The sequence below is a fragment of the Arthrobacter sp. 01T419 genome (genome assembly GCF_056398865.1).
In genome coordinates, this window is the sequence record NZ_JBFTQF010000019.1 from 1 (window position 1) to 57,671 (window position 57,671).

Annotated in this window: 50 protein-coding genes and 3 pseudogenes (1 of these 53 running past the window's edge); 28 read left to right on the plus strand and 25 right to left on the minus strand. The window is 63.6% G+C overall.

Annotation, left to right across the window (positions count from 1 at the left end):
* The coding region (locus AC1DLO_RS20290) for a formylglycine-generating enzyme family protein (protein WP_476891824.1) at nt 1-438 on the plus strand (438 nt) is incomplete at its 5' end.
* 18 nt (nt 439-456) lie between these two features.
* Here AC1DLO_RS20290 and AC1DLO_RS20295 read toward each other — a convergent pair.
* A complete protein-coding gene (locus tag AC1DLO_RS20295) occupies nt 457-1,119 on the minus strand; it encodes a TetR/AcrR family transcriptional regulator (RefSeq protein WP_476891823.1) in 663 nt (220 codons plus the stop codon).
* Nucleotides 1,120-1,253: 134 nt separating this feature from the next.
* Between AC1DLO_RS20295 and AC1DLO_RS20300 the strand changes: the two genes are divergently transcribed.
* From AC1DLO_RS20300 to AC1DLO_RS20315, 4 genes are all read left to right on the plus strand, one after another.
* Entirely contained in the window at nt 1,254-3,164 is a 1,911-nt protein-coding gene (locus AC1DLO_RS20300) for a primary-amine oxidase (protein ID WP_476891825.1), read from the plus strand.
* The gene (locus AC1DLO_RS20305; protein ID WP_476891822.1) at nt 3,161-4,687 is read left to right on the plus strand and encodes an APC family permease; all 1,527 of its coding nucleotides are present in this window, start codon (nt 3,161-3,163) and stop codon (nt 4,685-4,687) included. Before AC1DLO_RS20300 ends, AC1DLO_RS20305 begins: the two co-directional genes overlap by 4 nt.
* Nucleotides 4,688-4,701: 14 nt before the next feature.
* On the plus strand, nt 4,702-5,232 hold the full coding sequence (locus AC1DLO_RS20310) for a hypothetical protein (protein ID WP_476891821.1): 531 nt from the start codon (nt 4,702-4,704) through the stop codon (nt 5,230-5,232).
* A 168-nt stretch (nt 5,233-5,400) separates the two neighbouring features.
* Nucleotides 5,401-6,810 (plus strand): aldehyde dehydrogenase family protein, encoded by a 1,410-nt coding sequence (locus AC1DLO_RS20315; RefSeq protein ID WP_476891820.1) that lies wholly within the window; start codon nt 5,401-5,403, stop codon nt 6,808-6,810.
* Here the strand turns inward: AC1DLO_RS20315 and AC1DLO_RS20320 are convergent.
* On the minus strand, nt 6,800-8,011 hold the full coding sequence (locus AC1DLO_RS20320) for a low temperature requirement protein A (RefSeq protein WP_476914585.1): 1,212 nt from the start codon (nt 8,009-8,011) through the stop codon (nt 6,800-6,802). The two genes, AC1DLO_RS20315 and AC1DLO_RS20320, sit on opposite strands and share 11 nt — an antisense overlap.
* A 211-nt stretch (nt 8,012-8,222) precedes the next feature.
* Here AC1DLO_RS20320 and AC1DLO_RS20325 point away from each other — a divergent pair, with 211 nt between their 5' ends.
* The 3 genes from AC1DLO_RS20325 to AC1DLO_RS20335 all read left to right on the plus strand — a co-directional run bounded on the left by AC1DLO_RS20325 (nt 8,223) and on the right by AC1DLO_RS20335 (nt 10,620).
* Nucleotides 8,223-8,441 (plus strand): hypothetical protein, encoded by a 219-nt coding sequence (locus AC1DLO_RS20325; RefSeq protein WP_184734805.1) that lies wholly within the window; start codon nt 8,223-8,225, stop codon nt 8,439-8,441.
* Between the two features lie 10 nt (nt 8,442-8,451).
* Nucleotides 8,452-9,507: a zinc-dependent alcohol dehydrogenase family protein gene (locus tag AC1DLO_RS20330; protein WP_476891818.1), complete on the plus strand. Its 1,056-nt coding sequence runs from the start codon at nt 8,452-8,454 to the stop codon at nt 9,505-9,507.
* Between the two features lie 114 nt (nt 9,508-9,621).
* A complete protein-coding gene (locus tag AC1DLO_RS20335) occupies nt 9,622-10,620 on the plus strand; it encodes a zinc-dependent alcohol dehydrogenase family protein (protein WP_476891817.1) in 999 nt (332 codons plus the stop codon).
* A 128-nt stretch (nt 10,621-10,748) separates the two neighbouring features.
* Here AC1DLO_RS20335 and AC1DLO_RS20340 read toward each other — a convergent pair whose 3' ends face one another.
* Nucleotides 10,749-11,111: an SPW repeat protein gene (locus AC1DLO_RS20340; RefSeq protein ID WP_184734800.1), complete on the minus strand. Its 363-nt coding sequence runs from the start codon at nt 11,109-11,111 to the stop codon at nt 10,749-10,751.
* Nucleotides 11,112-11,124: 13 nt separating this feature from the next.
* Here AC1DLO_RS20340 and AC1DLO_RS20345 point away from each other — a divergent pair, with 13 nt between their 5' ends.
* The 5 genes from AC1DLO_RS20345 to AC1DLO_RS20365 all read left to right on the plus strand — a co-directional run bounded on the left by AC1DLO_RS20345 (nt 11,125) and on the right by AC1DLO_RS20365 (nt 16,524).
* Nucleotides 11,125-11,286 (plus strand): hypothetical protein, encoded by a 162-nt coding sequence (locus AC1DLO_RS20345; protein ID WP_476891816.1) that lies wholly within the window; start codon nt 11,125-11,127, stop codon nt 11,284-11,286.
* A gap of 405 nt (nt 11,287-11,691) precedes the next feature.
* Nucleotides 11,692-12,912 (plus strand): sugar ABC transporter substrate-binding protein, encoded by a 1,221-nt coding sequence (locus AC1DLO_RS20350; protein ID WP_476891815.1) that lies wholly within the window; start codon nt 11,692-11,694, stop codon nt 12,910-12,912.
* 7 nt (nt 12,913-12,919) lie between these two features.
* Entirely contained in the window at nt 12,920-15,037 is a 2,118-nt protein-coding gene (locus AC1DLO_RS20355) for an ABC transporter permease subunit (protein WP_476891814.1), read from the plus strand.
* A 170-nt stretch (nt 15,038-15,207) separates the two neighbouring features.
* Nucleotides 15,208-15,660: an SRPBCC family protein gene (locus AC1DLO_RS20360; RefSeq protein ID WP_476891813.1), complete on the plus strand. Its 453-nt coding sequence runs from the start codon at nt 15,208-15,210 to the stop codon at nt 15,658-15,660.
* Nucleotides 15,661-16,524, plus strand: a complete 864-nt coding sequence (locus AC1DLO_RS20365; protein ID WP_476891812.1) for an SDR family oxidoreductase — start codon at nt 15,661-15,663, stop codon at nt 16,522-16,524. It begins immediately after the preceding gene.
* Between the two features lie 37 nt (nt 16,525-16,561).
* On the opposite strand, the pseudogene AC1DLO_RS20370 reads toward AC1DLO_RS20365, so the two are convergent.
* A pseudogene (locus AC1DLO_RS20370) lies at nt 16,562-18,863 on the minus strand (ATP-dependent Clp protease ATP-binding subunit).
* 134 nt (nt 18,864-18,997) lie between these two features.
* On the opposite strand from AC1DLO_RS20370, the gene AC1DLO_RS20375 reads away from it, so the two are divergent.
* The 3 genes from AC1DLO_RS20375 to AC1DLO_RS20385 all read left to right on the plus strand — a co-directional run bounded on the left by AC1DLO_RS20375 (nt 18,998) and on the right by AC1DLO_RS20385 (nt 20,935).
* Nucleotides 18,998-19,462 (plus strand): GatB/YqeY domain-containing protein, encoded by a 465-nt coding sequence (locus AC1DLO_RS20375; RefSeq protein WP_184734785.1) that lies wholly within the window; start codon nt 18,998-19,000, stop codon nt 19,460-19,462.
* A gap of 40 nt (nt 19,463-19,502) precedes the next feature.
* Nucleotides 19,503-20,366: an HNH endonuclease gene (locus tag AC1DLO_RS20380; RefSeq protein ID WP_476891452.1), complete on the plus strand. Its 864-nt coding sequence runs from the start codon at nt 19,503-19,505 to the stop codon at nt 20,364-20,366.
* Nucleotides 20,367-20,563: 197 nt separating this feature from the next.
* The gene (locus AC1DLO_RS20385) at nt 20,564-20,935 is read left to right on the plus strand and encodes a YegP family protein (RefSeq protein ID WP_476891453.1); all 372 of its coding nucleotides are present in this window, start codon (nt 20,564-20,566) and stop codon (nt 20,933-20,935) included.
* A gap of 30 nt (nt 20,936-20,965) precedes the next feature.
* Here AC1DLO_RS20385 and moaA read toward each other — a convergent pair whose 3' ends face one another.
* The 5 genes and pseudogenes from moaA to AC1DLO_RS20410 form a co-directional block, all read right to left on the minus strand.
* Nucleotides 20,966-22,006, minus strand: coding sequence for a GTP 3',8-cyclase MoaA (gene moaA, locus AC1DLO_RS20390; protein ID WP_476891454.1), 1,041 nt, complete (start codon nt 22,004-22,006; stop codon nt 20,966-20,968).
* 790 nt (nt 22,007-22,796) lie between these two features.
* Entirely contained in the window at nt 22,797-24,953 is a 2,157-nt protein-coding gene (locus tag AC1DLO_RS20395) for a bifunctional polysaccharide deacetylase/glycosyltransferase family 2 protein (RefSeq protein WP_476891455.1), read from the minus strand.
* The gene (locus tag AC1DLO_RS20400; RefSeq protein ID WP_476891456.1) at nt 24,950-25,468 is read right to left on the minus strand and encodes a hypothetical protein; all 519 of its coding nucleotides are present in this window, start codon (nt 25,466-25,468) and stop codon (nt 24,950-24,952) included. Before AC1DLO_RS20400 ends, AC1DLO_RS20395 begins: the two co-directional genes overlap by 4 nt.
* Before the next feature lie 66 nt (nt 25,469-25,534).
* Complete coding sequence (locus AC1DLO_RS20405) at nt 25,535-30,376, minus strand: NAD-glutamate dehydrogenase (protein ID WP_476891457.1); 4,842 nt, start codon at nt 30,374-30,376, stop codon at nt 25,535-25,537.
* Nucleotides 30,377-30,548: 172 nt separating this feature from the next.
* Nucleotides 30,549-30,732, minus strand: a pseudogene (locus tag AC1DLO_RS20410) (CsbD family protein).
* 140 nt (nt 30,733-30,872) lie between these two features.
* Here AC1DLO_RS20410 and AC1DLO_RS20415 point away from each other — a divergent pair.
* Nucleotides 30,873-31,844 (plus strand): annotated as a pseudogene (locus AC1DLO_RS20415) (magnesium transporter CorA family protein).
* A gap of 47 nt (nt 31,845-31,891) precedes the next feature.
* Here AC1DLO_RS20415 and AC1DLO_RS20420 read toward each other — a convergent pair.
* On the minus strand, nt 31,892-33,550 hold the full coding sequence (locus AC1DLO_RS20420; protein ID WP_476891458.1) for a phosphodiester glycosidase family protein: 1,659 nt from the start codon (nt 33,548-33,550) through the stop codon (nt 31,892-31,894).
* Nucleotides 33,551-33,694: 144 nt separating this feature from the next.
* Between AC1DLO_RS20420 and AC1DLO_RS20425 the strand changes: the two genes are divergently transcribed.
* Nucleotides 33,695-34,279: a histidine phosphatase family protein gene (locus AC1DLO_RS20425; protein ID WP_476891459.1), complete on the plus strand. Its 585-nt coding sequence runs from the start codon at nt 33,695-33,697 to the stop codon at nt 34,277-34,279.
* Nucleotides 34,280-34,345: 66 nt separating this feature from the next.
* On the opposite strand, the gene AC1DLO_RS20430 is transcribed toward AC1DLO_RS20425, so the two are convergent.
* Nucleotides 34,346-37,036, minus strand: coding sequence for a PEP/pyruvate-binding domain-containing protein (locus AC1DLO_RS20430; RefSeq protein ID WP_476891460.1), 2,691 nt, complete (start codon nt 37,034-37,036; stop codon nt 34,346-34,348).
* Nucleotides 37,037-37,309: 273 nt separating this feature from the next.
* Between AC1DLO_RS20430 and AC1DLO_RS20435 the strand changes: the two genes are divergently transcribed.
* Complete coding sequence (locus AC1DLO_RS20435) at nt 37,310-38,899, plus strand: AMP-binding protein (RefSeq protein WP_476914586.1); 1,590 nt, start codon at nt 37,310-37,312, stop codon at nt 38,897-38,899.
* A 9-nt stretch (nt 38,900-38,908) separates the two neighbouring features.
* Here AC1DLO_RS20435 and AC1DLO_RS20440 read toward each other — a convergent pair whose 3' ends face one another.
* Nucleotides 38,909-39,847 (minus strand): glycosyltransferase family 4 protein, encoded by a 939-nt coding sequence (locus tag AC1DLO_RS20440; protein WP_476914587.1) that lies wholly within the window; start codon nt 39,845-39,847, stop codon nt 38,909-38,911.
* Nucleotides 39,848-40,131: 284 nt separating this feature from the next.
* On the opposite strand from AC1DLO_RS20440, the gene AC1DLO_RS20445 reads away from it, so the two are divergent.
* The 5 genes from AC1DLO_RS20445 to AC1DLO_RS20465 all read left to right on the plus strand — a co-directional run bounded on the left by AC1DLO_RS20445 (nt 40,132) and on the right by AC1DLO_RS20465 (nt 43,077).
* A complete protein-coding gene (locus AC1DLO_RS20445; RefSeq protein WP_184734763.1) occupies nt 40,132-40,461 on the plus strand; it encodes a PadR family transcriptional regulator in 330 nt (109 codons plus the stop codon).
* A 1-nt stretch (nt 40,462) separates the two neighbouring features.
* Complete coding sequence (locus AC1DLO_RS20450) at nt 40,463-40,843, plus strand: DUF1048 domain-containing protein (RefSeq protein WP_476891463.1); 381 nt, start codon at nt 40,463-40,465, stop codon at nt 40,841-40,843.
* The gene (locus tag AC1DLO_RS20455; protein ID WP_476891464.1) at nt 40,840-41,640 is read left to right on the plus strand and encodes an ABC transporter ATP-binding protein; all 801 of its coding nucleotides are present in this window, start codon (nt 40,840-40,842) and stop codon (nt 41,638-41,640) included. The genes AC1DLO_RS20450 and AC1DLO_RS20455 overlap by 4 nt, the downstream gene beginning before the upstream one ends.
* Complete coding sequence (locus AC1DLO_RS20460; protein WP_184734757.1) at nt 41,637-42,398, plus strand: ABC transporter permease; 762 nt, start codon at nt 41,637-41,639, stop codon at nt 42,396-42,398. The genes AC1DLO_RS20455 and AC1DLO_RS20460 overlap by 4 nt, the downstream gene beginning before the upstream one ends.
* A 94-nt stretch (nt 42,399-42,492) precedes the next feature.
* Nucleotides 42,493-43,077 carry an HhH-GPD-type base excision DNA repair protein gene (locus tag AC1DLO_RS20465; protein WP_476891465.1) on the plus strand — a complete coding sequence of 195 codons (585 nt, stop codon included), beginning with the start codon at nt 42,493-42,495 and terminating at the stop codon, nt 43,075-43,077.
* 53 nt (nt 43,078-43,130) lie between these two features.
* On the opposite strand, the gene AC1DLO_RS20470 is transcribed toward AC1DLO_RS20465, so the two are convergent.
* From AC1DLO_RS20470 to trxA, 4 genes are all read right to left on the minus strand, one after another.
* Nucleotides 43,131-43,931 carry an SDR family oxidoreductase gene (locus AC1DLO_RS20470; RefSeq protein ID WP_476891466.1) on the minus strand — a complete coding sequence of 267 codons (801 nt, stop codon included), beginning with the start codon at nt 43,929-43,931 and terminating at the stop codon, nt 43,131-43,133.
* A gap of 51 nt (nt 43,932-43,982) precedes the next feature.
* Nucleotides 43,983-44,354, minus strand: coding sequence for a hypothetical protein (locus AC1DLO_RS20475; RefSeq protein WP_476891467.1), 372 nt, complete (start codon nt 44,352-44,354; stop codon nt 43,983-43,985).
* Between the two features lie 12 nt (nt 44,355-44,366).
* Nucleotides 44,367-44,756 (minus strand): heavy metal-responsive transcriptional regulator, encoded by a 390-nt coding sequence (locus AC1DLO_RS20480; protein WP_476891506.1) that lies wholly within the window; start codon nt 44,754-44,756, stop codon nt 44,367-44,369.
* 72 nt (nt 44,757-44,828) lie between these two features.
* Nucleotides 44,829-45,152 (minus strand): thioredoxin, encoded by a 324-nt coding sequence (gene trxA / locus AC1DLO_RS20485; protein ID WP_476891468.1) that lies wholly within the window; start codon nt 45,150-45,152, stop codon nt 44,829-44,831.
* 511 nt (nt 45,153-45,663) lie between these two features.
* Here trxA and AC1DLO_RS20490 point away from each other — a divergent pair.
* A complete protein-coding gene (locus AC1DLO_RS20490; RefSeq protein WP_476891469.1) occupies nt 45,664-46,059 on the plus strand; it encodes a hypothetical protein in 396 nt (131 codons plus the stop codon).
* A gap of 53 nt (nt 46,060-46,112) precedes the next feature.
* Nucleotides 46,113-46,535 carry an alternative ribosome rescue aminoacyl-tRNA hydrolase ArfB gene (gene arfB, locus AC1DLO_RS20495; protein WP_476891470.1) on the plus strand — a complete coding sequence of 141 codons (423 nt, stop codon included), beginning with the start codon at nt 46,113-46,115 and terminating at the stop codon, nt 46,533-46,535.
* A gap of 94 nt (nt 46,536-46,629) precedes the next feature.
* Here arfB and AC1DLO_RS20500 read toward each other — a convergent pair whose 3' ends face one another.
* Nucleotides 46,630-47,661 (minus strand): aldo/keto reductase, encoded by a 1,032-nt coding sequence (locus AC1DLO_RS20500; protein ID WP_476891471.1) that lies wholly within the window; start codon nt 47,659-47,661, stop codon nt 46,630-46,632.
* Nucleotides 47,662-47,669: 8 nt separating this feature from the next.
* Nucleotides 47,670-48,542, minus strand: coding sequence for an NAD-dependent epimerase/dehydratase family protein (locus AC1DLO_RS20505; RefSeq protein ID WP_476891472.1), 873 nt, complete (start codon nt 48,540-48,542; stop codon nt 47,670-47,672).
* Between the two features lie 348 nt (nt 48,543-48,890).
* On the opposite strand from AC1DLO_RS20505, the gene AC1DLO_RS20510 reads away from it, so the two are divergent.
* Entirely contained in the window at nt 48,891-49,307 is a 417-nt protein-coding gene (locus tag AC1DLO_RS20510; protein ID WP_476891473.1) for a hypothetical protein, read from the plus strand.
* Between the two features lie 158 nt (nt 49,308-49,465).
* On the plus strand, nt 49,466-51,154 hold the full coding sequence (locus tag AC1DLO_RS20515; RefSeq protein WP_476891474.1) for a metallophosphoesterase: 1,689 nt from the start codon (nt 49,466-49,468) through the stop codon (nt 51,152-51,154).
* Nucleotides 51,155-51,183: 29 nt separating this feature from the next.
* On the opposite strand, the gene AC1DLO_RS20520 is transcribed toward AC1DLO_RS20515, so the two are convergent.
* From AC1DLO_RS20520 to AC1DLO_RS20550, 7 genes are all read right to left on the minus strand, one after another.
* Nucleotides 51,184-51,330: a hypothetical protein gene (locus AC1DLO_RS20520; protein ID WP_476891475.1), complete on the minus strand. Its 147-nt coding sequence runs from the start codon at nt 51,328-51,330 to the stop codon at nt 51,184-51,186.
* A 2-nt stretch (nt 51,331-51,332) separates the two neighbouring features.
* Nucleotides 51,333-52,274: a carbohydrate kinase family protein gene (locus tag AC1DLO_RS20525; protein WP_476891476.1), complete on the minus strand. Its 942-nt coding sequence runs from the start codon at nt 52,272-52,274 to the stop codon at nt 51,333-51,335.
* A gap of 27 nt (nt 52,275-52,301) precedes the next feature.
* Nucleotides 52,302-53,810, minus strand: a complete 1,509-nt coding sequence (locus AC1DLO_RS20530; RefSeq protein WP_476891477.1) for a glycoside hydrolase family 32 protein — start codon at nt 53,808-53,810, stop codon at nt 52,302-52,304.
* Between the two features lie 217 nt (nt 53,811-54,027).
* Nucleotides 54,028-54,957 carry a carbohydrate ABC transporter permease gene (locus AC1DLO_RS20535; RefSeq protein ID WP_476891478.1) on the minus strand — a complete coding sequence of 310 codons (930 nt, stop codon included), beginning with the start codon at nt 54,955-54,957 and terminating at the stop codon, nt 54,028-54,030.
* 1 nt (nt 54,958) lies between these two features.
* Nucleotides 54,959-55,924 (minus strand): carbohydrate ABC transporter permease, encoded by a 966-nt coding sequence (locus tag AC1DLO_RS20540; protein WP_184734728.1) that lies wholly within the window; start codon nt 55,922-55,924, stop codon nt 54,959-54,961.
* Nucleotides 55,925-55,996: 72 nt separating this feature from the next.
* Nucleotides 55,997-57,289: a sugar ABC transporter substrate-binding protein gene (locus AC1DLO_RS20545; RefSeq protein ID WP_476891479.1), complete on the minus strand. Its 1,293-nt coding sequence runs from the start codon at nt 57,287-57,289 to the stop codon at nt 55,997-55,999.
* Nucleotides 57,290-57,413: 124 nt separating this feature from the next.
* A protein-coding gene (locus tag AC1DLO_RS20550; protein ID WP_184734724.1) for a LacI family DNA-binding transcriptional regulator crosses the window boundary here: on the minus strand, nt 57,414-57,671 show its 3' end. It continues 768 nt past the right edge of the window; the window shows 258 of its 1,026 coding nt (coding positions 769-1,026); its start codon lies off the right edge, out of view — the gene reads right to left on this strand; it ends in the stop codon at nt 57,414-57,416.

A 57,671-nucleotide genomic window follows, 5' to 3' on the forward strand; every position in this document is an offset into this window, starting at 1 on the left:
CCCACTGAAGCCGAATGGGAGTACTCCGCCCGCGGCGGGCTCGCCGGGAAACGCTACGCCTGGGGCGATGAGCTCACGCCGGAGGGCGAACACCGCTGCAACATCTGGCAAGGCACCTTCCCCACCCTGAACACGGAAGAGGACGGCCATCTGGGCGCCGCCGCCGTGAAATCATTCCCGCCCAACGGCTACGGACTCTACGAAGTGGCCGGGAACGTGTGGGAATGGTGCGCGGACTGGTTCCTGCCCAAGTACTACCGCAACTCCCCCGTCCACAACCCCCAAGGCCCCACGATCGGCGCTGGCCGGGTCATGCGCGGCGGCTCCTACCTCTGCCACGACTCGTACTGCAACCGCTATCGCGTCGCCGCCAGAACCTCCAACACCCCCGAATCCTCGAGCGGTAACTGCGGCTTCCGCACGGTGGCGTCCGCGTAACGTCCCTTCCGCGCCCACTTAACAGCCGCTGAGGAACCGTCTGCCCTCATCGGAGCTCGCCGATCCGGCAGTCGGGACGAGTGCGCTCCTTTCGGCTGAAATGAGCGAAATATAGGTCTCCAGTTGGGACCGCAACTGATCCGGCGAGTGGTGCTCGGGGGTGAGGGTTGCTGTGATCTGCGCACCGAGCGCGAACGTCATGATCCCGCCGACGATGTCGTCGTCGTTCAGCCCCTCCTTCAGCTCGCCCAGGTCCCTGGCTTCACGGAGCCTGGCGAAGAGCGACTCACGCCATTGCTCCATCGAGGAATCATGCAACGCCGCCTTCGCGGGGTCCGTGAGTGCGCGCTGCCAGAACGCGATGGCTATTCGCGCCTCGTTGAGCCTCTCGGCATCGAGCGGCAGGATTTCGTGGCAGTAGCTGCGCAACGCCGACAGTCCGTGCTGGTGCGCAGTTGAGTTGCCCATGCGGGCGTTCGTCTGGTTGAAAACGTGCGCGAAGGCAAAAGTCAGCAGGTCATCCTTCGTCGGAAAATAAGGCTTGAGTGCACCATTGGCAAAGCCCGCTTCCATCGCAATTTCGCGCATGGTTGCACCCTCGATCCCCCTCTTCGCGATGATCCGCCAGGTGGCTTCGACGAGCTCCACCCGGCGCTTGTCGTGGTCTACGATCTTCGGCACACGTTCCCCAAATCTTTTTTCTACAACCGTTGTGACTCAGATTACACGATGCTATTCTCTACACACATAGAAAATAAATCCGTCGACCCCGAAGGCCTTCCATGAGCACAACTTCCTCTCCAGAAATCGCCGAAATGGCTGCGTACGCGTTGACTACCGGCGATGACATCACGGCAGTCAAGGGCATTCTCACCGCCGCCGGACTCTTCGGCGAAACCACCCGGGTGGCCTACCTTGGACTGCTCGATCCCCCGCGCGACTCGGGGCGCAATTCGAAAATCGTGGACCGCAGGTTCAGGGCGTTCTTGCATGACGTTTCATCCGGAGCGGCACAGGACGTCGTTGTCTCTGTGACGCAGCAGGAAGTCGTCTCGAAGGTGGAACTCGACACCTCGGTGACGGGCGAGCTTCCGGTCATCGAAGAAGAATTCGAGGTGGTGGAAGAGGTCCTCTCGCAGGACGAACGCTGGCTGAAGGCCTTGGCTGACCGGAATCTCGACGTCAGCAAAGTGAGGGTCGCTCCCCTGTCGGCCGGCGTTTTCGAATACCCGGAAGAGAAGGGCCGCCGGATCCTGCGTGGCTTGGCTTTCGTTCAGGAATTTCCGGAAGACAGCGCTTGGGCCCATCCTGTGGACGGACTGGTTGCCTACGTCGACGTCGTCAGCAAGACCGTGGACAAGGTTCTGGATTTCGGAGCGGTCCCGGTCCCGGAGGAGCACGGCAACTTCACGGACCCGGAGCTGACCGGCCCGATGCGCACTACTCAAAAGCCGATCCACATCACCCAGCCGGAAGGCCCGAGCTTCACGGTTCAGGGCGGAAACCACGTCGAGTGGGAAAAGTGGAGCCTCGACATCGGTTTCGATGTCCGCGAAGGCGTGGTCCTGCACAATGTCGCGTTCGACGACGGCGATCGCCGCCGCAGTATCCTCAAGCGGGCTTCGATCGCCGAAATGGTAGTGCCTTACGGCGACCCCTCCCCCGTGCGCTCCTGGCAGAACTACTTCGACACCGGTGAATACTTGGTGGGCCAGTACGCAAACTCCCTGGAACTTGGCTGCGACTGCCTCGGCGAAATCACCTACCTCAGCCCGGTAGTCAGCGATGCGTTCGGCCAGCCACGCGAAATCCGCAACGGCATCTGCATGCACGAAGAGGACTGGAGCATCCTCGCCAAGCACAGTGATCTGTGGAGCGGAGTGAACTACACGCGTCGGAACCGCCGGCTGGTCATCAGCTTCTTTACCACCATTGGCAACTACGACTACGGCTTCTACTGGTACCTCTACCTCGACGGCACCATCGAGTTCGAGGCCAAGGCCACCGGCGTCGTCTTCACCAGCGCCCACCCCGGGAAAGGCTACCCCTATGCCTCCGAACTCGCCCCCGGTCTCGGCGCCCCCTTCCACCAGCACCTCTTCAGCGCCCGCCTGGACTTTGCCGTCGACGGACTCACCAACCGCGTCGAGGAAGAGGACGCTGTCCGGGTGCCAATGGGCGCAGGCAACGAACGCGGCAACGCCTTCACCCGCCGTCGGACTGTCCTTAAGCGCGAATCGGAAGGTGTGCGGGAGTCCGACATGGCAGCGGGACGGGCCTGGGTGATCTCGAATCCCGAATCCCTCAACCGCCTCGGCGAACCCGTGGCCTACAAACTCCATGGCCAAGGGCATCCCATGCTCCTGGCCGACCCCCAATCATCAATCGCCCAGCGTGCCGCATTCGCCACCAAGGACCTGTGGGTGACCCGCCACGACGAGGCCGAGCACTACCCCAGCGGCGATTTCGTCAACCAACACTCCGGAGGAGCCGGGCTGCCGTCCTACGTTGCCCGTGACAGGGACATCGACGGACAGGACATCGTGGTGTGGCACACCTTCGGACTGACCCATTTCCCCCGACCGGAGGACTGGCCCATCATGCCGGTCGACACGGTGGGCTTCAAACTCCGCCCCGAAGGCTTCTTCGACCGGAGCCCCGTGCTCGATGTACCGGCGTCGAAGCCCGCTGAGGGCGGCCATTGCCATATGGAGGCACAAAAATGAGCGTGACAACAGGAAAAGAGCCCACCGAAGTGGCCCACCCGCATCATCAACGAGGCCGCCTTGGCGTCCCCGCGGTGACCTTCATGATCATCGCAGCCTCGGCACCGCTTACCGTCCTCGCCGGCGGCGTGACGACGACGTTCGCCGTCACCGGGGTCACCGGCGTACCGCTGTCCTTCTTGCTGCTTGGCGGAACTCTCGCTGTTTTCGCGGTCGGTTACGCGGCGATGAGCAGGTACGTCGTCAACGCCGGCGCCTTCTATTCCTACGTCGCGCAGGGCATCTCCCGGCCCATTGGCGTCGGGGTTTCCATGGTAGCGCTGATGGCCTACAACCTGATGCAAGTCGGCATCTACGGCCTCTTCGGCTTCACCGTTTCAAGCCTGATCAACGAACGCTTCGGCGCCACAGTCCCCTGGTGGATCCCGGTGCTGGTCTGCATCGCCGTCGTCGCGTTTCTTGGTGTGAACCGGGTGGATCTGTCGGCGAAAGTCCTTGGGGTGCTCGTCGGCCTGGAGTTCCTCGTGGTGATCGTTTACGACGTCGTCTCCTTTGCTGTGGCACCGGAAGGCGTCAGCGGAGCGCCCCTTAGCCCGGAAAGCCTCTTCGTCCCAGGCGTCGGAGCGGTCCTCTCCTTCGGCATCGCCGCGTTCATGGGATTTGAGTCGGCTGCGATCTACGGCGAGGAAAGCAAGGACCCCAAGCACACGGTCGCCCGGGCAACGTACACCGCGGTAGCCATCATCGCCCTGTTCTACGCTGTTTCTTCCTGGGCCATGGCGATCGGAACAGGACCGTCCGCGGTGGTCGATGCGTCCGCAAAACAAGGACCGGACCTGATGTTCGGCTTCCTGGGCGACCACACGGGCGTCCTTCTCGCAGACCTGGCCCGATTGCTCTTCGTCACTAGCCTCTTCGCAGCCCTCGTCAGCTTCCACAACGCGGCCGCCCGCTACTTCTTCTCCCTTGGCCGCGAACAGGTCCTTCCCCGAAAGCTTGGAGCCGTGCGTCGGCACAGCGGCGCCCCGTACGCCGGGTCGATCGCCCAGACGGTCATCGCCGTCGTAGTCACGGTAGCCTTCGCCATCGCGGGAACCGGATCGACGCTTGGCGGTCTCTACCCTGTCCTGACCATGTTCACGTGGCTGACCAATGACGGCGCCATGGGACTTGTCCTCTTGATGACCGTTGTTTCGCTGGCAGTCATTGGATTCTTCCGCAAAAACAGGCATGACGCTGGAATCTGGACCCGTGTGATCGCACCTGCCCTGGGGTTCGTGCTCCTCGCCGTGATCTTCGTTCTGATCGTGGTCAACTTCAACGTATTGCTAGGCCAGAATGACACTAATGCGCTGACGTTCATCCTGCCGGCCACGATCATCGTGCCCGGCTTGGTGGGGATCGCCTGGGCATTCCGCCTCCGCAGTAGCCGGCCAGCCGTCTATCGGCGGATCGGGCACGGCGAAGAAGGCCCAGCCGCCGTCCACCTCGGTGACGAAGAAGACTTGCAGCACCGGGACTGACGATCGGCAAACCAATGCACACCATCCTTTCGATAGTCATGCTGGCCTGCTGTGCCCTCGGAATCTGGAGCCCGCTGCGCGAAGGCCTGGTCAGAAACCTCAGCCAATGGGGCCCGATGGCACTCATGCTCGTGGCGATGGCGGATACAACCGTTGGACCAGGCATCCTTCCGGGCGTTGTTTGGGGCCTGATTTTGCTTCTCACCTCTCCACTTCCGCTGGTGCTCCTCCCCAAGGATCGCCGTGGTGGCATGGAAGTACACCGTTCAATGTCAATCCTGGCCATGTTCGCAATCCTCGTCACAACCCTCTCCCCAGGCTCGTCGGGTGCAATCCACCAAGCCCACGCGCACTCGGGACTTGGAGGAGTGAACCCCGTCCTGGCGGTAGCCCTCGCGGTTGCAGTGATCGCCTACTCAATCATGGTGGCGGCCCGGTCGGTCCGGCCGAGCGGCCGGACAGGTCACCGTCGTCACGCGTTTGAACCTGTCGAGGCCCTTTCTTCGGCAGGTGCGTTGGGAGCGATGATCCTGATGGCCCTGTGATGCCCTCGCCGCCCCTCTTGAAACAGCACACCCTCATCGAAGCCGTTCACCCAACGTCAACGGCCCTTCCCAGATACACAAGACGCCTTCCCGTCGGGCAGGCAGAGTCAACACCAGCCTCACGGCCACGCCGGCGGTGAGCAGTACCAACTCAGAGTGGAGTAACCCTTGGAAACCTACGACGCACTTCTGGCTTCAATCACCCCGTCCTCCGGCGAATCCCGCACGATTTTCGACCCCGCAACCGGAACCGCCGTCGGGCAAGCCCCGGTGCACACCGTCGAAGACCTTGAACGCGCTGTCGCCGCCGCGCAAGCTGCCCAGCCCGCGTGGGCTGCGCTGGGCCACGACGCCCGCTCAGCTGCGCTGCTCAAGGCCGCCGACGCCGTCGAACGCTCCGCCGAAGAACTCGCCCACCTGCTCTCCCGGGAGCAGGGCAAACCGCTCAACGGCCCCAACGCCCGCTTCGAAGTCGGCGCCTGCGCCGCCTGGTTGCGTGCTGCCGCCGGCACTCCGCTGGAACCGGAAACCGTCGTGGACGACGGCGAGACCCGCGCCGAATTGCACTACCGGCCCATCGGCGTCGTCGGCGCGATCGGCCCCTGGAACTGGCCCATGATGATCACCATCTGGCAGATCGCCCCCGCCCTGCGCATGGGCAACGCCGTGGTGGTCAAGCCCTCCGAATACACCCCGCTCAGTGTGCTGGCCCTGGCCAAGGTCCTCAACGAGGAACTCCCCGACGGCCTCCTCACCGTGGTCTCCGGCGGCCGCGACGTCGGCGCCCGCCTCGCCGAACACCCCGCGATCGGCAAGGTCATGTTCACCGGCTCCACCGCCACCGGCAAAGCGATCATCAAATCCTCCGCGGACACCGTCAAACGCCTCACCCTGGAGCTCGGCGGCAACGACGCCGGAATCGTCCTACCCGACGCCGACCCTGCAGCGATCGCCGAAGGCCTCTTCTGGGGTGCCTTCATCAACACCGGCCAGACCTGCGCCGCGCTCAAGCGCCTCTACGTCCACGAGGACATCTACGAGGCCGTCTGTTCCGAGCTTGCCGCTGTCGCAGCGGCGATGCCGATGGGCAACGGACTTGACGAAGCCAACGTTTTGGGTCCGCTGCAGAACCGCGCGCAGTACGACGTCGTCGCCGCGCTCGTGGACGCAGCTCGCGACTCCGGCGCCCGCATCCTGCTCGGCGGCAACCCGAACCCCGAGCAGTCCGGCAACTTCTACCCCACCACCCTCGTGGCCGACATCGACAACGGCAATCCGCTGGTCGCCGAGGAACAGTTCGGCCCCGCCTTGCCGATCATCCGCTACAGTACGGTTGATGAGGCGGTTGCCAAGGCGAACGCGCTCGACGTCGGACTCGGCGCCTCGGTGTGGTCATCGAACCTGGACGAGGCCCGGAAGGTAGCCGCGCGCATTCAGGCCGGAACGGTCTGGATCAACAAGCACGGCGCCGTGGATCCCCGCATCCCCTTCGGCGGAGCAAAGCAGTCCGGCTACGGCCTCGAATTCGGCGTCGAAGGCCTCAAAGCCCTCGGCGTACCACAGATCATCAACGGCTAAGCGGTGACGGAGGCGCGGCTGCAGGGGCTGGTCTCCTGCGCCGCCGCCTCTGGATCTCCACGTAGGCCGTGACAAGGAGCAGGACAATCACGGCAAGGCCCAAAACGACGGCGCCGGGAACCAGAGCGCTCACCGGTATGAGGAGGACCGCGATCACCACCGTGGGCACGGCCCATGGCAGCACTACCCGCGGTGGCTGACCATAGCGAAGGGTCACGATCGCATTGCACGCATAGAAAAGAGCCAGACCGCCGCCGAGCGAGATCCCTGAACCGATCGGCAGGTGCTCGTATGGTGCTGGAATGGCGGTCGCGATCGCCCCTGCGATTGCTGTCACTCCCAGCACGAGGAGAAACGGCAGGAACAACGTGGTCTGGAGTATCCCCGCGAAGTCCGAGCGGGCCTGCAGGCGCTCGAGCCCCGCAGTGATGGTCCCGGTGCCGTATTGGAAGAACGCCCACCCAAGGAAGGAAACAATGRGGAATCCGAGCGCGCCGACCAGCCCGGCGCCGGGACCCCAATCATCGGATACCTCAGTGACGATCGTGAAGATGGATTCGCCGAGGACAATGATGACGAACAATCCAAGCCGCTCGGAAGCGTGTTCGATATTGATACCGCCGATGCCACGATCAGGCCAAAGGCGCGCACTGATTGCCACCATGCCAACCTCGACGACGATAGCCGTGGCCCACAGGGCAACCGCAACAGCGAGCGGCAAGAAGGCCGCGGCAAACCAGAGGGCAGCCGTTCCGCCGTTGTAGATCCAAATGCGCCACGGGGTCTCGGCTGACTTCTCGCGGTGTTGATACAACCATAAGACCAGCAGGACCACGCGTATGGCGGCATTGGCGAGCGAAAAGGCCCATGCCCGTTCGCCAAAAGCACCCGGCGCAGCCGCGGCCATGACGCTCGCCGCTGCCATGGCCGCGAGCATCGCGATACCCAGGGCCCGGGACGACAGTCCGGGCAAGAGGTTGACCACGGACACGATGTTCACCCATGCCCACCAAGCCGGGAAGAAGAGCAGGACGAAGGTACCGAACTCTGCCCACCCAGGATTGCCGTGAATACCACGGGCAAGCTGCCCGACGAAAGCCACGAAGACGAGGTCGAAAAACAGTTCCATCCAATGCACACGGCGGGGATCCCGGGCCACCTCGTGGGTCAACGCGCCATCAGCCGACGACTTATGCATCATTGACCAATGCTATTGGTTGGGGAGCCCAGTCTGTCCTGGGGGTCCTTTCGAACGGCGTGACGGGGTGCGGCACTCAAAGATCGGGCAGCACGAAGGAACTGCAGCAGTGCAACCCACGGGGCAAGATAGTAGCGTATGAAATGCAACAATAACCTTGAAGGCTAGTGCATTTTTGGGCATTGAACCGGGGGGACGAGTAAAGGCCTTGGAGATGGAATCGCTACCGCCGGAGGTTAATCCGCGGTTCAGCAACACCAGGAAACAGAATAGGGAGCTCGCCATCCAACAGCTCCAGGACGGCGGGTTCACAACCGTTCAGCTGGATGAATTCCTGGAGACGCTGCGCCGCATGGAGGCCGACGATTCGATACTTGCACCCCTGACAAATGCCCTGCTTGCCATGAACGTCACTGTCCAGTGGCTGATGTAGGAGGAACACCATGCGCGCCACCATCATCCACGGCCCCGGCGACATCCGTGTTGAAGACCGTAACTATCCCACGGTCCAGCTGCCCACCGACGTCATCGTGAAGGTCACCGCTTCCTGCGTCTGCGGATCGGACCTTTGGCCTTACCGCGGTGTCAAGCCCACCCACAAGCCATCAGCGATCGGGCATGAATTCATCGGCACCGTGGAAAGCGTTGGCGACGATGTCACCACCCTGACGGTGGGCGACTTCGTGATCGCCCCGTTTGTCGTCAGCTGCGGCGCCTGCCCCCAATGCCTGGAAGGCGTCACGGTGGCCTGCGACCATTTGGCTGGCTGGGGAGGCAAGGACGACAGTGGGTACGCGATCGACGGCGGCCAGGGCCAGGCGGTCCGGGTACCGCTCGCAGACTCCACCCTCGTCAAGGTTCCAGGCGTCACGGTGCCGGACGACGCGCTACGCGCCAGTCTGCTGACGCTGTCCGATGTCATGGCTACCGGCCACCACGCCGCCCTGGCAGCAAAGGCCCGGCCCGGTAGGACCGTCGTCGTTGTCGGCGACGGCGCGGTGGGTCTCTGTGGCGTGCTCGCGGCGAAGCGGCTCGGAGCCGAGCGAATCATCGCTATGTCCCGGCACGCCGACCGCCAGGCCATTGCGCGCGAGTTCGGAGCCACGGACATCGTGGCTGAACGCGGCGAAGAGGGCGTCGCCAAGGTCCGCGAGTTGTTGGGAGGCGTACTGGCGGACTCTGTGCTGGAGTGCGTCGGGACCAAGGAATCCATGGAACAGGCACTGCACAGCGTCCGCCCGGGCGGCGCGCTCGGCTTTGTGGGTGTCCCGACAGGCGGGGCCGAGGCCCGACTACGCTACCTGTTCGACACCAACATCTCGATTGCGGGTGGAATGGCCCCGGCCCGGACGTACATCCCGGAACTGCTCGCGGACGTACTCGACGGCACGATCAATCCGGGCCGGGTCTTCGACGCCGTGATGCCGCTCGAGGAAGCCCCTGAGGCGTACCGCGCCATGGACGAGCGGCGCGCCATCAAGGTCCTTCTGACTCCCTGACCGGTATGGAGTGAACCGCAGGCTCCTGGGGAATGACGGGGCTGTGGCGTATGCCACGGAACAGCGGGAGAATCCATAGAGAAGGCGCCAGATCAAGCTTCGAGGCAAGGAACGATGCGTGCGTGGTGGGTGCATGAACCCGGTCCGATAACGTCAGCGCCACTTGTTTGGGGCGAGCGGCCCGATCCGCAACCGGGGTACAAGGAGCTGCTGGTCAGTGTCCGGACCTGTGGTGTCTGCCGGACGGATCTGCATCTGGCCGAGGGCGACCTTGCGCCGCGGGTGCCGGATGTAGTGCCCGGTCATGAAGTGGTGGGAGTGGTCAGCGGCATGGGCGATGGGTGTGTGAGATTCCAAGGTGGCGACAGGGTCGGGGTGGCCTGGCTTGGAGGAACCTGTGGGACGTGCCGGTATTGCCGGCGCGCCGAAGAGAATCTTTGCCTCTCCCCTGTCTTCACCGGATGGGACAGGGACGGCGGCTATGCCGAACAACTGACAGTCTCCGAGGATTTCGCCTATGCCATTCCGGATCAATTTTCAGACGAGCACGCGGCACCCCTACTGTGCTCGGGCATCATCGGCTACCGCGCACTCAAACGCGCCGCCGTTCCGCGCGGTGGCCGGCTGGGTCTCTACGGATTCGGGGGTTCAGCGCATCTCACGGCGCAAATGGCGCGCTATCAAGGGGCGGAGGTCTACGTGATGACCCGTTCGGAGCAGGCCCGGTCACTGGCACGTGATCTGGGCGCCGTCTTTGTCGGCGACGCCTTCGACTCCCCACCAGACATGCTCGACTCAGCAATACTTTTTGCCCCTGTCGGGGACCTCGTCCCTGTGGCGCTCAGGGCATTGGACCGGGGCGGGACGCTCGCCATCGCAGGCATCCACCTGAGCGGCATACCGCCCTTGAACTATTCCACCGAGCTCTTCCATGAGCGGCAACTCCGCAGTGTTACCGCCAACACCCGGGCAGACGGCGAGGAGTTCTGGTCCCTGGCAGCAGAAATTCCCCTAGCCCCGACCACCACGGCGTATCCGTTGGCTGAAGCCGATCAGGCGCTACGGGACCTGGCCGCCGGCCGAGTAACCGGGGCTGCGGTCCTGCAAGCGTGACCTGAGGGTCTACCCGGGTCTGCGTGCGGATACAAGAGCAAGCGACCGGCGGGTGCCCCGCCGGTCGCTGTTCACTGTTGGGGTCAACTCTGTTCAGGGTCAACTCTGTTTTTCAGGGTCAACTCTGTTCAGTGCGAAGGGCTGACCATGTGATGCCGGTGTTCCTCGGTGCTGGGCTTGATCGCCGTCGCGGTGACGACGAGCGCCACCAGCCCGGTAATCCAAGATGTCCAGGCGACGCCGGTTTGCATGGCGTAGGAACCCATCCACGGAGAGAGGAAGAGCAAGGCGCCCAAGCCTGCCTGGACCCACTCCATGACCGGCGTTCCGGGCATGGCCAGATTGATGACGCCGCTGATGATCAGCAAAGCGCCGAACACGACCATCAAGGCAGCCGACCCACCGGCCGCCGTGGTCCAGATGACCGATAGGGCAGCATAGAGTCCGGCAACAACCGTGACCCAATCCTGCCATCGCGTCCATTTCTTCATTGAAACCACCTCTGTGATGTGGACTGCACCCCGGGACGCCTTGGAGGGCACCCCAGCGCTTCTCTTGTTGACGGTGACTTCTTACGAAGTACCGTCATCGGGCGCCGCGGTGACAGTCCTGGCGCCCAACGGGCCGCACGGTTCCGCTGCCATCGCCGCTCCGGTATTGATGTAACAAAATCCGTACGCAGCTGCTTCCCGACCGGTGCCCGCGCGGATTGGCCCCTGGGCCCTCGACGACGGCGACGCTCGGCTCCTGTGCCCCGGGAACCCCGGCATCGCCGTCGTCGAATCCTGCCGCGCACGAAGCCTTGCTAAGAGCCGACTTCCGGTCTAGAACGTAGTCATAGAGCAACATTGACGAACATGCCCGCCATCGCCGGCATGTTCGTCCAGAGAGGACCCCGTGATATCGAGTCGCTGGTCATAAAAGTCGCCAGTCAGCTCTGTGCTGACTTTTCGACGTCCGTTGGTGAAAACCGCCGTGGCCTCCGGCGTGGACCTACGTCCGGCGACAACGCCCAGGTTCCGGCCCGACCCCGCCAGGTCGCTTGAAGTCGCAACCAATGGAAGGAAAGAAATGTTAAACATGAAGGTCCCGGCACGAGGCGCCGGAACCGCCTTCATTGCAACCCTCGCTATCACGGCGCTCGCTGCCTGCTCAAGCCCGAGTACACCGACTTCGCCAAGCACCACGAGTTCCGGAGGAGCCGTACCCCAGATCTCGGCCGATGCGTTCACGGCCGATTTCTCAGCGATGAAGCAGCTCACGTCGCTCGCTTCGCAAGGCAAGGGCATGGTCGGCGTACTTCTACCGGACACCACGACTTCCGCGCGGTACGTCACCTTCGATGCCCCGTACCTGAAGAAGGCATTCGAAGCCGCGGGACTCGACGCCAGCAAGTTCAAGATTGATAACGCGCAGGGCAGCGCAAGCACGATGCAAACACAGGCCGAGGCTGACATCACGGCCGGAGCGTCCGTGCTGCTGGTCGATGCCCTGGACTCGGGTTCAGGCGCGGCCATCGAGGCGGCCGCCACCTCGCGGGGCGTCAAGGTGATCGACTATGACCGGCTCGTCAAAGGCGGAGCGAAGGATCGAACCTACGTCAGTTTCGACAACGTCAAGGTCGGTCAACTGATCGGCCAAGGCGAAATCAGTTGCCTCGCAGATTGGAAAGTCACCAAGCCGAACGTCCTGATCATGGATGGCGACCCGACCGACAATAACGCGAAGCTATTCGCCGAAGGCTACAACGGCGTCCTGAAACCGCACTTCGACAACGGCGAGTACGTGAACGCAGGCGAGCCCGCCGGTACCTGGACCCCGTCAGTGGCACAGACGACGTTCGCGCAGCAGTACACAGCCCACCCGAACATCAACGCGGTGGTCACGCCCAACGATGACAACGCCAACGCGGTGATCGCGTACCTGCAGAGCAAGCAAATCCCTGCCAAAACCTTCCCCACCACAGGGCAGGATGCGTCATTGTCCGGTTTGCAGAACATCCTGAAGGGCTACCAGTGCGGAACGGTGTACAAGCCGATCTACTTTGAGGCCCAGGCTGCCGCGGCGGCGGCACTCTATCTGCGGGCGGGCATGAGCATTCCTTCAACCTTGGTGAATGGCAAGACCACGGACGATACCGCGAAGACCGACGTCGCATCGATCCTGCTGACCCCGCTGTGGGTGACAACGAAGAACATGGCCGACACCGTCGTCAAGAACGGCGCTGTGACGGTCTCTTCGCTATGCATCTCGCAGGTGAAGGACGCTTGCACCGCGGCAGGAATCCAGTAGTTGAACAATGAGTGAGTTGGAAACCCCGGCCCTTCCTGCCGCTGGGCCTCTGCTTCGGCTGGTAGGGATCGACAAGAATTTCGGGCCGGTACAGGCACTGGTCGACATCACCCTCGAGGTACCTACCGGGAAGGTAACCGCCCTGGCGGGCGACAATGGCGCGGGCAAATCGGTATTGATTAAGTGCGTCGCCGGCATTCACACCCCCGACGGCGGCCAGCTGTTCTGGGAAAGCAAGCCCGTACGGTTGAACTCACCACACGAAGCCGCCGCGCTCGGCATCGAGACCGTGTATCAGGACCTGGCCCTGTGCGACAACCTCGACATCGTCCAGAACCTGTTCCTCGGCCGCGAGCGGCTGCGCCATCTTCTCCTCGATGAAGAGAGCATGGAGATCACGGCCAGGGAAACGCTGGCGAGCCTGGCCGTGACCAGCGTGCGTTCGATCCGGCAGCCTGTCGCCTCGCTATCAGGTGGGCAACGCCAGTCGGTATCGATCGCGAAATCCGTGCTGTGGAACTCGAAGCTCGTCATCATGGATGAGCCGACGGCGGCACTCGGCGTCGCCCAGACGGAGGTCGTCCTCAACCTGATCCGGCAGCTCGCGGACCGCGGCCTTGCCGTCGTCGTTGTCTCGCACAACATGAACGACGTTTTCGAGGTGGCAGACCGCATCGCCGTCCTCAGGCTTGGGCGGCTCGTAGACGTTCGACCTACCGAGGAATTGGACACGCAGATCGTGGTCGACTTGATGACCACGGGCAACTCGGACCGGATAAGGCCGGAACTTGCAGGGCCAACGCCATCGAAACGCCCGATTTCCGCGGCGAAGGGACCGCTCCCGCCCGCCACGGCCCCGCTTCAGGACGAGCCGACCACCGAAGCTGCCGCGCGCGATGCCGCATTGGCGCTGAATCCCGACATTACCGCCACGTCGCTGGACGATTACTTCCGTGCAGCGCTGGCGCGGGTTCGTGGCGGCGAGAGCGGAGTACTGCCAGTGCTCGCCGGCTTGCTCCTGATCTCTGTCCTATTCCAATCGCTGAACCCGAATTTCCTGACCCCAGGCAACATGGTGAACCTGCTTATTCAGGGCTCAGTCTTCATGCTGCTGGCGATGGGCCAGATTTTCGTGCTCCTGCTTGGCGAGATCGACTTGTCAATCGGGTACGTCGGTGGCGTAGGCGGTGTCATCATGGCCGAACTCGTCCAGGAGGCGACCGGCTGGCCGTGGTGGGCGGGAATCGTCGTCGGGCTAGCTACGTGCGCGGGGATCGGGATCCTGCACGGCACGATCATTACCCGCCTCGGTCTACCTTCGTTCGTCGTCACACTCGGAGGCCAGCTCGGCTGGCTCGGCGTGATGCTGATTATCCTCGGCAGCGGCGGAGTGGTGCCCATCAACGACCCCGTCATCAACAACATCGCCAGCGGTAATCTCACCCCTATCACCAGCTGGAGCCTCATGGTGGTCGTCGCGGGAGTGTTCAGCACCTGGACGTGGGTACGGGACGCTCGACGACGGAACTCGGGACTCGTCGCCCCGCCGCCCAGCGTGAGCGCCCTGAAAATCGCAGCGGTGGTTGCGGCCGGCGTGGCCACGGTTTGGCTATGCAACACAAATCGCGGCACCTTGGTCGAAATCAGCGGCGTGCCGTGGGTCCTGCTCGTGGTGCTCGGCGTCCTCGCCACCTGGACGTTGCTGCTCGGCCGAACCCGGTTCGGCCGCTACGTCTACGCTATTGGCGGCAACGCCGAGGCCGCGCGGCGGGGAGGCGTGAACCTTGCGCGCATCCGCACGATCGCTTTCATGCTCGCCTCCTTCACAGCAGGAATCGCCGGAATCGTCTACGCCTCCCGGCTCCGCTCGGTCTCGACGTCGTACGACGGCGGCACACTGGTGCTTTACGCCGTGGCGGCCGCGGTGATCGGCGGGACGAGCTTGTTCGGCGGGCGAGGCAAGGTGCTGCACGGGGTCCTCGGCGGGCTGGTGATCGCGACGATCGATAACGGCATGGGGCTTCAGGGCTACAGCGCACCGGCGAAGTACGTCGTCACTGCACTTGTTCTGGTCGCAGCCGTGACGATCGACGCGGTCGCGCGCCGCGGGCGCGCCCGGACGTAACCGGGTTGTTGGATGGCCAGGCACGGACGCTGCACCTGGCCGGGCTGGACTTGGATAAACAGCAGGCTTAACGTTCAAGTGTGGCTGGCTTCACTCAGGGGACGCCTCCACAGGCCATCCCTGTGGCCAGTCCCATGCCAGTCCCATGCAAGTCCCAGGGAGGAGGAAAAATGCAAAAGGTTGAAGAGGCGATTGACGTGGCTGTCCCTGTTCACACGGCTTACAACCAGTGGACACAGTTCGAATCGTTTCCTGAATTCATGCCAGGGGTGGAGTCCGTTACCCAGCTGACCGACACGACCAATCATTGGGTCACCAAGGTCGGAGGCGTAGAACGGGAATTCGATACTGAAATAGTCGACCAGGAACCCGACGACCGGATCGCTTGGCGCAGCATTGATGGCAAGTCGCACGCAGGCATCATCAGGTTTTCGCCGCTGGACGCCAATCACACGCACGTCAAGGTCCATTTCGAATGGGCGCCAGAAACATTCGTGGAGAAGGCGGGAGCCGCGCTCAAAGTTGACGATGTGCAGGTGAAGGCAGACCTGAAGAAGTTCAAGGAATTCATAGAGTCGCGTGGAAGCGAAACCGGAGGGTGGCGCGGCGAGGTGGAGGAGTAGATGTCCGAGCTTGGACCAGTGCTTGTGGTCGGCGGCACCGGCATGCTGGGCGCCCAGGTGGTGTCCGAGTTGCTGACGCGGGGAAAGCAAGTCCACGCCTTGGTGCGCCCCGGATCGGATGCGACGCGATTGGAAGCCTCGGGGGTCACGATCGCCCGAGGCGACATGATGGAGCCAGACTCGCTTCTGCGGGCCATGGACGGCATTGACACCGTGATTACCTCAGCGGCGGGATACACCCGACACCGGGAAGGCGATAGCCCGGTCATCGACGCAGTGGGCAACATCAACCTCGTCGACGCGGCCAGCCGTTCCGGCATCCGCAGGTTCGTCCTGACGAGCATCCTCACTTGCGATCAAACCCCGGACGTTCCGCACTTCTGGCACAAGAAACTGACCGAGGATCGCCTCGAAGAACTCGCAGTTCCGTTCGTGGCGCTGCGTCCGGGAGCATTCCTTGACACCCTCACCCGTTTCGGCGGCGACCCTTTCAGCAAAGGGCAACTCACCTGGTTCGGGTCCCCGAGCATCCCCTTGACTTTCGTTCTCACCGCCGATCTCGCTGGCTATCTTGCCGCAGCAGTCGACGCAACCGGAGTAGACGGGCAGCGAATCGATATCGGCTGGGACCGGCCGGTAAGCATGCGGGAAATCGCAGATGTCGCTGCCCGCCTGCTGCGTACGCCGGTCACGGTCCTCGGACCAACCACCCCGATGGCGGGGGATCTAGGGGCCATGATGGACTGGTTCCAGACCGGGCGCTACGTCGCAGACACCACCCGGCAGCGCGAGGTCTTCGGCCCGCTCCCAACCGCGGAGGACGCCGTCGCCCGCTTGCTCACGAGCCTCGGCCACGTAGTCTGAGGGAGGGAGCCCGACGGCGGCCGGGCTTGGTCTTCGTCTAACTCGCGGCGGGGAGCGCGTCAGGGACGCGCGGTTTCGCGTTGCCGGCGAAGGTGAACTTGGCGTCGTCGCCTTCGCCGTCCACGTCGACCACCACGATGTCGCCCGGGTGCAGTTCACCGAAGAGAATCTTCTCGGAGAGCTGGTCCTCGATCTCGCGCTGGATGGTGCGGCGCAGCGGCCGGGCACCCATGGCCGGGTTGTAGCCACGGGTAGCCAGGAGCACCTTGGCGGCCGTGGTGAGCTCGATGCCCATGTTCTTGTCCGCCAGATGCTGCTCCAGACGGCCGATCATCAGGTCCACGATCTCGATGATCTCCTCCTGGCTTAGCTGGGGGAAGACGATGATGTCGTCAACGCGGTTGAGGAACTCGGGGCGGAATTGCTGCTTGAGCTCTTCGGTGACCCGTGCCCGCATCCGGTTGTAGCCGGTGGTGGTGTCCGTGCCGGACTGGAAGCCGGTCGCCACGCTCTTGGAGATATCGCGGGTTCCCAGGTTGGTGGTCATGATGATCACCGTGTTCTTGAAGTCCACCGCCCGGCCATGGCTATCCGTCAGCCGGCCGTCCTCCAGGATCTGCAGCAGCGAGTTGAAGAGGTCGGAGTGTGCCTTCTCCACTTCATCGAATAACACCACCGAGAACGGACGGCGGCGGACCTTTTCGGTCAGCTGCCCGCCCTCGTCGTAACCGACGTATCCCGGGGGGGCACCGAACAACCTGGAAACAGAATGCTTCTCCGAGTACTCGGACATGTCCAGCGTAATGAGGGCCTCTTCGTCGGCGAAGAGGAACTCGGCCAGCGCCTTGGCGAGTTCGGTCTTGCCGACGCCGGTAGGGCCGGCAAAAATGAACGAGCCGCCCGGACGCTTGGGGTCCTTGAGGCCTGCACGGGTGCGGCGGATGGCCCGCGACACCGAACTAATCGCCTCATTCTGGCCAATAACCCGCTTGTGCAGCTCGTCTTCCATCTTGAGCAGCCGGCTGGATTCTTCCTCGGTCAGCTTGAAGACAGGGATGCCGGTGGAGTTCGCGAGAACCTCGGCAATCAGTTCCTCGTTGACCTCGGCATTGCCGTCCATGCCGCCGGACTTCCAGTTGCGTTCCTTCTCTTTGCGCTCGGCGACGAGCTTCTGCTCCTTGGCACGCAGCGATGCAGCGCCTTCGAAGTCCTGGGCGTCGATGGCGGATTCCTTCTCCATCTTGACCTCGGCGATGCGCCCATCCATGGCCTTCAATTCCGGTGGAGGGGTCATGCGGCGGATGCGCAGGCGAGCACCGGCTTCGTCGATCAGGTCGATCGCCTTGTCCGGCAGGAAACGGTCGGAAACGTAACGCTCCGAGAGGTTCGCTGCGGCGACCAGCGCGCCGTCGGTGATGGAAACCCGGTGGTGCGCCTCGTAACGGTCACGCAGGCCCTTCAAGATCTCAACAGTGAGGGCCACTGAGGGTTCCTGGACCTGGATCGGCTGGAAACGGCGCTCCAGAGCTGCGTCCTTCTCAATGTGCTTGCGGTACTCATCCAGGGTGGTGGCACCAATGGTCTGGAGTTCACCACGGGCCAGCAACGGCTTCAGGATGGACGCGGCATCGATGGCACCTTCGGCCGCACCGGCGCCCACGAGGGTGTGAATCTCGTCAATGAACAAGAGGATGTCGCCGCGGGTGCGGATTTCCTTGAGAACCTTCTTCAGGCGCTCTTCAAAGTCACCGCGGTACCGGGAACCCGCAACCACGGACCCCAAGTCAAGGGTGTAAAGCTGCTTGTCCTTGAGGTTTCCCGGGACGTCCCCGCGGACGATCGCCTGGGCAAGGCCTTCGACGACGGCGGTCTTGCCGACGCCGGGCTCACCGATCAGGACGGGGTTGTTCTTGGTGCGCCGGGAGAGGACCTGCATGACGCGTTCCATCTCCAGCTCACGGCCGATCAAGCACCTGTGCGGCAACGCCTTCGCCCTCACGGATGAGGCCCAGCAGGATGTGCTCGGTACCGATGTAGTTGTGGCCGAGCTGCAGGGCTTCCCGGAGTGCGAGTTCAAGTACCTTCTTCGCACGCGGGGTGAAGGGGATGTGACCAGACGGAGCCTGCCGGCCCTGGCCGATGATCTCCTGTACCTGCTCGCGGACGCCATCGAGCGAAATGCTCAGGGACTCAAGTGCCTTGGCCGCAACGCCCTCACCCTCCTGGATCAGACCCAAGAGGATGTGCTCGGTACCGATGTAGTTGTGGTTGAGCATGCGTGCCTCTTCTTGGGCAAGCACGACAACGCGACGGGCACGGTCCGTAAATCTCTCAAACATTTCGCCACACTCCTGGCTGCTGCCTACCTTGATGCTACGTCGCTGCAGGCCTTCTTGGGGCATTTGGCGGAGGCAGAATATTAGAGAGCCGGAATCGTGAAGAATTAGACCAACAACCAAGGAAAGGGGATGCCATGAGCACCCTGAAACAACGCCTGCATGCCGACGTCGTCGTCCATATGAAGGACCACAACAAGACCGCGCTCACCACCGTCCGCAACGTCCTGGGCGAGATCGAGACGCGCGAGAAGTCCGGCAAGACGCCCGTCGATCTGGACGACACCCAAGTGACGGCCCTGTTGCAGAAGGAAGCAGCCAAGCGCCGGGACACTGCCCGCATCTACACGGAAGCCGGCGAGGCCGGGCGCGCGGCCGCGGAGATCGCCGAAGCAGAAGTCATCGAGGCCTACCTGCCCAGGATGTTGACCCAAGCGGAGGTTGAAGCCATCGTCGACGAAGCCGTCGCTGCCCTGAAGGCCGACGGCCAGGAGCTCTCGATCAGGCAGATGGGTGCCGTGATGAAACCCGTCACGGCCAAGGTCGCTGGCCGTTTCGACGGCAAGGCCGTCAGTGAGATCGTCCGGACCCGGCTCTTATAGACCAGAACCTGTTCCGGCGAGCGTGTAGGGAGGAGTAGCCATGACAGCCATCATCCTGGCGTGGAATCCAGGGCTTTGGAACGGCTGGAACTATGATGCCGTGATCGAGCAGGTCGCCGAAACAGGTCAATTCCTGGGTCGGTGGAGCGTCGGGCGACACCGGAGTATCGAGCCCGGCACCCAGGCCTGGCTTCTCCTGCAGGGCCGGGGGGAACACGGACGCGGGCTCATCGGACACGGCGTCGTCATGTCCGAAAGCTATGGGGCGCCAAAATACTCCGAGCCGAGCAATACCGTGCGGTACGTGAGCGTCGTCTTCGATGCCCTGCTCCCCCTAGGCGACCAGATACCGTCGATCGTCCTCGCCAGCGAAGTGCCGGGCGTGCCCTGGAAAAGCCTGCGCGCCTCCGGACGGACCATCCCTTCAGAGTCAGAACCCGACCTTCAGCGCTTGTGGCGCGAGCAGGGACCAGCAGTCTCCGATCCATGCCAGACCGTTCCCGGAGGCTACCCGGACGGAGCCGTCAGCCGGGTCGAAATGAACCGCTACGAGCGAAGCCCTGAAGCCCGCCGGATCTGCCTGGCTTTCCACGGAACGTCCTGTGCAGCATGCAGCTTCTCCTTCGAAATCACGTACGGGGACATCGGCAAAGACTTCATGCACGTCCACCATGTAGTTCCGGCCTCACAGCTTGGCGACGGCTACCGGCTCGATCCCGTAGCGGACCTCGTGCCGCTGTGCCCCAACTGCCACGCAATGGCACACCAGGGCGTGAGCACGCCGCGCACCGTGGCGGAGCTACGGAGGGCTATCGCGACTGCCGGACACTTGCCCGGGCAGATAGTTGACGACAGGGCATTGGCTGCCCAAGACGCCGCGCACCGGATCCTTGAGCAGCGCTGACCAGGGTGAGGCCTTGGTGCACTAGCCAGTCAAGGATCTTCCCCGTATTTTAGTTAACTACACCGTGTGGCGAGCATCACACGCTGTGAGTCAGATGATCCATTTGCCGGACTTAAAGTACTGRGCGCACCGCCGCGCCCCGGACCCGGCGAGACCTACCGGGCGTCGCCAGTCGTCCGCTGTTCAGGAGGATACGCATGACCGGGATGTTTGAACTCTTCATCGACGAGGACACGAGCTTCAGGTTCAGGCTCAAAGCACCGGATGGAACCGTGGTGGCAATCTCCAGGTCCTTTCCCGACAAGCCCGCCGCGGTCTGCGGCATCAGTGATGTTCGCGAGTATGCCGGAATGGGCCTGATCACTGATCTTTGCCCGGAAGTCCCGGTCCGCGCACCTTCGCCCACGACTCCGGTTCCCGCTGTGCGGCAACCCAGTCATTCCGAAATCCCCCAGCTTCCCGTCCCGCCGCGGCGCCATAATGCGCTCCCGCCGAGAGAGCGAACTGCCCGCCCATGGCACGCCGGTGCCGTGGTGGACGCGCCCTGTGCGGGATTAGTTGAGGCGTAAGCCTAAGGGTTACACCAGTACGGCACTCGGCTATCCGCCGATGTACGACATCTCAATCTTGTGTGTCGCGGCAAGGTCCAAGGGCGTCTTCGCGCCCCGCAGTTCCGAATAGCGGTCCGAGCGGCCGCCCCAGAGGGCGGACAACGCCGTCGAAAGCTCGACGTCGGACGCGCCGCCTCGCAAAAGGGCCCTCAGGTCCGTGCCGGCCGTGGCAAACAGGCAGGTGAACAGCTTCCCGTCGGCGGAGAGCCGGGCGCGGGTGCAGCCGCGGCAAAAAGCCTGGGTAACGCTGGAGATGACTCCGATTTCGCCACTGCCATCCGCGTAGCGCCAGCGATCTGAGGTTTCACCGGGATAGTTAGGCTCCACCGGCTCCAGCGGGAACGCTGCGCTGATACGGGCCAGGACCTCGGCGGAGGGCACCACCTCATCCATTTTCCAGCCGTTGGACGCGCCTACGTCCATGTACTCGATGAACCGCAGAATAAACCCGGAACCCTTGAAATGGCTCGCCATGGGAAGGATGTCCTGGTCGTTCGTTCCGCGCTTGACCACCATATTGATCTTCACCGGCCCCAGCCCTGCAGCCTGGGCGACGTCTGCCGCGTGCAGGACCTTGGCCACGGGATAGCCGACGTCGTTCATGGCCTGGAAGGTCTCCTCCCGGAGCGAATCCAGGGACACCGTCACGCGGTCCAGCCCGGCCTCCTTGAGGACCTTCGCCTTCTGAGCCAGAACCGAGCCGTTCGTGGTCATGGCCAGGTCCGGCGCCAGCCCGTCAGGAGTGCGCAAGCGAGCGAGCATCCGGACCAATTCCTCTATGTCCTTCCGCAGCAGCGGTTCCCCGCCGGTCAACCGAATCTTCCGCACGCCATGTGCGACGGCGATCGAGGCCAGCCGGGTGATTTCCTCAAATGTCAGCAGCTGGTCCCGGGGCATGAAAACGAAATCCCTGCCGAAAATCTCCTTGGGCATGCAGTAGACGCAACGGAAATTGCACCTGTCCGTGACGGAAATCCGCAGGTCCCGCAGGGGCCGGTGGAAGGTGTCGGTGATGGAATTGGCGTCCATGCAGCGCCCCCTCAAGGCTGTAAGTGCCAGCCGTTCGTACCTCTCAGCGTATGCCCGGTCCCGAGCGCTCACAATGGCCATCCCGGGGTTCCGCAAGCAAGATCTCGTCGGTCGAAGGCGCTTGCCCGCCAGGGCATGGTCGATCGACGATGACCATCGTGCGCCCCGTCTCGTGGAGCAGCACGTCGGCGAACTCCATCCCCACCGCACCGACAATCAGATGGTCGGCCTCAAGAGGTGCCAATCCCACGATCTGTCCCCGGCTCAGGACTTCCCATCGTCCTGAACGTCAGGAATACCACTGCCACTCAGGCGGCGCCCAGCCTGAGGGAACTTGGTGGTTGTCGGCCGTACCGCATCTTGAGCAGCTATAGCTGACCGACGCCGGCCGCAGTCCACTGCCGTCGACAGCGTAGACCGGTGGAACGTACTCATGGAATATCAGGGAAAACCCCGGACCGCACCGCCCACAGGCTGGCACCCTTGGCGCCGGGGCGGGAACACAGGGACGATATGCGGCCAAACGATGTCCACCACGAGCAAGCGCCATGTGTTTCTCCCTCACGTTTTCAATTGTCGGGAATCGGTGTTGGCCGGATCCCATGCCCAAATCCAGGCTGAACGCTCACGTCGTGCGTGTAAACCGAAGCGAGTCGCTAACGGGTATTGGCTAAGACCCTATGCCACGATCCCCGGAAGAGCCATGGGTCAGCCAAAATTGATGGTCCACGATCGGTTAACGAGTTCCTATTTCGGCGGGAGTTGCGCGCGAGCCTCGTGACAGTCGGCGCTACGCGGCGGGCGGGACGCGCAGGCTGCCGTACCTCTCCATTCGGTGCCAGCGCAGGTGCACGCCGGCCAAAGCCGTGACCACGGATTGGATGACGACGAGATACATGAGCTGCCGGTAGACGAATTGCTGAAGCGGAAGTGTCCATAGCGGGCGAAGCCGTTCATTGTCGAGCCGGAAAGCATAGGCAGCCATGAGGAATTGAACGAGGAGGAAGACCAGCCAGAGCGCCGCGATCCGGACGGGATCAAGGAAGACCAAGCCGTAGATGGCGAAGACGTCCACTACCGGGGCGAACAGTGGCAGCAGCACCTGCAGCACAAGCAGGTAGCCGAGACCACGCCGGCCGAGCTTTCCGGCCGCTCCTCCCTGCAGGACCGCGCCGCGGTGCTTCCACATGGCCTGGAGCGTCCCGTAACACCAGCGGTACCGCTGCTTCCACAGCGCCCCGAGGCTCGCCGGAGCCTCGGTCCACGCCCTTGCGTCGTCCTGGTACACCACCCGCCAGCCGTCCCGGCACAGTGACATGGTGAGGTCGGTGTCCTCAGCGAGCGTATCGTCGCTGACTCCGCCAACCCGGAGGAGGGCATCGCGGCGGAAGGCACCAATGGCCCCGGGGACGGTCGGCATGCATTCCGCGACGTCGAACAGCCTGCGGTCCAGATTGAAGCCAACAACGTACTCGATGTGCTGCCACGCGCCGAGGATCCCTCCGCGGTTGGCAACCTTCGTGTTCCCCGAAATTGCGCCCACTTGAGGGTCGGCGAACGGCTGGATGAGGGCGTGAACCGTTTCCGGTTCGAAGACTGTGTCGCCGTCGACCATCACCACGAGATCGTGGCTTGCTGCGCGGAGCCCGGCATTCAGGGCGGACGGCTTGCCGCCGTTCTCCTTTCGGATCAAGGTGACGCCCGGCAGACGGAGCGCTTCAACGATGTCAGCGGTACCGTCGGTCGATCCGTCGTCCACCACGATGATCTCGACCGGATGGGTCGAAGCGGCGATAGACCGGACTGCGGCTTCGATCCCGGCCGATTCGTTGTACGCAGGGACAATGACACTGACCGGCTCGGTGATTTCGGGCCGCACCGGCACATCCACCCGGCGTCGGCTGCTGCCGGCCGCCCGGGAGCGGCGCGCCGCGCGACTGTGGCGCGCCGCGAACCCGACAACGAGGACGGCCCTGATGACCGTCACGAGGCCGGCCGCAACGAGAGCCCACGAGATGGCGGTGATGACGAAGTCACTGACCCGGATTCCCCACACGAACGCGGTTCCGCTGATTTGCTCCCCCGCTGACGCCTCCCGCATGCTGGCAATGCCGACGGCGTCGCCCACCGTCGTGACACGGAAGCCTTGGTTCTCGAACGTCGTGAGGGATGAGTCAAGCGCGGTGACCGTCTGCGCCCTGTCGCCGCCGCCGTCGTGCATCAAGAGGATCTGGCCCTGCGGGCCGGACGGCGCGAGGTTCCGCTCGATCGCGGCGACGCCGGGCCGCTGCCAGTCCTCGCTGTCCTTTGTGGTAAGCACGGTGAGATAGCCTTGGGCCGCCGCGGCGCGCATCGCCGTCCACGTGCCGTCCCTCACGGCGTCATTCTCAGAGCTGTACGGCGGCCGCAGGAGCGTCGCGGCGTGGCCCGTCATGCCGGTGATCGTTTGTTGGCCTCCCTGCACCTCGAGTTGCTGGCGCCACGCCGGGGCGCTTCCAAGGTCCGCGTGGGTGAGCGTGTGCACTCCGATCTCGTTGCCATCAGCGATGATGCGGCGCATAAGGTCGGGATTGTCTATGGCAGCCGAACCCACGACGAAAAACGTGGCGTGGACATGGTGTTTCCGGAGGACGTCGAGGATTTGAGGTGTCCATACAGGGTCCGGGCCGTCGTCGAACGTCAGGGCCAGCGTGTGGTCGGCGGGGCGGACCGTGCGCACTGACCCGCCCCGGGCGTCCACCACCGGGCTGCCGTGGGACACCGCGTCCGGGACCGTGCCGGCGGAGCCGCTCCCGGGCACCGAGTCATCGGCGATCCCGGCGAGGTGATGCACGTAGCCCTGCACGGCAAGCGTCACGCCCAGCGCAAACAAGACGGCCAGGAGGATGAACCAGTGTGCCCTGACACTGACTGGAGCAATGCGCTTGCTCAGGCGGCGGGCACTCACGGGTGCGTAGGCGTGGACCGTCGCGTGGTCTGCCCTGGAGCCGTCCCGCTCTTGCCCGGGCTTGTCGGCGACGCGCTCGGCGTCGGAGCGGCAATAGGCGCGCCATGCTGCACGGCGGCACCATTGATCGCTGGTGCTACAGCAACGGGCGAAGGAGAAGTCCCCGGAGCCCCGAAAGCTGCCGGGGCCAAGGGCACCGGCATTCGAGCGTCGCTTGTAGGGAGCCCGGCCGCATCGGAAGCCGGCGCGGAGGGGAATGGCGGAACTTCATGGGCCACCGGGGCCACAGGAGCGGCGGCCTTCGGGGCGGCAGGCAAAGGCAGGAAGGGTGCGGCCACGTTGGGCCCACCGAACAAAGCAACCAGCAGAAGGACGACGTACCCTGCCACGAGCCCCAAGGCCCCGAGTCCTACAAGCTTGACCCGCCGCAGGCGCCGGCCTGACGCGTCCACGAATACCGGCCCGTGCGCAGGCGCGGGCTGTGGCTGATCGGTTGTCTCTTCAAAAGCTGCCATCGGGCATCAACCTTAGGTGATTTTAAGTCTGGATCACAAAAGCATCACGATCTCAAGAGTCGACGGCTAGCGCCGGGCGAGGGTTCGCAGGAGTTTCAGGGCCACGGAGATCGATGCGAGGTCTACCTGTCCTGGCTTGGTGACTTCCACGAAGGTGTCCTTGATTCTTCCCAGTTGCTCCTGACGTCCACGCTCCCACTCCACAATACGTTCCACGGCAGAAGCGCCGGAGGCGTCGCTCCTTTGCGTCGTCCGCATGACGGAAATTGTTATGTCGACGACCGCCGAGTAAGCGTCATCACGCAGGGCTGCACGCGCCAGGGCCTCCCACCGGCTCTGCCTCGGCAGGTCGGTGATGCGCAGCAACAACGTTCCCACACCGATCCAATGAATAACCGTGTGGTACATGTCGGCGATGGTGGTGAGGGGTTCATCCACTTGCTCTGCCACGAGTGAGATGTCCAGTAGCGAAAAGCTTTCCAACAAATCGGAGGCGCGCCGGCCCAGCTCCCCCGGCATCCCGACGTCGTCCCAGTGCGCCAGCCGCTGCTTGGCGCGGTCAAGATCCGAGCCGCGCAGAAACTCCGAGGTCCTCGTCCGCAGCAGGTCCACAGTGGGCGCGATCCTCTTCAAGGCTCCGGCGATGGGTTGGTCCCGGTGGTCGTGTGTCACGTACCAGCGGACTGCGCGGTCAAGGATCCTGCGCAGCGGAAGGGCCACTGCCGCGGCGTGTTGGCTGGGAAACCCGAGAGGTAGGCCTGCAATCCTGTCCACGAACCACTGCAGATCGTAGGCTTCGCGGACAACCACGAAGGCCCTGGCTACGGCCGCGGCGGTGGCCGTGGTTTCCTCAATGGCACGGAACGCGAACGTGATCCCGCCAAGATTGATCATGTCGTTGGCTACCACTGTGCAGACGATCTGGCGGCGCAAAGGGTGTTCGTCGAGCGCAGCATCAAAGCGCTCCTGCAACTGGCGAGGGAAATACCCTCGGAGCACCCGCTTGAACCATGGATCATCAGCGAGGTCGCTTGCGGTGAGCTCCCGGGCCAGTTCGATCTTGGCGTAGGCGGCAAGCACGGACAGTTCCGGAGCGGTCAGTCCCTCGCCAGACCGCAGCCTGTCCTCGAGTTGTTCCGTGCTGGGCAGCGCCTCCAGGCTGCGATCCAGCTCCGCGGCACCCTCGAGCCAATCCATCATCCGCTCAAAACCGGGGCTCAATTCGAGCACCAAGTGGCGGTCATTGAGCAGGAGGACGTTCTGGTTCGCGTTGTTTGCCAAGACCAGACGGCTCACCTCATGGGTCAGGGAGTGCAGGAAGCCTGCCCGTTCCTCTGCCCGCATCTTGCCGGTGGCGATCATCCGGTCAACGAAGATCTTGATGTTGACCTCGTGGTCCGAGCAGTCCACACCGGCCGAATTGTCGATCGCATCCGTGTTGAGCAGGACGCCGGCGAGGGCCGCCTCTATCCGTCCACGCTGGGTGATGCCCAGATTCCCGCCTTCTGCCACGATCCGGGTCCTCAGTTCGTTGCCGTTGACCCTGATGGCGTCGTTCGCCTTGTCGCCAACTTCCGTGTGGCTTTCCGTGGCCGCTTTGACATAGGTTCCAATGCCACCGTTATAGAGCAAGTCCACGGGCGCCCGGAGAATAGCCTGCATGAGTGCGTGGGGCGGCAGCGACTCGGTTCCGGGCTCCAGGCCGAGGGAGGTCCGGACCTGCTCCGTGATGTCGATAGCCTTGGCCCGGCGCGAGTGGACGCCCCCGCCTTCGCTGATCAGTGAGGGATCGTAGTCTGCCCAGGACGAACGGGTCAGGCCGAAGAGCCGTTTGCGTTCCTCGAAGGACGCTGCCGCATCGGGGGTCGGATCGAGAAAGACGTGCCGATGGTCGAATGCCGCCACCAACCGGATGTGCGGCGAGAGCAGCATCGCGTTTCCGAACACGTCGCCGCTCATGTCTCCGATGCCCACCACGGTGAAGCCTTCGCTCTGCGGGTCGATGCCCAGCTCACTGAAGTGGTGCTTCACGGATTCCCACGCGCCGCGGGCCGTGATGCCCATCTGCTTGTGGTCGTACCCCACGGACCCCCCGGAAGCGAAGGCATCGCCAAGCCAGAAGCCGCACTCAAGGGCCACGGCATTGGCCGCATCGGAAAACGATGCTGTTCCCTTGTCGGCCGCCACGACCAGGTAGTAGTCGTCGCCGTCGTGGCGCACCACACGGCCTGGGGGCACCACCGACTCAGCCTGCCCGGCGACGACCAGGTTATCCGTGAGGTCCAGCAGACCACTGACGAAGATCCGGTAACACTCCAGCCCCTCGGCCAGCCAGGACTCCCTGTCCACGGCGGGGTCCGGCAAGTGCTTGGGGTAGAAGCCTCCCTTGGCCCCCGTCGGCACGATCACGGAGTTCTTGACGTTTTGAGCCTTGACCAGCCCCAGGACTTCCGTGCGGAAATCCTCGCTCCGATCCGACCAGCGCAAACCCCCGCGGGCCAGGGCCCCGAAACGCAGGTGGACGCCTTCTACGCGCGGCGAGTAGACCCAGATCTCGTACTTCGGCCGCGGAAACGGGGCATTGGCGATCGCGCCCGGATTCAGTTTGAAGCTCAGGTGGGCTTTGTCCAGGAAATAGTTGGTCCGTAATGTCGCTTCCACGAGATTCATGAAGGTGCGCAGCAAACGGTCTGCGTCGAGGACCGGAATGTCGTCAATGGCGGCAAGCAGCTCCCTCTTTGCCGCAGCGGTGTCCCTGGAGCGGTCAGACTCGCCCAGCTCGGGATCGAATTTCGCCTGGAACAGTGCCAAGAGCGCGCGTGTTGCCCGGACGTTGCTGATGAGCGTTTCCGCGATAAATCCGTACGAGTTGGTGGTCCCCAATTGCTGGAGGTATTTCGCGTAGCTTCTGAGGATTGCGGCCTGCCGCCAGCCAACCCGTTCCCGGATGACGAGTGCGTCGATCCGGTCGGATTCGACGTCCCCCCGCATGGCGGCGGCGAAGGCGTCGGCGAGCAGTCCGCTGCTTGCCTCGGGGTCGACGCCAGCAGGGTACTTCACGCCGAGGTCGTAGAGAAACACGTCCTGGCCGGTACCGCGCCGAAGCTCGAAAGGCCGCTGGTCCAGCACTTCGAGCCCGAGGTTATGCAGGAAGGGCAGGATCTGCGTCAGGCTCCTGGGCCTTGTCAGATACAGGCGGATCCGGGCGTCTTCGGCAAGCGTGGGCGAGGCGCCCTTCCTGACGTAAACGGTCAGCAGCGGATCCCCGTAGGGTCTCCCGCCCTTGCCGTCCAGGTCGAACGTCTCGAAATTGATGATGTCCCCGATCGCGGCTTCCACCTCATACACCGCGCGATAACTAGGGGGAAACGCCTCCGACCAGAGCCCGGAGAGCCTTACGGCCTCCGCTGCCGGGAAGCGGTCACGGATGACTTCGTCGAGCCCGTCCGACCATGAGCGGGTAGCAGCTATCAGGCGCCGCTCCAGTTGGGAGGGGTCGACGACGGCGGTGCTGGACACCGGGACGTCCGGCGTGGCACCACCTACGTGGATCCGGAAGAACACCCGGGCCATGGGGGACTCGGTCAGGCGGACCTCGAAATCAATGGACTTCGCCCTGAACGCCCGCCTGAGCTCTTCTTCCATTAGCAGCCGGACCGCCGTGGTGTAGCGGCGGCGCGGGAAGAAGACCAGCGCAGACACGAATCGTCCAAAGCTGTCCGGCCGAAGAAACGCCCGTATCCGCTGCGATGCCTCGGCACGAAGGATCTCGCCCGCCAGGCGCGCGAGGTCATCCGCCTCAAAGTGGAACAGTTCTTCCCTCGGAAAGGTCTCCAAGATGGCCATCAGGTCCCTGGCCTGGTGGGATCGAGGCGTATACCCCAGTCTTTCGCGGACATGCTGGACCTTCTCGCGGATCACCGGAATCCGCCGGACCGATTGGTGCCCGGCGCCGGGCGTGAATAGCCCCACGAAGAGCCGTTCCCCGGTAAGCCTGCCGGTCCCGTTGAACACCTGCAGACGCACTTCGTCCAAATACGAGCGCCTCAGGACGGTAGACCGTACCTCCGAGGTGGCAAGCGTGAGTGCCTGGAGTTCGCCGATCCTGGGCATCCCGGGCTCCGGTCTTCCAGCGGTTTCCCCCTGCCGCCGCCTCGACAGACCCAGCGCGGAACCTTGCCGCTCCGAAAGCAGCTCCTTGCCGCCCGCCGTCGTGAGTTCATATTCGGTGTACCCGAGGAACAGAAAGCTGCCGTCGTCGAACCAGAGGAGCAACTCACGGAGCTCCTCCGGCGGCGGAACAATGGTGTCCGGGAACCCTGGCGCGGACGCGATAGCATCTTGCAACTTGCCGTGGATGGCAGCGGCGTCCTCGGCAGCTGCTCGAACATCGTCAAGCACCCTGTGCAGGTTCTCCGTGAGTTCCCTCGCGGCACCGGCGTCCGCCAGCCTGCCGATCTCGGCCGCAATCCAGACCTCGGTTGCGCCTCCTTCCCGTGAATGCCCCGTCAAGGCGCCCTCCGCGGATGAGCCGGTCCAGACGTCCACCAACTCGTGGGTGACGGGGTCCTGCAGCACTTGGAAGCTCGGATGGACAAGGAGCCGGATCGTCGTGTCGTCGCGTGTCAGCTCCGCCGTGACTGAGTGGACCAGATAGGGGATGTCCTCGGTTACCACTGCCACAATGCTGGCGTCCAATTCGGTGAAGATCCCGACGGCGGCCTGGCCGGGCGCCCGTGAGGACGCCACTTTCAGATGGTGCCCGGCCCGCGCCCGGAGGGTATCAGGACCGTAGCTCCGCAGATCCTCCGGCGGTACTTGGGCGTAGTATTCGGCCAGGAAAGGTCCGCCGGGTTCAAGTGAAACTACTGATGCTTCCTGCCCCGCCGGCACCGATTCGCGTGCCATGTCACCGCGCCTCCACTGCGGGTGCCGCTCGCAAACTGCGGTTGACGATCCGGCCCCGCGCCTCCCTTCATCATGGCTGGCCACAGGAACCCCGTCCAGTGCTGGAATCAGGCCCTGGACATGACGCGGGCGCGGGCCGCATGGCCCGCGCCCTGCTGTCGGCGTCGGCGGACTAGTGCTTCCTGAAGGCGCCTTTGATCTTTTCGCCTGCCAGCTTCAGATCGGCCTTGAACTGACGCGACTTGCCCTCAGCCCTCAGCCCTCAGCCGGTCATTGCCGGTGGCCTCGCCCGCCGCTTCCGTGGCCTTGCCGTGGAGTTTCCCGGCAGCGTGCTGGATCCTCTCACCCCAACCCATGATGGCTCTCCTTAGTCGGCGGTCCGCGGCAGGACACCGCGGGGCCGCACTTAATTGTAAGGACGGAACTGCGGCAAAGGCACGTCCCGGCAGGGAAGCCTTGCCACTCAGGAAGCACGGACACCCGTACCATGGGGCGGATGGTGTTCATACGGCTATACCGCGAAGGCAAACTCGAACGCGACGATGTCCGAGCCCACGAGATCGAAGCCCTGGCCCGCCAGGACGACGTGGTGCTGTGGATCGACTACACGAACCCGACGGCGGATGACCTGCTCGGCGTCGAAACCGTGTACGGGCTTCACCGCCTCGCCGTCGAGGACGCCGTCCACGACTTTCAGCGGCCCAAGCTGGACCGATACCCGAACCATCTGTTCCTCTCGGCCTACCACGCGGCGCTACAGCCTGGCACCGGGGAACTGGCCGTCGTCGAGATCTCGGCATTCGTGACCCACAACGCCCTGGTGACGGTACACGGTCCCGAGTTCGACACCGACGAGCTGACGGCGCACTGGGACGCGGAAACCGACCTGGCCCAACACGGGGTCCCTTTCCTCTTCTGGGGCCTGCTGGACATGATCGTCGACGGGCACTTCGACGCTGTCCAGGAACTCGATGGCTACATCGACGCCCTCGAAGAGTCGCTTTTCGACGACCACTCCCCCGGCCATGACCTGCAGCGGAAGACCTTCGAACTCCGCAAGAACCTCGTCCGGCTCCGCCGCGTCGTCCTACCCATGCGTGAAGTCCTCAACACCCTCCTCCGGCGGGAAGATCTGGTCGGCTGAAGTCCTGCGATGCAGCCCTTCCTGCAGGACGTCTACGACCACGTGCTGCGTGCCTCGGAATGGACGGAATCGCTCCGCGACCTGGTCACCACTATCCTGGAAACCCAAATCAGCATCCAAGGGAACCAGATGAACCTGGTCATGAAGAAAGTCACCAGCTGGGCTGCGATCATCGCTGTCCCCACTGCCGTGACCGGCTTCTTCGGGCAGAACGTGCCCTTCTTCGGCTTCCAGAACGATTACGGTCTGTGGCTATCGAGTGCACTCATGGCCGGCGGTTCATTATTCCTGTACCTGGCGTTCAAGAAGCGGGACTGGATCTAGCCCAGGGGCCCTGCCCAGGGCCCTGCCCAGGGCCCTGTCCTCTTGGGCTACTGGTCATCCTTTCGGGCCGGCAGCACAAGAAGCGCGTCCCCGACGGGACGTTCCGCTCCTCCCGACGGGTTGTTCAGGACTTTTCCATCGGCAACGGCCGTTGTTGAGCCGCCCCCGTCCAGATTCATCGCCTGAACCATCCCAAGTGACACAGCGACGTCGGCCTCTTCCTTCAAGCTCAGTCCCAGTGAGGCGGTTGAGCGTCCGTCTGCGGTGACAAGCATGGTTCTACCCTGGGCGTCGGTCCCGGCGAAGGTCCGGGGGTTCCGCTTGTGGACCCAGCCGTAGTAGAAGCTGTTTCTGTCGTTGGGATGGACCATGCCGTCTTGTTTGACTGTGACACGTTCACTACCGTCCTTGACCAGCAGCGGGCCACCGTTCACGACGCTGGTGGCCTCGTTCGCGTGGAAGGCTTTACCATCCTCGCCACGCAAGCCGGCGTCGATCTTCAGCTTCGCGCCCACCGGTGCGAGTGCGCGTAGCCGTGCGACGTCGGTTCCGGTTGCCTGGATGGTGTGTCCGCCCAAAGGAATCGCCGCGCCGCGGGTTTCGGCGATGGAAGTAACGGTGTCGTGGCTGTCCACTGTCACCTCAAGGCCCGCACCGGCGGGAGTGGACGGGCCGAACTCCGGGGTGAAGGTGACGAGCTCGTTCGGGTTGGTGCAGGTGACGTCCTGGAGTGGGCGCGCGGTGGGAACGTCGTTGGCGCCGCCGCAGTTTCGGATCAGGCCGGGGACCCGGTCTATGCCGTCCAAAGCCGCTTCCCCGGAAGCCGAGGAGATTTTCCCGGCCCAGGTCAGTCGTTGGACGCTGGTGGCGTTCTTCTTGCCATCAATGACAAGGGCCGGGCGGTCGGCGACAGGTTCGCTAAGGGTCTTGCCCGCGTACACGCCAACACCGGCGGGGTCTCCTTCGGCACCGGCCTTCGGGTCGAAGACAAAGAAGCCAGCTTTGACTGCGGCGATGGCGTGCGCGTCGGAAGCCAGTTGGCTCGCCGTCTCCCGTTTCTCCAGATCCGGGCCGAACGAGGCTGCGAGCTGGCCTTGGTATTTTTTTGGGTCGATCGTGATGACTTCAAGGTTCCATGGTCCGCGGGTCTTCGTGCTGGTCCCGGCGTCGCCGTCCCAGCCTGAGTAGATCACTGACGAGGCAAAGCCGGCGGCTTTGATCTTCGCGACGAGAGGGGCTCCGACGGCCTGGGCGGCGAGGCGGCCGGCGCGGACCCGGTATCCGAGGTCGCCTCCGGCGTCGGCAAGCTGCGGCGACTGGACATGTTCAACGCGGGCATCGACGCCGGCGGCTGTGAGCTTATCGGCGGTGCGTTGCGCGGTGGCCTGGCCTGAGAGGGCGGAGGCTGGTGCGTCAGGATCCGGTGAGTCTGAGGGGATGGCAACTTCGGCTGTCCAGAAAAGCGAAGAGTCTGCGCCTCCGCGGCTGATCTTGGTCAGGGTGACGCCTGGCGCGAGGGTCATCACGGTTCGGGTCTCGGGCAGGTCAGCGGCGCCAAGGTTGAGGTGGGCGCTCCGATCCTTGCCGTTTTCGCTGCTCTGGCCACCATCCGCGTGGGCTTGGCCCAAGGGGCTGAGGATCGCTGAGCAGACGGCGAGGACCAGGCCGCCAGTCAGCGCACTGCGGGACTTCAGGGGGAAGTTCATGCCGTCCACCGTATAGAGACTCGACGGAGGATCCGGGCCCATGTGGCGGTTTGGGGCGCCTATTGACCCAACCTTCACCCCACGTTCACTTACTCAACTGCCAGGATGCGGGGGTCCGAATAAACGCAGGGCAGAATGGAAAGCATGCCCCTCACCACGTTCGCCCTCGTCCGCCATGGCCAGACAGATTGGAATGCGCAGCGCCGGCTGCAAGGATCCACCGACATTCCACTGAACGACGTCGGCCGCGGCCAGGCGCGCGACGCCGTCGCCGTCCTGTCCGCCTACGAATGGGACGCGATCGTATCCTCGCCGCTGAGCCGGGCCGCGGAAACCGCCGACCTGATCGCCACAGGGCTGGGCCTCAGCGTGGACCGGCGCGTGCCCGAGCTCGCCGAGCGTCACTTCGGGCGGGCCGAGGGCCTGCAGGCCGGCCCGGAACTGGACGCACTGCTCATCTCTGGCAGCCTCCACGGCGCCGAAAGCGAGGACGAGGCAGCCTCCCGCGGATTGACCGTGCTGGAAGCACTCGCCGACGAATTCCGCGGCCGCCGCATCCTGGTTGTCGCCCACGGCACACTCCTCCGCGTGAGCCTCAACCGCGCCATCCGCCGCACCCTGCAAAGCATCGACAACGCCGCGCTCAACCTTGCCCACCACCACCCCGTTGACGGCTGGCAGCTCGAATACTTCAACGGCGAGCGGGTTATGGAGGCAGTCCAGAGTTGACCGTTCCGACGCCGCTTCGGCATCCGCGCCACGCCGCGCGACCGCAGAGAGACATATCGGCCACCGTTACTTCCCTGAAGGCCGCCCCTCAATCGTGACGGTGCCGGCGTCGCCGTCGACGCGGATCTGTTGGCCGCTGGCAATCCGCTGGGTGGCCACTCCGGTGCCGAGCACCGCCGGGATCCCATACTCCCGGGCCACGATCGAGCTGTGGCTCAACGGGCCGCCGACGTCGGTGACCACGGCCGAGGCCATCGCGAACAGCGAGGTCCATGCAGGCGTGGTGATGCGCGCCACCAGGACATCTCCGGGCATCATCTGTGCAAAGTCCTGGGGGCCGTTGAGGACCCGGGCAGGAGCAGTGACCCGGCCCGAGCTGGCGCCTACCCCTTTGATGACGTCGCCCTGTTGTCGCTGCGAGCGTGCCGGCATCATCCCCCCGAAGCTCCGTTCCATCCAGCGGCTCTCCGGCAGCAATTGTGGAGCCGCCGCCTTGGCCTGGCCGCGCCAGAGCATCTTGCGTTCCTCGATAGCCTCGGCTCGAACGGGCCTTTCAGCTCCTGTAATCGTCCCCTCCCCCGCAAGGCCGAACTCGACGGCGGTCCGCAGCTCCTGCTCGCGTAACCAGAACACGTCGGCAGACTGGGCGATGACCCCGGAGGCGGCCAGCCTTTGACCAAGCTCGAGCAGCATCTGCCGCATCAGCGGCCAGGCCAGCCCGACGTCGGCCAGTGCATCCTCACGGATCGGAGCGGATTTCTGCGCCCACCGAAGCAGACGGAGGAACAAGGCCCGGCGGCTGCTCCCGATCCGGGTCCCCCCGAGCCGGGCGAGCATTCGGCTGGTTTGGTCTTCCCTGCGGGCAGCCGAGAGCCGCTGGCGCTCGTGCGGGTCATGGCCCTGTCCCCGCAGGTAAAACTTCACCGCGTCGAGCAGCGCCGAGGGGTCGTCGGCCGGCACCGGACTGAGGAAGTCCAGATTGTAGACCGCATGGCCGAACCGGTCGAGGTGGGCCTGGAAGCGTCGATGCCATTGCTGCCAGAGTGCTTGGTCCACGCCGGCAGGCGGGAACCCGGTGCGCTGCGACTCGGCCAGTGCCGCCGTCGGTTCGTCTAGGATCGCCGAGGCCAGACCCTGAACCTCCCGGGCCCATGCTGCGAGGTCGTACAACGATTTCTCTGCCCGGATGGGTTCGCTGTCGTAGCCGAGGAGGAAGGTCTCGGCCGGAGGATCTCCATCGCGTCGGACGAGTTTGTCGTAATACGCGCGGAATGAAATCTCGCTTGTGGCAGCGATCGGGATGACTGACTCCACGGCGGTGTAATACACAGTTCCTGAGTCGAGCAACGTCTGGACGCCCTCAAGCAGTTCGTCTCCCGAAAGCTCGCCCACAGGCTTTGCCGACCAGTCCTTGACCACTTGCTGATAGCGGGGGTGGGAGAATTCCCGCCATCCGGCCACGCCCATGTGGGCCTTGCCGCTAGCCAGGGCGCGTACCGCGCTCACCACCTTTCCCATCACCCGCCACATTGCTGAGGTGCGGTAGTAATAGTAGGCGTAGCCATTGATGGTGGGCAGTCCGACGTCGCCGTCCCGTACGACGGCGCTGCCGACGGCCTCGTTCATCAGGGTCTTGAGCGAGCGGGTCACCGAGCCGTCAATGAGATCGGCGAACAACGGCGAGAGCGGGTCGGGCAATTGCTCCACGATGCTCGCCCGGAAGTAAAGCCCCTTGGGATAGGGCACCGGCCAGGTATCCGGGGTGTCGGCGGTGGGTTCGGGTAGTGCCGTGATGGGCCGGGATTGCAGCATGAAAAATTCGCCGCCTGCTCGTGCCCACTCGATGTCCTGCGGAGCCCCGAAATGTTCGGCAATCCGTGTTCCATAGCGGGCCAGTGCGGCCACGGCCCGGTCGTCCAGTACTGGCTGGTTCCGGCGAGCCGCCGGAACCGGCTGCTCCCTAATTCCCTGACCGGCAGTTCCTTGGCCCTCGGCGGCGCCGTCCGCGTAGACAGTCATCGTTTCCTTGTTTGCCGTCCGACGCGACAGCACCCGCTCGGTCCCGGCATCGACGACGACGTCGTCCGTGGTGACCGTTCCGCTGACCACGGACTCGCCCAGGCCCCATGCTGCGCCGATCACGATCTGGTCCCGGCGCCCATTGGCCGGATTAGCCGTGAACATGACCCCAGCCGCCTCGGCCTCGACCATCCGCTGGACCACGACGGCCAGGCGCACCGTCTCCGGTCCGATGCCTTCACGGGCCCGGTAGGCCATGGCGCGTGCCGTCCATAGCGAAGCCCAGCAATCTGTGACCGCGACGGCCAAGGCTCCCGTACCACGGATATTGAGGTACGTTTCCTGCTGTCCGGCGAAGCTGGCCGAAGCGAGGTCCTCGGCCGTGGCAGAGGAGCGGACCGCTACGGCCTCGTCCCCGTCGCCGAGGCTTCGATAGGCGGCGCCAAGCTCGTCGGCAATCCCGGCCGGCATGGTGCCTCCGGTGAACAAGGCGCGGATCCGCTCCGCGGCCTCCTCATAGTCCTGCGGCGTGGCTTTCGGCGACAGGGTAGCCAGCTCTTGGATGCCCACCTCGAGGTGATTTGCATCCACAAAAGCGGCATAAGCCGCAGTGTTCAATACAAACCCCGGAGGGACCGGCACCCCGGCCTGGACCAGGCCGCCCAGGCCAACACCCTTGCCACCGGCCACGGCGACATCGCCGTTTCCCACATCGCGTAAGTCGTTGATGTACGTCACCACCGTGCGTCCATTCTGTCCGCAGCCGGGCCGGATTGAATCGCCCTTGTTCCCAACATACTGGCACGCCCACGGGCAAGAGGCCACAGCTCACGGTTTCATCGGGCGACGGCCGGACCGCCCTAGCGCCACACGATGCGATGTGTCAGCATCGCCGTCGACCATGCCGGGAGGCAAGCGCCCTGTGGCGCGGGACCCTTGTCGCTGCCCCCTCCACCGGGTGTAATGGACGCACGACGGCGACTCCCGCCGTCGTGCGTCGAAGGAGCCGCCATGTTCGCCAGCCCGTACCCGGACGTCGAGATCCCCGAGGCCACGCTCTACGAGTACCTCTTCGGCGGGCTGGATGCCGCAGGCCTGGACCGGATCGCCATCGTGGACGGCATGACCGGCGCCGAGACAAGCTACCGCGAGCTTGTCACGCGCATCGACGCGCTCGCCGGCTGGCTCGCGAGTCACGAGGCCGGGCCGGGGACCACCGCGGGCCTGTTCTGCCCCAACATTCCGGCGTTCGCCGTCGTCTTCCACGGGATCCTCCGCGCGGGCGTCGCCGTGACCACCGTCAACTCGCTCTACACGGCCGAGGAAGTCGGCCGCCAGCTCACCGACGCGGGCGCCTCCTGGCTTTTCACCATCTCGCCGTTCCTTGAGCGGGCCGAAGCCGCGGCGCAAGCGGCCGGGATCCCGGCCGAGCGGCTCGTGGTGCTCGACGGCGGCGACTTGGCTACCGCTGCTGGACATCCTTCGCTCGCTGAAGCGCTCGGCGCGGGCCTCCCTGCTCCTGACCTGCGCATCGACCCGCACTCCCCCGCCGTCATTCCCTATTCCTCGGGCACGGGCGGCGCCCCGAAAGGCGTCATGCTCAGCCAGTACAACCTCGTGGCGAACGTTGCCCAGAACAGCGGCTTCGGGTTGACTCCCGACGATGTGCTCCTCGCCGTCCTCCCGTTCTTCCATATCTACGGTCTGACTGTCCTGCTGAACCTCGCCTTTGCCGAGCGTGCGCGGCTCGTGACGATGCCGAAGTTCGACTTCCCCGAGTTCCTGCGCATCACCCAGGACTACCGCTGCACCTACCTGTTCATCGCCCCGCCAATCGCGGTCGCGCTCGCGAAGCACCCGCTCGTCGACCAGTACGACCTCTCGTCGGTCCGGGTCGTGGTCTCGGGGGCGGCGCCGCTCGATGGCGAACTGGGAGCCGTCGTCGTGCGTCGTCTCGGCTGCGTCATGCTCCAGGGGTACGGCATGACCGAACTCAGCCCCGTCTCCCATTCAATTCCCCTTCGGGACGCGGGCACTGTTCCCCTTGATTCGGTTGGCTACGCCATCCCCAACACGCAGTGCAAGCTCCTCGACATTGCCACCGACGAAGAGATCCCGCTCCCCGCCGACGGGGAGACCGGGCGCGGTCAACTCCTGGTCCGGGGCCCGCAAGTCATGCTCGGCTACCTCAACCAGCCGGACGCGACCGCGGCAACGATCGACCCGGATGGCTTCCTCCGCACAGGTGACATCGCTACGGTTTCGGCGGGCGGCGTCGTGACCATTGTGGACCGACTCAAAGAGCTCATCAAGTACAAGGGCTACCAGATCGCGCCCGCCGAGCTCGAGGCGCTCCTGCTCACCCACCCCCAGATCGCGGACGCCGCGGTCATCGGCGTCCACGCGGACGACGGCGAAGAGGTGCCGAAGGCGTTCGTCGTCCGGCAGGCTGGGGCCGAGGTCGGGGACGAAGACGTCATGGAGTTCGTTGCCATGCACGCCGCGCCGTTCAAGCGGGTCCGGTTCGTCGAGTTCGTCGACGCGATTCCCAAGTCGGCGTCGGGGAAAATCCTTCGGCGCGAACTGYGAGCGCGGGGATAACGTCTGGCCTCATTGGCTCCTCGATTCTGACGAGAGGACCCGCAGGACCTGCCGTGCGGTTTCTTCCCATCGCGGCAGCACCCGGCTGGCTGCCGCAGCCGCATCCCACCACTTCTGCCGCAGGGTGGAATCGCTGAGCCACTTCTCAAGGACTTCCGCCAAGGATCCGGTTCCTGAGGCTAGATCGATGGCTTCGCCGGCCCCGYGGGCTCCAAGCGCTTCGACGGCTCCRGTTCCGCTGCGGACCACCACCGGTATGGCGTGTGCCAGAGACTCCTGGACCACCAAGCCGAAGGATTCCGAGTGCGAGATCAGCAAACTGAGATCTGCGCGGAGCCACTGTTCCTCCAAGTCCTCGCCTGAGAGTTCACCTCTCAGCTCCACCCGGCTTTCGAGCCCATGTTGGATGATGCGCTCCCGAACAGCCGCTGCGTAGGACGGGTYGGACGCGGTGGAACCCACCAGCGCCGCTGTCCACGCCAAATCCCGGATCCGTGCCAGGGCCTCGACAAAGAAGATCTGGTCCTTATTGGGCAGTAGTGCGCCAACCATGATGAAGTGGAATGCCTGCGATGCCCCGGGCGGCCTTGCTTTTCCCCTCGGGCGATCTACCCTCGGGCGATCTACACCGGGGGTCGCCAGGTGAACGTTTGGCAACCCCCACCGCTTGACTTCTTCGGCAGTCCCGGAGCCGGTGCACAGCACGCCTGTCGCTGCGCGGAGTGCGCTCCTCCCAAGCGGCTGTTCTGCAGACGGGGCCATGTGAAGCAACACCCAGACACGGTGCCCGGCAGCGGTTGCGTGCTCGATTTCGGCTGGTGCGCCTACTGCGATCAAGCCATCCACAATGCAGATGGGCAATTCATCCCCGGCGAGCGCCGCCGCTAGCTGGTTCTTGTCTCTGGCGGTTCCGGAAGGCCAGTCGCCGGGAAGGCTCCGAACCGCCACTTCCGCGCCTTGGGCACGCAGGGATTCAACCAGCCTCTCGTTGTAAATGTTTCCACCTGAACGATGGCGCACATTTGCGGGCACAAGCATACGGACCTTGATCAAAGGCTTTCCCTCCATTCACGCCGGCGAACTACTTGCTCGGCTCACGCAACGGGACGGTAGCTCGGTCACGCCGCAACTATAGCTGGCGGAAGACGTCGTCCAGGGGGGCTTGCAGTTCCGGTACTTAGCGATACTATGTATTAGTAGCTAGTAACACTGAGTAGTTGAGGAGACGTCCGATGGGCAAACAGATGACGGAGATGCTCAAAGGGACACTCGAGGGCATCGTCCTTGCGCTCCTGACCGGGAACCCGGCGTACGGGTACGAAATCACCACGCTGCTCCGGGCGAAGGGCTTCTCCGATATCGCAGAGGGCACCGTGTACGCACTGCTCGTCAGGATCGAACAGAAAGGCCTCGTAGACGTCGAGAAGCGTCCGTCCGAAAAAGGCCCCCCGCGCAAGGTGTACTCGCTCAACGAGCAAGGCAAAAAGGAACTGGACGAATTCTGGAACACGTGGAGGTTCCTGTCCGAGCGACTGGAACAGCTCCGAGAAGGAGGAAATTAACATGGCCGCAGGGTGGATCGAGCAGCTCACCGGATCGCTCGAACAGAAGAAGCAATACCGGCAATACAAGACACGCGTGGAGCAGCTTCCCGCCGACTATCGCACGGCAGCGATGGCACTGGAGAGGTACCTGATGTACTTCGGGCCCATCACGAAGGGCGATGTGCTGTTGTCGATGCTCGGCGACCTCGCCGATCTCTTCGAACAGAGCGTCGCGGACGGAACGCCGATCCGCGGAATCGTCGGTGACGACCCCGTGGAGTTCGCAGAGACGTTCATGCGCAACTACACGGTTGGCCAATGGATCAACAAGGAGCGAGAGCGCCTCACCAAGGCGATCGACGCCGCTGCTGGAGACAGCGCGAAGGAGACGGACTCATGAGCTACGCAAGCACCACCCGCGAACCTGCAATCAGCGTGCGGGGCATGGAAAAGTCCTACAAGGAGCTGCACGTACTTCGCGGAGTGGACTTCGACGTGGAACCGGGCTCCATCTTCGCCCTTCTCGGCTCTAACGGAGCAGGAAAGACCACGATGGTGAGAATCCTGTCCACGCTGCTGAGCCCAGACGCCGGCACAGCCATAGTGAACGGATTCGACGTCGCAGCGGATCCTCTCCGCGTTAGGGAGTCCATCAGCCTGACCGGACAGTTCGCCGCGGTCGACGAGATCCTCTCCGGTCGGGAGAACCTGGTGTTGGTGGCCAAGCTGCGGCATCTGAAAGACCCAGGCGGGGTGGCGGATGATCTCCTCGCACGCTTCAACCTCGCCGATGCGGCAACGCGAAAGGTGTCGACGTATTCAGGAGGCATGCGACGTCGCCTTGACATCGCCATGAGCCTGATCGGGCAGCCGGAGGTCATCTTCCTCGATGAGCCGACCACGGGACTAGATCCCGAAGCACGCATCGACGTCTGGCAGATCGTCAAACAGCTCGCCACGCAGGGCACCACCGTTCTGCTCACCACGCAGTATCTGGACGAGGCCGAGCAACTTGCGGATCGGATCGCCATTCTTCATGAGGGGCGCATCATCGCCAACGGCACTCTCGCCGAACTGAAACAACTACTCCCGCCAGCGAAAGTCGAGTACGTCGAAAAACAGCCGACTTTGGAGGATATCTTCCTCGCACTTGTGGGAAACAACGGCAAGGTCGAGTCAAGTAAGGAAAGGTCATGAGCAAACACTTCTTCGGAGACACGGCCGTCCTGCTGGGCCGCTCCATGCGCCACATCTTCCGCAGCGTGGACACCATCATCACCACCGCGATCACTCCGATCGCCCTCATGCTGCTGTTCGTCTACGTGTTTGGCGGTGCGATCAGGACAGACGCGGGCGACTACGTCAATTACCTGCTGCCCGGAATCATGCTGATCGCGATCGCGTCGGGCATCGCGTACACCGCCGTTCGTTTGTTTTACGACATGCAGAGCGGCATTTTCGAGCGGCTCCAGTCCATGCCGATCGCGCGATCGTCCGTACTTTGGGCACATGTTCTGACCTCGCTGGTGGCCAACGGGCTCTCCCTGGTGATCATCGTGCTGGTGGCCCTTGCCATGGGATTCCGCACTTCGGCAAGCCCCCTGGCATGGCTCGCTGTCGCCGGAATCCTGGCGCTGTTCACCCTGGCACTCACCTGGCTCGCGATCATAGCGGGACTAACAGCGAAGTCCGTGGACGGTGCCGGAGGATTCTCCTACCCGCTCATCTTCCTGCCGTTCATCAGCTCGGCTTTCGTGCCCACGGCCACCATGCCAGGTCCCGTGCGCGCCTTCGCTGAGAACCAGCCGGTCACGTCGATCGTCAATACAATCCAGGACCTGTTCGCGCAGCGCCCGGTCGGCAGCAACATCTGGATCGCTCTCGCTTGGTGCGTCGGCACACTCGTTCTCGCCTACGTCCTCGCCATGGCCGCCTATCGGCGCAAGATCGCCTGAGGAGTATCGGGAGCCACAGGGTCCCAGTGCCTCGTCTTCAAATTCAGAGCCCCGCTGCAGCGGCAGATCAAGAGGCAGGTGGGAGGATGGGCGAATGGAATTGCACATCACTGGCGACCCCGCCGCCGACCAACTACTCAGCGATGACGCGTTCGCACTTCTCATCGGCATGCTGCTTGACCAACAGGTGACCATGGAGTCAGCGTTCGCCGGACCCGAAAAGATCCGGACGCGCATCGGGTCCGTGTCCCCTACCACAATCGCCGAATATGATCCCGCAGGCTTCGTTGAGATCTTCAAGGAGCGTCCGTCCGTCCACCGCTTCCCTGGCTCCATGGCCAGCCGCGTCCAAGACCTCGCCGCGATCGTACAGCGTGATTGGAATGGGGACGCAACTGCCATCTGGACCAAAGACGACCCCGACGGCCAGGAAGTGCTCCGCAGGTTGAAGGGCTTGCCCGGTTTCGGAGAGCAGAAGGCAAAGATCTTCCTGGCCCTACTCGGCAAGCAGTGCGGACTCCAAGCACAAGGCTGGCGTGAGGCAGCCGACCCCTACGGCAAGGAGAGCGCATTCCTTTCCGTCGCCGACATCGTCGACCCGGAATCGCTAAGAAAAGTGCGTGCCAGCAAGCAGGCCGCCAAAGCCGCCATCAAGGCCGCGAAGGCTTCCGAGCGCTAATGCATAGAACGTGGATCCGGGCCGTTCATGCCCTGTTCGCCCGTTAACGTGCATCACGCTCGCGCCTCACCGGGCACGCGCTCGCTGAGGAACTCCTCCCAGGTCCTCCGCCCGACAGCCCGGTCCTCGGACAGGTTGGCGCCCTCCCGGATAGCCTTTGCCGCCCTCCCGGGCATGGGTACGGGGACGAGGACGCGTCGCTGGCCGGCCGCGGCGAGATATGAGCGGATGAGGTCATCCAGCGGGTAGGAGACGGGCCCCGCGAGATCGGGCACGAGGCCCGCGGGATCGCCCAGAGCGAGCTCGACGAGCCGGTCCGCGACCTCACCGGCGTCGACGGGTTGGAACCGGAAGCCCCTTGGCACTGGAATGACCGGGAGCTTGGCCATGGTCCGCGCAGTCAGCAGCGTCAATTCAAAAAACTGGGTTGCCCGGAGGGTGCTGAACGCGATCCCGGAGCCGGCCACGATTAGTTCCGCGTCCCGCTTGGACGCGAAGTAGCCGAAAGCCGCACGGTCGAAGCCGCTCACCACCGGGATCGTGTCCGCCCCCACGACGGAGATGAACACGAGGTGCGTGACACCCGAGCGGGATGCCGCGGCGACGAGGCGGCGGGCCTTCCCGCCGTCGCCCTTCTGCGCGCCCGCGCAATGCACCACCGTGCGGACGCCTTCCAAGGCGGCCTCGACTCCGTCGCCCGTGTCAAGGTCACACGTCGCGAACTCGACCCCCTGCTCCGGCGGAGGAGCGTGACGGCCGGCCACACGCACGGCGCGTCCCGCGTCCACCAGGCGCGAGGCCACGAGCCGTCCGAGCGTGCCGGTTCCGCCTGTCGCGAGGATCGTGGAGTTCATGGCCTTTCTCCTCTCCCGGACCGGTTGACCAGCCCTTGTCGGTGTCGCGCCTCAGGAGCACATTCTCAGGTAGCTCGTGGCGCCCGGTCGTTCATGGAAGGTCACGATGTGGCCGCGGTCGTCATGGAAGACCGCCTTTTCGTCCTGCACGGTGATGGTGCCCGACTGGTAGGGATTGTCCCATCCTGCAGGGGGATTGCCGTTGCCGTCGTCCAGCAGCTGGTCGGCGACGAAGAATGTGTCCTGCACCCTCGCCTCATAGATGCCACAGTGTGTTAAGAGGGCGAAGGGGGCAGTGATGGCAGCGGTTGTCGTCGGACGTGCCGAAACGTTGCCTTGCGGAGCTACCGGCGCCGCACAACCACCCAGCATCGCGGCGACTGTTGCCGTGGAGGCGATGCCTCGAGCGTATCGGATTGCCATGGGCCAAGCCTTTCAGAGATAGCTGCAGATACGGCCGGCGTCGCACGCATCCGGGTCCGCGGCGGCCGCGACGGCGTGGTACTCCGCGACGGTGACGCGCAGCGCGACCAGTTCGGCGATCTGCTCGTCGAGACCCGCCAGCTGATCGGAAAGCAGGTCCCGTACGTGAGTGCAGGGGGCGCGGCCCGCGTCGCGCAAGAACAGGATTTCGCGGATCTGCGCCAGCGACAGCCCTGCAGCGCGCCCGCGGCGAATGAAATCGAGCCTGTTGATGGTTTCGCTCGTGTAATCGCGGTATCCGTTCGCGGTGCGCTTCGCCGCCGGCAGCAGACCGTGCTCTTCATAGAATCTCAGGGCCTTGCTCGTCATGCCCGCCGCCCGGGCGGCTTCGCCGATTCGCACCATGCACCTCAACTTCCTACCCCCATTGACCCTCCACTGTAGGGGAAAGGCGTTCATGGAGTGAAGTACGTGCTAGCGGAGGTAATCAGCGAATTCCATTTCGAAATACTGCTTCGCCCCGGCGCCGATCACGGAGATTCTCCGCTCGCCGTCCTTGAAAAGGAACACGGACGGAACAGAGCTAATTCCGAAGGCACCCGCGGTTTCGGGATTTTCATCGACGTTCACTTTGACAACTTCGATTTTGTTGGCATATTCCACCGCGAGTTGTTCAAGCACCGGGGACAGCCTGGTGCAAGGTCCAGCCCAATCCGCCCAGAATTCGACGACGACCGGTTTGGCTGACTTCAGCACGTCGGCGTCGAAGGATGCGTCCGTAACGTCTTTTCTTAGCATGATTCCCCCTCTTCCTGAATGGCCTTTCACCCCTGCGCGCACCCACTTTTGCACCTTCCCCTAGGGGAAAGGTCAAGGGGGAAGACAGCAAACACAGTCCGACCGACCGCTTGATGAAGGGCTACGGTCATCGGACTGGAGACTTGCGGGAAAAGCCATCAAGCTAGATAGGGGGCTATTGGGGAGCGAAACGCACACCGCCGCACAGGAAGGCTCCGCAATTCCTAGAGCACAACAGCCACTCAGTCCGTGGATCCGCAGGTACTTCAAGGCGAGCCACACAGCCCGGGCAGATGCCAAAGGCCCCAAGCCGGTCGAGCCAGCCGCCTGGCGGGAGGGAGTCCCCCTTCTTGGCGAAGACCAGGTTTATGTGATGAAGAACGGGAGGGAGTACCACCCGGCGTGGTGCCATATTGTGGCCGACAAATGGGGTTACGCACCTAGAGGACTACTTGTGACCCTTTTGGCTGACGTCGGAACGCGCACCAGGTGCCAAGCATGCGACCGGTGCTTGAAGACAGCAACGGAATCGTTTGCGCAGGAAGACGAATTACACCCGGCACCCACCCCGCAGCCCGACGCCGTAATCCCGCTTCGAGTCGTTGGGGTCGCCCACGGAATCCTCTTCTTGGCGGCAGGGCCGAAATATCGGGATCTCCTCAAGCAGACAGCAGTCGAGCCCGCGACCCCGCTGCTCGTTGACGGCCGGCGGCACGGCGTGCTGGTACGGATAGACGCATCCCGCGACGAACCGCTCCTGGTTCTCCAGATGGACCCCCGCGCCACATTCCGGAACGGCGCTTATCAGGTGCGCCTGCGTCTACCAATGCAGCGTTCGGCGACCAAACCCTATGCCGTGGACTCCGTTGAACCGGCCCCGCGGGCCAGGCACGCCGCCCCGCACTGACTATCCAATCGCTACGACTGTTCCTCCCTCCCGTATCGTGCAACGCTAGTCGGATGGATCTTGAGGTGTCGCCCGCGCTCACGATTCCCGACTCGGAACTCGCCTGGCGGTTCTCGCGTTCCTCCGGCCCAGGCGGTCAACATGTCAACACCTCGGACAGCCGCGTCGAACTCTCGTGGGATGTCGCCGACTCCACGGCGCTTTCTGACAGCCAACGGTCGATGTTGGTCACCCGTCTTGGACGGCGTCTCATCGCCGGGGTGATCACGGTGACTGCCTCCGAGCGGCGTTCCCAACTGCGCAATCGCGAGATCGCCCTCGCCAAGCTCTCGAAGCTCGTGGCGGAGGGTCTTGCTCCCGGAGCTGCCGCGCGCCGGGCGACCAAACCCACCCGGTCCTCGAACCGTCGACGCCTCGCCGCGAAGGAACAGCGGGCGGCGACGAAACGGCAACGAAAGCGGCCGTCCGTCGAGTAGCGCGTCCCGTCGACAACGCCGACCACACGGAGAAGTGTCTGCCAGCTCGCTGGGCCTCAGACGCTAAGCGCGGCTGAGGCCCAGCACCCCGGCGTTACCGGCCGCCTTCGATCTTCCGGCTGCGCTGTTCGTGGGCCATTGGACCGTATGGATAGACGCCCACGCGCGGTTGGCTGGCCTCGGTGAGCCGCAGGGTTTCCTCGGAGCTGAGTTCCAGGTCTGCCGCGGCAAGGTTGTCCGCCAGTTGCTCGGTGATGCGGGCACCGAGGATCACGGACGTCACGGCAGGCCGGTCCGCCAACCATGCCAGCGCCACCTGGGAGGCGCTGACGCCATGATCCGCTGCGATCTTTTCCACTGTTCCGATGACCTCCCAGGTGCGGGGGTCATCGTTGCGGGCCTGCCACGCCTCCATGCCGCGCTTCGGGTTTTCACCCAGGCGGGTGGAACCGACGGGCGGCTCGTCGCGCTTGTACTTACCGGAGAGCCAGCCGCCACCCAAGGGCGACCACGGCAGCAGCCCGATGCCCGCATCCAGCGAAGCCGGAACAATCTCCGATTCGATCTCACGGACCAACAGGCTGTATTGCGGCTGCAGGGTCACCGGTGCGCTCCAGCCAAAGGCCTTAGCCACGTGGACGGCCTTGGTCAATTGCCACCCCAGGAAGTTGGAAAAACCGTAGTAGGCGATCTTGCCGCTGCTGACGGAGTCGTGCAGGAAACGAAGCGTCTCCTCCAAAGGCGTAATCGGGTCCCACGCGTGCATTTGGTACAGGTCGATTTGCTCCACGCCCAATCGGCGCAGCGAATCGTCCAACGCCCGCGTGAGGTGGCGTCGGGAGGTGCCGACGTCGTTCGGCGCCGTCCCCATGGGGAAGCGACCCTTCGTGGCCAGCACCACGCGGTCCCGCGCATCGGGCCGTTCGGCCAGCCACCGACCGATGATCTCCTCCGATACCCCGGCGCTGTAAACATCGGCGGTGTCAATGAAGTTGCCACCGGCTGCAACGTAGCTGTCCAGGATGGCGCGGGACGTTTCTTCGGTGGCCTCAGCCCCGAACGTCATGGTTCCCAGCGCGTAGTTCGAAACCACGGCGCCGCTGTTGCCCAAAGTACGGTACTGCATGATGATCCTCAATCCTCAATCGGGGTAGTGCGGTTCGGATGGTAGGCGCGCCAAGTATGTTCGGGCTCGAACCCGAGTAGCCGCGTGGCCTTATCGATGGAGAGCATGGTCTCGTGCCCGCCCAGTTCCTTGATCACCTTCACGTCGGGGAACACCTCCGCGGCCAGGCTGGCGCTGGACCGGCTCATGACCGTGTCCGCGTTGGCGATGATGAACGCCTCGAATCCCGGTTTGCCGTTCTCAAGGGCCCGCGCCACGGCCTGGGCACCGTCGCGGCCGTCGATGTACCCCCACAGGTTCCATTTACGCAGCATCGGGTCCGCGTCGAAGGACGGAAACCGTTCATAATCTTCCACATCCATGACATTGGAGAACCGCAGCCCCACAATGCTCAGCTCGGGGTCCCAGCGCGTCAACTCGATGGCCATCTGTTCCTCCAGATGCTTCACCAGCGAATACGTTCTTTCCGGCCGGGCCGGGTATTCCTCGTCCACCGGAATATAGGGAGGGTCGACGTCGAACGGCAGGCCCAGCACCGTCTCACTTGAGGCGTAGACAACCTTCTTGACGCCGGCCCGGCGGGCCGCCTGAAACACGTTGTACGTAGCGAGCATGTTGTTCTCAAACGTCGCGGAATCCGGGACGATGCCGGGTGCCGGAATGGCACCCAGATGCACCACGGCATCGAAGCCACTGTGCCTGTCATCCAGCCCCAAAAACACGTCCAACACTTGACCGTAGTCACGCAAATCCACGATCGCCAGGCCGGGGTTCCTCTCCCCCGCACGGTCCAGGTTCAATACCTGGTGCCCGTCCTCCCTGAGCCGGCGCACCACGTGCCGGCCAAGCTTTCCGCTTCCACCCGTCACTGCAATTCTCATCGGTACTCCTCAATAGCTCGGCGATTCCCACCGGGCGCCTCGGTCAAGCCCACCCCTCGGTCAAACCTCTTTTGGCAAGCCCGATCCGTGCCGGCGGTGTCGATTCGACCCTAGGACAGAGACCGGCTCTGGCGCGTGGCCCTCCTGGTCCTAGGACAGTCAGACACCCGTTCCCAGATGAAGCCAGACGGACTGTAAGTCCAGCCCTCGATCGAACCAGGTGAAGCCTGGACGTCTCTGGGCAGCCAATTGCACGTGGGAATCATGCGGGGGTTCTGTCCGTTCTCTCACATGATGGCCTGCCTCATCGGCGGGGACCAGAAACGATAGGAAGTTTGGGGACTGACCATGACGTTGAACGAAACAATTGCCCGCTTACGCGCCGGACATCTCATGGTCCGCGACGCCCAGGAGTGGGACGAGCTCTCCACGAATCTGGGGCGCGCTTACGACAGCAAAGACGAGGAACTCGTTGAAGAACTGCGGCCATCTTTCCTCCAGTCGTGGAGGACAGTCACACGATACGTCCTCCGCGACACACTCGACGCAGCAGGCATCGCAGTCACCGACCCCCGTCACCCTTGGGGAATCGCAACGCTCACCGCGAACGGAACCAGTTGCGAACCACTCCTCTGCCACGCCGGCGAAGCAGACAGGGAAAGGGCGGAGGCGGCCATCTACGGCGGCCTCCAGCTGCTCACTTTCGCGGCCATACTGACCAACTATGCCGATTGCTTGACTCGCCTGTTCGAAGAGCGGGACTGAGCCAGCGATTTCCAACGACGACGGCGGTGCACGATTGCCGCCGTCGTCTTTGTTGGCCTGCAGCCGTCGGGCGACGCGGGCGCTGAAGTGTTGCTCGCCCACCGATGTCGGATTGGGCAGCAGATTGGCAGAGAAGGTCACCAAGAATTAATTTGTCAGTGGCTCGCCGCTTGGACGGTTTTCACTGTTTCGCCTCGACGCCGCACCAAGCTGTCTCCATTACTGATGACAAGGAAATCTTTAGTACCGGATTCTCGCGCCGCGGGTTCTTCACGGCTGCCGGAGCCGCCAGTGCCGCCGCCGTTTTGGCGGGCGCAATCCCGGCATCAGCTGCTGGCAACAAGACGACCCTGCCCTCCGCCGTCGGCGACCCGCTGACCACCCCGGTGGTGAACGGCCTGCATTTGCAGTTCGGTAGCGATGCATCCAGCGAAGTCGTGGTGTCGTGGCACACCTTGCAGCCCGTCAAGCATGCGCGGGCGATGCTCGGCGAAATCGACGGAAGCTATGGACGGAGCCAGGACGCGGTGGAAACCAGCTACGTCGACGCCAAATCCGGCCAGAGGGTGTACGCGTACCACGCCAAACTCAGCGAGCTCGTTCCATCCCATGACTACGTCTACGCAGCCATCCACGACGGCGCGCAGCCGGAGTTTGGCTCTTTCCGTACGGGGCCGCGCGGGCGCGGAAAATTCACCTTCACCAGCTTCGGTGACCAAGGCACCCCCACGCTCGGAAAGAAGTCTGGCTCCACTTCCGGTAGCCAGCAGTGGGTCAACGACAACCTCGGTTCCCCTGCTGCCGGTGACATGCCGGCCGGTGTCGAACGCGTGCAGCCGCTTTTCCACCTGTTCAATGGCGATCTTTGCTACGCCAATATCTCGGAGAACCGGGTGCGGACCTGGACTGACTTCTGGGACAACAACTCACGCAGCGCCCGTCACCGCCCATGGATGCCAGCGGCGGGAAACCACGAGAACGAACTGGGCAACGGTCCGATCGGATATGCCGCCTACCAGACGTACTTCTCCGTTCCGCCCCAGCCGGGGCAGACCGACCTCACCCGCGGTCTCTGGTACTCCTTCACCGCGGGTTCAGTCCGGGTCATCAGCCTCGCCAACGACGACGTCTGCTACCAAGACGGCGGCAACAGCTACGTCAGGGGCTACTCGAAGGGCGCCCAGAAAGCCTGGCTCGAAAATGAACTCAGCGCGGCAAGGTCGGATAGGAACATCGACTGGGTGGTCGTCTGCATGCACCAGGTTGTCATCAGCACGGCAGGATCCTTCAACGGTGCCGACCTGGGCGTCCGGCAGGAATGGGTGCCGCTGTTCGACAAGTACGGCGTGGACCTGGTTGTTTGCGGGCACGAGCACCACTACGAGCGCTCCCACCCGATCCGCGGTCAACAAGCCAACGCAACCCTGACCCCGATTCCGGCAGACACCCGCACCGACGTCATCGATACCACCAAAGGGACGGTGCACATGGTCTTGGGCGGGGGCGGAACGTCCGTGCCGTCGAATCAGTTGTTCTACAATCCTCCTTCATGCCGCGTCATCACGAGCGTTGGCGCACCCGACCCCACAACAAATAAGCGGCCACCGGTCTACGTCCAGGAAGACGCTCCGTGGTCGGCTCAACGCGATGCCGCGAACTCCTATGGTTTCGCGGCCTTCAGCGTCGACCCCGGCACCGAGCCCGGAGGACCAACGAAGATGGAGGTCACGTACTACAACGTCACCGGTCCCCAGGGACAGCTCGCATCCTTCGAATCCTTCACGCTCCAGCGGCCACGCTCCGATTCAGGCCAACAAGGCGGCAAAGGGAGCAAGGACCGAGGCTAAGCAGCCCCGCGGCGGGCCGTGATCAATGGTCAGTCAGTGGACATCCGCGCAGCGCGGACAGAGTCCTCGGCACCCAGGACCTCGTGCTTCGACGCATGGCTGGCATCGCTTGGCCCATGGACGGACTGGAGGTCTTCGCGCACCCCGACCTCGTCGCCAACGCCAGGTTCCCTCACTATCAGAGGGCACTCCCCCGTTCCAGAGCGTCGCGAAGCTCCGCCTCGGTTGGCGGATTAGCGCCGGCACGCCCCACGGTGATCGCGGCCGCCATGGCTGCGGTCTTCCCCAGGCGTTCCAGTGCCGCCGGGGTGAAGCTCCCGGTTCCGCTGCTGAGGAGTCCAAAGATCAAGGCTGCCATGTACGAATCACCAGCCCCGATCGTGTCAGCTACCTCGGATTTCACCGCGGGGATGGCCAGCTGCGTCGTGGGCGTGGTGAGCAGCGAACCCTGGGAACCTTTGGTGATGACCGCCAAGTCCGTGCCGAGACCCAGGATGTGTGAGGCTGTGTCGTCCAGGCTCATTCGTGGGTAGAGCCACTTCGCGTCTTCATCGCTGAGTTTGACGACGTCGGTCAGCTGAGCCAGGTCTTCGAAAATCGCCTTTGCCTCGGTGTGGCTGCCGAGCAGAGACGGCCTGATGTTGGGATCGTAGGTGACCATACATCCGCGGTGGGACTGCTGCAGGAGCTTCTTGACGGCGTCGGCACCGGGTGTAAGAAAGGTGGCGATCGAACCGGTGTGGAGCACCTTGGGGAGGTAGGCGGGAGCGACCGGATCCAGGTCCCAGTCGACATCGAACTCGTAGGTCGCGGAGCCATCCGGTGCCACATTGGCCGTTGCGACGGCGGTTCTGTCCAGGGAGTGTGAGCCCGGCAACAGCGTTACACCGGCGCCGCTCAGGTGCGCTTCGATGGCAGCACCGCGTTCGTCGTCGCCGAGCGCGGTCAACAGCCCGGTGGGGACTCCCAGCCGGCCCAGCCCGTAGGCCACGTTTGCCGGCGACCCTCCGGGGTGCTCGCGAATGCCCTCGGGCGAGATGACGACGTCGATGAGGGCCTCACCGACAACAATGACGTCGAGGAACTTCCGGTCCGGGAATATGGCGTCTGGGTTTTGCATCTACAAGTCTCTCTTCGCGTTCTGCGGTCATGCCAATTGAGTGATCTTGAGGCTGTTGATCGTCGCCGTGCCGCCTGATGCGTAGACGGAAAAGTCGGTGCTGGTGCAGGTCGGGAAGATCAGCTCGGACAGGGTGACCCGGCCTCCCTGGGCGAAAACCTCGACGGAGCAACGGTCCACGTAGATGGTGACATCATAAGAATTGCCGCTTGGCTGGACGGGGGCCGAGTCGATCGAAGCGAACGATTCGTGGAAGTCTGTTTGACCGGATTCCCGGCGGTCGACAACGATGCGGCCTTCAGCGGGCCGGATCCCGATACGGGTCCCCCGAGTTCCGTTTCCGCGGACGATGACCCCGAACTCTTCGGCTGTTCCAGGCGCGAGGTTTGCCTCGATCCGCTGGACGCTCCCGGCGGCACCGTCCATGATGTGTTCGCCTTCGGCTATTTCACAGGCACCGACCGTGAACGTGGGCTCTCCGGAACCGAGGGACGTCAGCTCCCGCGCAACGTGCTGCACGAGTCGAGGCGCTCCGTCCACGCCCTGCAGGGACACTTCGCGGACGAGGGACATGGGGCTGCGCCACGGTGCGGTGGGAATCTCGTTGGCGTACTCCCAGTTGTTCATCCACGCAATCATGAGCCGGCGCCCGTCGGGAACGTCGCTGAATGAGACCGCCGCGTAGTAGTCGCGCCCCCAATCGAGCCACTGGTACTCCCCTAGTCTGGCCGGGTCCTGCGCGCCTTCGGTGACCGTCGAAGAGGAGGTGAACGTCACGCCGTCGAAATCTCCCACGAAGTACTGCCCGGCGGAACCGCTGTTGGGTCCGCCGGGATTGAGGTTTACTGTCAGGACCCATTTCACGTTGTCCGGATCACCATCAACCAGCAGTGGAAAGAGATCGGGGCATTCCCATACGCCGCCGGTAGCATTCGCCGGGCCGAAGCTGCTCAGAAACTCCCAGTTTTTGAGGTCGGGGGAACTGTAGAAGACGACTTTGAAGTCCAGTGCTTCAACAGCAACCATCACCCAGTAGCTTGTGGTCCCCGATTCGTAGCGAAAGACCTTCGGGTCGCGGAATTCGGCGGATCCGCGGTTCAACACCGGGTTGCCAGCGTATTTGGTCCAGGTGTAGCCGCCGTCCTGGCTGTATGCGAGGGATTGGGCCTGTACGCCATTGTGCTCCGACGCCGGTTTGAAGGCGCTGGTGTAGATGGCCACGAGAGCGGGCCTTGACTCAGCGCCGAATCCGCTGGTGTTGTACCGGTCGAACACGATGCTGCCGGAATAGATGTCTTCCTGCTCGTCGCAAGGAATCGCTACCGGTTGCTCCGTCCATGTCACAAGGTCCGCCGATGTGGCGTGGCCCCAAGACATGTTTCCCCACACGTTGTCCTCGGGGTTGTTCTGGTAGTAGAGGTGGTACAGGCCCTCATGGAAAATTAGGCCGTTGGGGTCGTTCAGCCAGGTGCTGCGGGCGGCGTAGTGCAGCGCAGGCCGGAAAGCATCGGGGGTCGTGGCGGTCACGGCGGTCATGGGGTTTGAATCTCGCTTCTGTATTGTGTTCGGGATGCCGACTTCTGTTCGGGATGCCGACTTGTCTTCGGGGTGCCGACGGCGGGAGGCTGGCTGGCCTGAGTGCCGAGAATTTCAAGGCGCATGGAGGTGACCGGACGCAACTGCCAGTCTCAGGGGCCGGTTGAGACCCTTGAGACTGGCAGGAGCAGCGCTCCTCGCCTTGAGGATTTCTTGCTTAGCCTTTGACGCCGCTTGAGGCGATGCTGTTTACGAAAGAGCGCTGGAACGCGATGAACAAGGCGACTACCGGCAGGGTGATCATTGACGAGTAGGCCATGACCTGGCCCCAGGAGACGTTGAGCTGGAAGAAGTACTGGACGCCGATCATGACAGGGCGCAGTTCTTCGCTTTGGACGACCATGAGGGGCCACAGGTAGGAGTTCCACGCCGGGAGGAAAGTCAAGATGGAGACCGTGGCGATTGCCGGCCCGGAGAGCGGCATGACAATTTTGCGGTAGATCTTGAACCAGCTGGCCCCGTCCACGCGGGCTGCCTCGTCTAGTTCCTTGGGAATCGAGTCGAAGTACTGGTGGAAGAGGTAGATGGAGAACGCGTTGGCCACGAACGGGATGATCTGCACCTGGTACGTGTCCAGCCATCCGGTGGTCAATGACAGGTTGAAGCCGTCGAGCTCGAGGGAGGGCAGCTGGTTGACCCACCAGACCAGGGGAAGCGCCAGTGTTTCGAACGGCACTATGAGTGTGGCGATGATGAGGGTCAGGATGATTCCTTTGCCTCGGACCCTCATGCGCGACAGGGCGAATGCCGCGAGGCTGTTGATCAAGACCCCCAGAATGACGGTCACGGCGGAGATGCCGATGGAGTTGATCAGGAACCTGGCGGCGGGCACCCGGTCAAACACTGCCCCGTAGTTGTCAAACGAGAGATTGCCCACCGGCAGGAAGGCGGCAATCGAGGACAGATCCCCGAAGATCTGCTGGTCCGGCTTCAGCGAAGATACGAACATGAACAGCAAAGGGAAGGCAAAGACGATGCCTAGGAGGATCCGGCCGATCCAGCCGCCGATGCCGCGCAGCCGCCGGGGTTTCGGTGAGGTTGAACGGGCCCCGGCCCGCCGGCCGGTGCGCTCTAGAGTGGTGGCCATGTTAGGACTTCTCTCGGGTGAGGTAGCGCTGTACTCCGGAGATGATGAGGACGAGCGCGAAGAAAACTAGGGAAATCGCGGAGGCGTAGGAGGTTTCCTGCTGTTTGAATCCGGCACGGACAGCCTGGTAGACGATCGTCGTCGTCGAATCCAGCGGCCCGCCTTGAGTCATCACGTTGATTTGTGTGAACAGGCTGAGCGCCTGGATCGTGATGGTGATCAGGATCAGGCTCCGGGTGGAGGACAGGCCTGGCCAGGTGATGTACCGGAACCGCTGCCACCGGCCAACGCCGTCGATGTCGGCTGCTTCGTAGAGCTCGGCTGAAATGGTCTGGAGCCCTGAAAGCCAGATGATCATGTGGAACCCTGCGCCCTGCCACACCGACATCAGGATGATGGCCGGCATTGCCGTGGCGGTGTTGTTCAACCAGTCCGGGCCATGAACTGCTCCGAAGGTCAGCTTGGTGATGATTTCGTTGAGCAGGCCGTCCTGACGGTAGATGAACAGCCACAAGAGCGATACGACCACCATGGAGGTGACTACGGGTAGGAAATACACGGTGCGGAAGAAGTTGACTCCGCGGACCTTTGCATTGACCAGCAGTGCCATGATCAGCGCAACACCGGCCTGCAGCGGCACCACGATGACTGCGAAGTACGCCACGTTCAGGAGGGACCGGTAGAACCCTTCATCTGCGAAGAGGCGGACGAAGTTATCCAATCCGGCGAATGTCGGCGGGTTCGGTGAAATCAGACGTGCATTGGTGAAGGCCAGGCCAAAGGCGAGCATTGCTGGTACGAAGACGAAAAGTAGCAACAGGAGCAGCGCCGGGCCGAGCATGGCCCATCCGGCGCGTTGTTCGCGCCGATGGTATTTTCTGAGCTGGCGTGGCTTCTGGGCCGAGGGCTTTGAAGGGACGGCAGGGGTGGTTGCCGGCAAGGCTGCCGGAGCTGAAGAGGAGTTCATCGTGAGTGGTCCTGAGTGGTCCGGTCCGGGGTGCCGCGCTGCTAGCTAGCAACGCGGCACCCCGGAGGCTGGCTAGCTCTTGTAGCCGTTGTTGGACTTGATATTTGAATCGATGTTCTTGACGGCTTTGTCAAGGACCTGCTTCGGGTCGGCACCGGAAATGATGTCTTGGGCGGCCTTGCCGAACTCGGTAGCAATGAACGGATAGGCAGGCGTTTCGGGTCGTAGCACCGCAGACTTCTTGGAGAAGTCAAGGAAGACTCGGTTCTTGCCCGTCGGCTCGTAACCTGGTACCAGGGCCGCGGCGGCATCGGTAGCGGGAATCGTGCCGGTGGCCTTGGCAACCTTGGCGATGTTCTCCGGCTTGAGGGAGAAGGAGAGGTAGTCCATCGCTGCGTCCGGGTTCTTGCAGCCTGTGGTCACACCCCACTGCCAGGATCCGCCGCCRATCTTCGGTCCGTTGCCCAGGTCGACTGAGGGCATGACGACCAGGTCGTCGCCCAGCGCCGTACGGGCCTTATCGGCGGCCCAGCTGCCTGTGTAGACGATAGCGCTCTTGTTGTTCAGGAAATCTGCCGTGGAATCCTTGCCGCTCTTCTGCGCGGCGTAGCCCTTGGCGATGAGGCCATGGAACCAGTTTGCCCACTCGACTGCCTTGTCACCGTTAAGCGCGCCGTCTGCGCTCTGGAAGTCCTTACGGTTGATCAGGTCCCCGCCGAAGGACTGCAGGAAAGGTGAGTAGGCATAGGGGAGCCATTCACCTGTGCCTGCCGTCCCGAGGTCCAGCGGGTTGTCCCATTTGCCCAGCCTCTTCAGCGCAGCCAGGGCGGATTCAAATTCGTCTTTGGTCCAAGGCTTGTCCACGGTAGCCACACGGATGCCGGCAGCTTTCAAGTCCGATGCGCGGGCCAGCATGGCCAAAGCGACGTCGTAGTATCCGAACGAGTACGTCTGGCCGTTCCATTTACCCAAGGTGCTGGGCAAATTCTGGGACAGATCTGCCGAGAGTTTCAGTGGGGTAAGGTATTTCGACCATGCCCAGTTGGGGACGTTCGGTCCGTCAATGTCGACGATGCAGGGCAGTTTGTTCGCGGAGGCAGCAGCGACGACAGAGTCGTTGTAGGAGTCCTGCGGGAAAGCCTGAACCTTGACCTTCACCTTGCTCTGGCTCTGGTTGTAGGCGTCTACAACCGACTGGATGGATGCCAGTTCGTCCGGGTTTCCGGCGTTGTGGGTCCAGAGAGTGAGTTCGCCATTGGCCCCGTCCTTTGAGTTTCCACCGCCTGTGCCGCAGGCTGCCATGCTGCCAACAAGGGCGGCCGCGGTTAGACTTGCGGTCAGGAACCGCTTGAAATGAGTGTTCATTACCCGTGAATCTTTCTGTTGGATTCGTGCGTTGATGGTTTGGTTCCGCCCAGGGAGCGTGGCCGTTGCAGCGGCCATGCTCCCCTTTTCGTGCGGAGGGAGGTTACTTGCGTGTGCCGCTGCTTCAGATCTGCAGTGGCGGTGCGACTGACCCGCGCTGGACCAGCGGGCAGTCGAACATCATCTGGACAGGTTCGACGTCGTCCGGCTTTTCGATCTCGTTCAGGAGCTGTTTCACGGCCCAGCGCCCCATGTCATAGTGAGGCAGTGCCATGGTTGTTAGGCCAGGCCACAGGGCTGCAGCGATCAATTCGAGATTGTCAATTCCAATGACTGATAGATCCCGAGGGATCTCCAGGCCCAGGGAACCTGCGGCTTGGTA

Bases quoted from the DNA above. Each gene is read 5' to 3' on its own strand.
- AC1DLO_RS20310 (WP_476891821.1), top strand. From the start codon at position 4,702: ATGCACACCATCCTTTCGATAGTCATGCTGGCCTGCTGTGCCCTCGGA.
- AC1DLO_RS20305 (WP_476891822.1), top strand. From the start codon at position 3,161: ATGAGCGTGACAACAGGAAAAGAGCCCACCGAAGTGGCCCACCCGCAT.
- AC1DLO_RS20465 (WP_476891465.1), top strand. From the start codon at position 42,493: ATGGAATTGCACATCACTGGCGACCCCGCCGCCGACCAACTACTCAGC.
- AC1DLO_RS20450 (WP_476891463.1), top strand. From the start codon at position 40,463: ATGGCCGCAGGGTGGATCGAGCAGCTCACCGGATCGCTCGAACAGAAG.
- AC1DLO_RS20475 (WP_476891467.1), bottom strand. From the start codon at position 44,354: ATGGCAATCCGATACGCTCGAGGCATCGCCTCCACGGCAACAGTCGCC.
- AC1DLO_RS20505 (WP_476891472.1), bottom strand. From the start codon at position 48,542: ATGAGAATTGCAGTGACGGGTGGAAGCGGAAAGCTTGGCCGGCACGTG.
- moaA (WP_476891454.1), bottom strand. From the start codon at position 22,006: ATGGACGCCAATTCCATCACCGACACCTTCCACCGGCCCCTGCGGGAC.
- AC1DLO_RS20525 (WP_476891476.1), bottom strand. From the start codon at position 52,274: ATGCAAAACCCAGACGCCATATTCCCGGACCGGAAGTTCCTCGACGTC.
- AC1DLO_RS20530 (WP_476891477.1), bottom strand. From the start codon at position 53,810: ATGACCGCCGTGACCGCCACGACCCCCGATGCTTTCCGGCCTGCGCTG.
- arfB (WP_476891470.1), top strand. From the start codon at position 46,113: ATGGATCTTGAGGTGTCGCCCGCGCTCACGATTCCCGACTCGGAACTC.
- AC1DLO_RS20425 (WP_476891459.1), top strand. From the start codon at position 33,695: ATGCCCCTCACCACGTTCGCCCTCGTCCGCCATGGCCAGACAGATTGG.
- AC1DLO_RS20340 (WP_184734800.1), bottom strand. From the start codon at position 11,111: ATGAAGAAATGGACGCGATGGCAGGATTGGGTCACGGTTGTTGCCGGA.
- AC1DLO_RS20470 (WP_476891466.1), bottom strand. From the start codon at position 43,931: ATGAACTCCACGATCCTCGCGACAGGCGGAACCGGCACGCTCGGACGG.
- trxA (WP_476891468.1), bottom strand. From the start codon at position 45,152: ATGCTAAGAAAAGACGTTACGGACGCATCCTTCGACGCCGACGTGCTG.
- AC1DLO_RS20360 (WP_476891813.1), top strand. From the start codon at position 15,208: ATGCAAAAGGTTGAAGAGGCGATTGACGTGGCTGTCCCTGTTCACACG.
- AC1DLO_RS20400 (WP_476891456.1), bottom strand. From the start codon at position 25,468: ATGGCAGCTTTTGAAGAGACAACCGATCAGCCACAGCCCGCGCCTGCG.
- AC1DLO_RS20365 (WP_476891812.1), top strand. From the start codon at position 15,661: ATGTCCGAGCTTGGACCAGTGCTTGTGGTCGGCGGCACCGGCATGCTG.
- AC1DLO_RS20500 (WP_476891471.1), bottom strand. From the start codon at position 47,661: ATGCAGTACCGTACTTTGGGCAACAGCGGCGCCGTGGTTTCGAACTAC.
- AC1DLO_RS20460 (WP_184734757.1), top strand. From the start codon at position 41,637: ATGAGCAAACACTTCTTCGGAGACACGGCCGTCCTGCTGGGCCGCTCC.
- AC1DLO_RS20380 (WP_476891452.1), top strand. From the start codon at position 19,503: ATGACAGCCATCATCCTGGCGTGGAATCCAGGGCTTTGGAACGGCTGG.
- AC1DLO_RS20375 (WP_184734785.1), top strand. From the start codon at position 18,998: ATGAGCACCCTGAAACAACGCCTGCATGCCGACGTCGTCGTCCATATG.
- AC1DLO_RS20540 (WP_184734728.1), bottom strand. From the start codon at position 55,924: ATGAACTCCTCTTCAGCTCCGGCAGCCTTGCCGGCAACCACCCCTGCC.
- AC1DLO_RS20355 (WP_476891814.1), top strand. From the start codon at position 12,920: ATGAGTGAGTTGGAAACCCCGGCCCTTCCTGCCGCTGGGCCTCTGCTT.
- AC1DLO_RS20385 (WP_476891453.1), top strand. From the start codon at position 20,564: ATGACCGGGATGTTTGAACTCTTCATCGACGAGGACACGAGCTTCAGG.
- AC1DLO_RS20445 (WP_184734763.1), top strand. From the start codon at position 40,132: ATGGGCAAACAGATGACGGAGATGCTCAAAGGGACACTCGAGGGCATC.
- AC1DLO_RS20455 (WP_476891464.1), top strand. From the start codon at position 40,840: ATGAGCTACGCAAGCACCACCCGCGAACCTGCAATCAGCGTGCGGGGC.
- AC1DLO_RS20420 (WP_476891458.1), bottom strand. From the start codon at position 33,550: ATGAACTTCCCCCTGAAGTCCCGCAGTGCGCTGACTGGCGGCCTGGTC.
- AC1DLO_RS20350 (WP_476891815.1), top strand. From the start codon at position 11,692: ATGTTAAACATGAAGGTCCCGGCACGAGGCGCCGGAACCGCCTTCATT.
- AC1DLO_RS20405 (WP_476891457.1), bottom strand. From the start codon at position 30,376: ATGGCACGCGAATCGGTGCCGGCGGGGCAGGAAGCATCAGTAGTTTCA.
- AC1DLO_RS20330 (WP_476891818.1), top strand. From the start codon at position 8,452: ATGCGCGCCACCATCATCCACGGCCCCGGCGACATCCGTGTTGAAGAC.
- AC1DLO_RS20510 (WP_476891473.1), top strand. From the start codon at position 48,891: ATGACGTTGAACGAAACAATTGCCCGCTTACGCGCCGGACATCTCATG.
- AC1DLO_RS20325 (WP_184734805.1), top strand. From the start codon at position 8,223: ATGGAATCGCTACCGCCGGAGGTTAATCCGCGGTTCAGCAACACCAGG.
- AC1DLO_RS20535 (WP_476891478.1), bottom strand. From the start codon at position 54,957: ATGGCCACCACTCTAGAGCGCACCGGCCGGCGGGCCGGGGCCCGTTCA.
- AC1DLO_RS20300 (WP_476891825.1), top strand. From the start codon at position 1,254: ATGGCTGCGTACGCGTTGACTACCGGCGATGACATCACGGCAGTCAAG.
- AC1DLO_RS20335 (WP_476891817.1), top strand. From the start codon at position 9,622: ATGCGTGCGTGGTGGGTGCATGAACCCGGTCCGATAACGTCAGCGCCA.